This window comes from Streptomyces sp. P9(2023) (genome assembly GCF_032436795.1).
In the GTDB taxonomy this organism is placed as follows: domain Bacteria; phylum Actinomycetota; class Actinomycetes; order Streptomycetales; family Streptomycetaceae; genus Streptomyces.
Genome location: NZ_JAUPWM010000022.1, coordinates 1 through 57,671 on the forward strand (window position 1 = coordinate 1; position 57,671 = coordinate 57,671).

Genomic DNA, 57,671 nt, shown 5'->3' on the forward strand with positions numbered 1-57,671 from the left:
TTTGTCTTCACACACTGACCAACGGGCGCCCTTCGCCATGGTCGCGACCAGGACGAACATTGGACTCAATCATCTAGGGCCTGGGCGGATCATGGCCGGGGCCGACCCTGATCCGCCGGACAGGCCCTAGGGACGCCGGCCCGCCCCCGCCCTCTTTCGCCATCACGCTCCGTGCGGGACGCTCGGCTCAGGGCCCGAGGCGGTAACGGTCGCCGAACGCCCGGAGGCGTAGCGTAGAAGCGGTCGCAACGAGGAGGCATCAAGTGGTCGACGCAGATCAGACCTTCGTCATCGTCGGCGGGGGACTGGCCGGGGCCAAGGCGGCGGAGACGCTCCGCTCCGAGGGGTTCACCGGTCGGGTGATCCTCATCGGCGACGAGCGCGACCACCCCTACGAACGCCCACCGCTCTCCAAGGGCTACCTCACCGGCAAGGAGGAGCGCGACAGCGTCTTCGTCCACGAGGCCGCCTGGTACGCCCGCGCCGAGGTCGAGCTCCACCTCGGGCAGCCCGTCACCACCGTCGACCGCGAGGACCGCACCGTACGCCTCGGTGACGGCACCACCATCCGCTACGACCGGCTGCTGCTCGCCACCGGCTCCGAGCCGCGCCGGCTCGACGTCCCCGGCACCGGCCTTGCCGGCGTCCACCATCTGCGCCGGCTCGCCCACGCCGACCGGCTGCGCCAGGTCCTGGCCGCCCTCGGCCGCGACAACGGCCACCTGGTGATCGCGGGCGGCGGCTGGATCGGCCTGGAGGTCGCCGCCGCGGCCCGCGGCTACGGCGCCGAGGTCACCGTCGTCGAGTCCGAGCCCACCCCGCTCCACCAGGTCCTCGGCCCCGAGCTCGGCCAGCTCTTCGCGGATCTGCACACCGAGCACGGCGTCCGCTTCGTCTTCGGCTCCCGGCTCACCGAGATCGTCGGCCAGGACGGCATGGTCCTCGCCGTCCGCACCGACGACGGCGAGGAGCACCCCGCCCACGCCGTCCTCGCCGCGATCGGCGCCGCCCCGCGCACCGCCCTCGCCGAGGCCGCCGGACTCGCCCTGGTCGACCGCGCCCACGGCGGCGGCATCGCCGTCGACGCCTCGCTGCGCACCTCCGACCCGGACATCTTCGCGGCCGGGGACGTCGCCGCCGCCCACCACCCGCTCCTGAACAGCCGGCTGCGCGTCGAGCACTGGGCCAACGCCCTCAACGGCGGCCCGGCCGCCGCCCGCGCCATGCTCGGCCAGCACGTCTCGTACGACCGCGTCCCCTACTTCTTCTCCGACCAGTACGACCTCGGCATGGAGTACTCGGGCTGGGCGCCGCCCGGCTCCTACGACCAGGTGGTGGCCCGCGGCGACGTCGGCAAGCGGGAGTTCATCGCCTTCTGGCTGAAGGACCGCAAGGTGCTCGCCGGGATGAACGTGAATGTGTGGGACGTCACAGAGACCGTCCAGAAGCTCATCCGCGCCCAGTCGCCGGTGGACACCGACGCCCTCGCCGATCCCTCGGTCCCGTTGGAGAGTCTCGTCCCCTAGTCCGCCCACGTAGACTTCCTGCGTGGCAGGCAGGATCAACGATGACGACGTGAAGGCGGTACGGGACGCGGTCCCGATCGACGCCGTCGTGTCCGAGTACCTCCAGCTCCGCAACGCCGGCGGCGGCAACCTCAAGGGCCTCTGCCCCTTCCACGACGAGAAGTCCCCGTCCTTCCAGGTCAGCCCGAGCAAGGGTCTGTTCCACTGCTTCGGCTGCCAGGAAGGCGGCGACACGATCGCCTTCGTGATGAAGATCGACCACCTCTCCTTCTCGGAGACGGTCGAGCGCCTCGCCGCCAAGGCGGGCATCACCCTGCGCTACGAAGAGGGCGGCTACAACCCCGGCCACCAGCGCGGCGAGCGGATCCGCCTGGTCGAGGCGCACAAGGTCGCCGCCCAGTTCTACATCGACCAACTCGGCTCGCCCGAGGCCGAGATCGGCCGGAAGTTCCTCGCCGAGCGCGGTTTCGACCAGGCCGCCGCCGAGCACTTCGGCGTCGGCTACTCCCCGGCGGGCTGGGACCACCTCACCCGCTTCCTGCGCGGCAAGGGCTTCTCCGACAAGGAGCTGATCCTCTCCGGGATCTCCCAGGACGGCCGCCGCGGCCCCATCGACCGCTTCCGCGGCCGGCTGATGTGGCCGATCCGGGACGTCGGCGGCGACGTCGTCGGCTTCGGCGCGCGCAAGCTCCGCGACGACGACAACGGGCCCAAGTACCTGAACACGCCCGAGACGCCGATCTACAAGAAGTCCCAGGTGCTCTACGGCATCGACCTGGCCAAGAAGGACATCGCCAAGGTCAGCCGGGCCGTCGTGGTCGAGGGCTACACCGACGTCATGGCCTGCCACCTGGCCGGCGTCACCACCGCCATCGCCACCTGCGGCACCGCCTTCGGTGGCGACCACATCAAGATCCTCCGCCGGCTCCTGATGGACAACGGCTCGGCCCGCGTCATCTTCACCTTCGACGGCGACGCCGCCGGCCAGAAGGCCGCCCTGCGCGCCTTCGAGGACGACCAGAAGTTCGCCGCCGAGACCTACATCGCCATCGCCCCCGACGGCATGGACCCCTGCGACCTGCGGCTCGCCAAGGGCGACCAGGCCGTCGCCGAGCTGGTCGAGCCGCGCACCCCGCTGTTCGAGTTCGCGCTGCGCCAGATCGTGAAGCGGTACGACCTGGAGACCCCGGCCGGCCGGGCCGCCGCGCTCGACGAGGCCGCGCCGATCGTCGCCCGGATCAAGAACATCGCCTCCCAGCACGAGGTCGCCGTCCAGCTCGCCGGCATGCTCGGCATCCTCGACACCCCGTTCGTCGTCAAGCGCGTCGCCCAGATCGCCCGCTGGCAGCGCGACCGCGGCGGCCGGGGCACACCGATGTCGGCGACCCAGCAGCATGGGGCCTCCGGTGCCCGAAGGGCTACGGGGGAGTACGAGACCACCCAGGCGCCCAGCACGCCCGCGGGCCCCGCGCTCAACCTGCGCAGCCCCGCCCACCGCACCGAGCGCGAACTGCTCAAGCTCGCCCTCCAGCGGCCCGAGCTGGTCTCCCCGGCCTTCGACGCGTACGGCGCCGACGAGTTCACCGCCCCGCCCTACGCGGCCGTCCGCCAGTGCGTCCAGGAAGCGGGCGGCGCGACCGGCGCGCCCGCCGACTATCTGTCCGTGGTCCGCGAGGCCGCCCCCAACGACACGGTCCGCGCACTCGTCACCGAACTCGCCGTCGAGACGCTCTTCGCCAAGGTCGTCGACGAGGTCTACGCGGGCGCCCAGCTCGTCTCCGTCCGGCTGCGCGCAGTCGACCGCCGGATCCAGGACATCCAGGGCTCTCTGGCCCGCCTCGGCGCCAACGGCGACCCCGCCCAAGTCGCCGCCGTACAGAACGAGTTGTGGGTCCTCACCCAGTACGCGCAGTCGCTGCGCACCAACGGCGCCGCCGCGCTCTAGGAGCGCTCTGACGTTCGGTCACCTCCCGAACTCAAAAAGTCACCGCACGCCCCTCGTGGCGGCGATGTGTCGTACCCCACACTGGGAAGCGGTGCCTGAGCCCCCGGAGCACCGGCAGCGATCACCCTGGAGGTCGCCCCCGTGCAGACCCAGACCCTGTCCCCGACGGATGTCGTGCCCGGGCAGCGCCCGGCCGCCCACCACCCGGAGGCGCCGGCCTCCAAAGAGCAGGCCGAGGGAGCCGATCCGCCGGAGCCCACCGAGTTCGTGGACGACGCGCCCGAACCGGAACCGGCTCCGCGCCGCGTCGACCCCGGCGGGAACGGGCCCTCCTCCGACCTCTTCCGCCAGTACCTGCGCGAGATAGGCCGTATCCCGCTGCTCACCGCCGCCGAGGAGGTCGAGCTCGCCCGCCGCGTAGAGGCCGGGCTCTTCGCCGAGGCGAAACTCGCGAGCGCCGCCTCCCTGGACTCGCAGCTGGCGCTCGACCTGGACCGGCTCGTCGTCCTCGGCCGGATGGCCAAGCGCCGGCTCATCGAGGCCAACCTGCGGCTCGTCGTCTCCGTCGCCAAGCGGTACGTCGGGCGCGGCCTGACCATGCTCGACCTGGTCCAGGAAGGGAACCTGGGCCTGATCAGGGCCGTGGAGAAGTTCGACTACGCGCGCGGCTACAAGTTCTCGACGTACGCGACCTGGTGGATCCGCCAGGCGATGTCCCGGGCCCTCGCCGACCAGGCCCGGACCATCCGCGTCCCCGTCCACGTCGTCGAACTGATCAACCGCGTGATCCGGGTGCAGCGCCGCATGCTCCAGGAGCGTGGCTACGAGCCCACCCCGGAGGAGGTCGCCGCCCAGCTCGACCTGGCCCCCGAGCGGGTCGGCGAGGTGCTCCGCCTCGCCCAGGAACCGGTCTCCCTGCACGCCCCCGTCGGCGAGGAGGACGACGTCGCGCTCGGCGACCTCATCGAGGACGGCGACGCGACGAGCCCGGTGGAGTCGGCGGCGTTCCTGCTGCTCCGCGAGCACCTGGAGGCGGTCCTCTCCACCCTCGGCGAGCGCGAACGTAAGGTGGTCCAGCTCCGCTACGGCCTGGACGACGGCAGGCCCCGCACCCTGGAGGAGATCGGCCGGCTCTTCGGCGTGACGCGCGAACGCATCCGCCAGATCGAGTCGAAGACCCTCAACAAGCTGCGGGACCACGCCTTCGCGGACCAGCTGCGGGGCTATCTGGACTAGTCGACCTCGGCGACCGCCTGCGCGAACTGGGCCGCGTAGAGGCGGGCGTACGCGCCGCCCGCCGCCAACAGCTCGTCGTGCGCGCCCTGTTCGACGATCGAGCCGTTCTCCATCACCAGGATCACGTCCGCGTCCCGGATGGTGGAGAGCCGGTGGGCGATCACGAACGAGGTGCGCCCGTGGGCCAGGCGCGCCATCGCCTTCTGGATGAGGACCTCGGTACGGGTGTCGACCGAGCTGGTCGCCTCGTCCAGGACGAGGATCACCGGGTCGGAGAGGAACGCCCGCGCGATGGTGATCAACTGCTTCTCACCGGCGCTGACGTTGCCGCCCTCGTCGTCGATGACGCTGTCGTAGCCGTCGGGAAGGGTACGGATGAACCGGTCGGCGTGCGCGGCCCGCGCCGCCTCCTCGATCCGCTCCCGCGTGACCGCTCCGCCCGCGCCGTACGCGATGTTCTCCGCGATCGTCCCGCCGAAGAGCCAGGTGTCCTGGAGGACCATGCCGATCCCGGACCGGAGCTCCTCGCGGGACATCGCCGAGATGTCCTCCCCGTCGAGCGTGATCCGGCCGCCGGTGACCTCGTAGAACCGCATCAGCAGGTTCACGAGCGTGGTCTTGCCGGCGCCGGTCGGGCCGACGATCGCGACCGTCTGGCCCGGTTCCACCGTGACGGACAGCTCCTCGATGAGCGGCTTGTCCGGCTCGTAGCGGAACGACACCTCCTCCAGCGCCACCTTGCCCATCGCCACGTTGCCCAGGGTCACCTTGTCCAGCGCCACCTTGTCCAGCGCCACCCCGCCCGGCGACTCCGACGGCCGCTCGGCCGACGCCGGGGAGTCCGGGGTCTGCTCCTCCGCGTCGAGCAGCTCGAAGATCCGCTCGGCCGAGGCGACGCCCGACTGCACCAGGTTCGCCATCGAGGCGACCTGCGTCAGCGGCATCGAGAACTGGCGCGAGTACTGGATGAACGCCTGCACGTCACCGATCGACAGCGTGCCGCTCGCCACCCGCAGCCCGCCGACGACGGCGACAAGCACGTAGTTGATGTTCGAGATGAAGAACATCACCGGCTGCATCACACCGCTGTTGAACTGGGCCTTGAAACCGGCCTCGTACAGCGCCTCGTTCTGCTCGCGGAAGTCGGCCGCCGACTCGTCCTGCCGCCCGAAGACCTTCACCAGCGCGTGGCCGGTGTACATCTCCTCCACATGGGCGTTGAGGGTGCCCGTGGACTTCCACTGCTGCACGAAGTGCGGCTGCGACCGCTTGCCGACCTTCGTCGCCACGACCACCGACACCGGCACGGTCACCAGCGCGACCAGTGCGAGCAGCGGCGAGATCCAGAACATCATCGCAAGGACGCCGACGATGGTCAGCAGCGAGTTGATCAGCTGCCCCATCGACTGCTGGAGCGTCTGCGAGATGTTGTCGATGTCGTTCGTCGCCCGGCTCAGCACCTCGCCGCGCTTGGCCTTGTCGAAGTACGACAGCGGCAGCCGCGCCAGCTTCGCCTGCACGTCCTCCCGCATCCGGTAGACGGTCCGGTTGATCACCTTGATCGACATCCGGGTCGACACCAGCATGAGCAGACCGGCCGCCACGTAGATCGCGAGGACCCACAGCAGCACCTCGCCGACGGCCGTGAAGTCGATGCCCTGCCCGGGGGTGAAGTCCACCCCGGACAGCATGTCGGCCATCCCGCCGTCGCCCTTGGCCCGCAGGCCCTCGATCGCCTGCGCCTTCGTCGTGCCGTCGGGCATCTGCCGCCCGACCACGCCCGCGAAGACCAGGTCGGTCGCCTTGCCGAGGATCTTCGGGCCGACCACCGAGGCCGCCACGCTGAGCACACCGGTGAACAGCATCAGCCACAGCGCGCCCCGCTCGGGCGCCAGCTGCCGCAGCAGCCGCTTGCCCGAGCCCTTGAAGTCCATCGACCGCTGGTCGGGGCCGCCACCGGCCATCATCCGTCCGCCAGGACCGGCCATCAGGCTGCCTCCGCCTCGGTCAGCTGGGAGAGCACGATCTCCCGGTACGTCTCATTGCCCGCCATCAGCTCGTGGTGGCGCCCGGTACCCACGACCCGGCCCTCGTCGAGGACCACGATGCGGTCGGCCTCCCGGATGGTCGACACCCGCTGGGCGACGATCACGACGGTCGAGTCCGCCGTCTCCGCCTTCAGCGCCTCCCGCAGCAGCGCGTCCGTCCGGTAGTCCAGCGCCGAGAACGAGTCGTCGAAGAGATAGATCTCCGGCCGCTGCACCAGCGTCCGGGCGATCGCGAGCCGCTGCCGCTGACCGCCGGACACATTGGTGCCGCCCTGCGCGATCGGCGCGTCGAGCCCGTGCTCCAGCTTCTTCACGAAGTCGGCCGCCTGCGCGACCTCAAGCGCGTGCCACAGCTCCTCGTCGCTCGCGTCGGGCTTGCCGTACCGCAGGTTCGTCGCCACCGTCCCGGAGAAGAGGTACGGCTTCTGCGGGACGAGCCCCACCGTCCGCGCCATCAGCTCCGGCCCCAGCTTCCGTACGTCCACGCCGTCGACGAGCACCTCGCCGCCGGTCACGTCGAACAACCGCGGCACCAGGCCGAGCAGCGTCGACTTGCCGCTGCCGGTCGAGCCGATGATCGCCGTCGTCTCGCCCGGCCGCGCCACCAGCTCCACGTCCCGCAGCACCGACTCCTCGGCGCCCGGGTAGCGGAAGTCCGCGCTCCGGACCTCCAGATGGCCGCGCCGCACCAGCTCGCGCACCGGCTCGGCCGGCGGCACGACGCTGCTGTCGGTGGAGAGGACCTCCTCGATGCGCTCGGCGCACACCTCGGCGCGCGGCACCATCATGAACATGAAGGTGGCCATCATCACGGCCATCACGATCTGCATCAGATACGCGAGGAAGGCGGTCAGCGCGCCGATCTCCATCCCACCGCTGTCGATGCGGTGCGCTCCGAACCAGACCACCGCGATGCTGGAGATGTTCACGACCGTCATCACGGTCGGGAACATCAGCGCCATCAGCCGGCCGGTCGCCATCGAGACGTCGGTCAGCTCGGTGTTGGAGACCTTGAACCGGTCCCGCTCGTACCCGTCCTTCACGAAGGCCCGGATCACGCGGTTGCCGGTGATCTGCTCGCGCAGTACCCGGTTCACCGTGTCGAGCCGCTCCTGCATCGTCCGGAACAGCGGGCGCATCTTCTTCACGATCAGCGAGACCGCGATGCCGAGGATCGGCACGACCGCGATCAGCACCGCCGACAGCGGCACGTCGAGGCTCAGCGCCATGACGATGCCGCCGACGCACATGATCGGCGCGGAGACCATCAGCGTGAACGCCATCAGGACCAGCATCTGGACCTGCTGGACGTCATTGGTGGTACGGGTGATCAGCGACGGCGCGCCGAACTGCCCGACCTCGCGGGCCGAGAACGACTGCACCCGCTCGAAGACGGCGGCCCGGACGTCCCGGCCGAGGGCGGATGCGGTCCTGGCGCCGTAGTACACGGCGCCGACGTTGCAGACGACCTGGATCACGGAGACGGCGACCATCAGGGCGCCGAACCGCAGGATGTAGCCGGTGTCCCCTTCGACGACACCGTTGTCGATGATGTCGGCGTTCAGGGTCGGCAGGTAGAGGGACGCGCAGGTCTGCAGGAACTGGAGCAGGACCAGCAGGCCGATGGGCTTCTTGTACGGTCGAAGGTGGGTTCGGAGAAGTCGTAGGAGCACGGGTCCTACTATCGCCCCCGGCCCCCGGACGTTACGAGCGGGTTTTGTCGAGTCTTGAACGGACTCCGCTACCAGCCGAATGCGCCACGGCGACGAGTCGAACGCACGGCATCGAACGCACGACGGCTACCCGCCGAACGAACGCACGGGTCGAACGCACGGCGGCTACCGGCTGCTACCCGCCGAACGCGCCCGGGTGGGTCTGCTCGCGGGTGGCCACGTACTGCTGCCGGACCGCCTGCCCGACCGCCAGCTCCTCGCCGGGCTCGAGAATCTGCGCGGCGGCGCCCTGCCAGGCCGGCGGAGCGGTCGGGGAGAGCGTGCCACGCGACACCCCGAGCGCCCACGCGGCCTGCCGGGCCGCGCCCAGCGCCGCGTAGTCCGCGGGCTGCGGGACGACGACCTGCGCGCCGAAGATCGCCGGGGCGATCGCCTGGACGGCCGGCAGCCCGGCCGCCGCGCCGAGCAGGAACACCCGGCGCACCTCGACCCCACGGCCGCGCAGCACGTCCATGGCGTCGGTCAGCGCGCAGAGCATGCCCTCGAACGCGGCCCGCGCGAGGTGCTCGGGCTTCATCGACTCGCGGCGCAGCCCGCTGAGCGTGCCCGCGGTGTGCGGCAGCATCGGGGTGCGCTCGCCCTCCAGGTAGGGGAGCAGGACGAGTCCGGAGGCGCCCGGCGTCGACTTCAGGGCCAGCGCCGACAGCTCCTCCAGGCTCTCCGCGCCGAGCATCTCGGCGGTGCCGCGCAGCGCCCGTACCGCGTTCGAGGTGTGGACGACGGGCAGGTGCATCCCGGCCGCGTCGGCGAAGGAGGTGATCAGACCCTGCGGGTCGGCGAGCGCCTCGTGGTGCACGGCCATCACGGAGCCGGAAGCACCGAGCGAGACGACCGCGTCGCCGGGCGCGAGGCCGAGCCCCAGGGCGGCGGCCATCGTCTCGCCGGTACCGGCGGAGATCAGCAGGCCCTCGGGGGTCGTTCCGGCGGCCTCGGCGGGGCCGAGCACCTCGGGGAGCATGGCCTGGTGACCGAGCGCCAGCTCGACGAGGTCGGGGCGGTACGCGCCCGCGCCGGCCGACCAGTAGCCGGTGGCGGAGGCGGCGCCGCGGTCGGTGGTCCGGCGCGCGGGCCGGCCGAGGAGCTGCCAGACCAGCCAGTCGTGCGGCTGCAGGAGCATCGCGACGCGCTGGGCGTGCTCCGGTTCGGAGCGGGCCAGCCAGCGGAGCTTGGCGACCGGCTGCCCGGCCTGCGGCACGGAGCCGACGGCCTCGGCCCAGGCCTGCCGCCCGCCGAAGGCCTCGACCAGATCGGCCGCGGCCACCTGCGCGCGCTTGTCGTTGCCGACGAGCGCGGGCCGGACGAGCCCGCCCTGCGCGTCGAGCGGTACGAGCCCGTGCTGCTGGGCGGAGACCCCGATGGCCTGCACCCCTTCGAGCAGCCCGCCGCCGGCCGCCTCGCCGAGCGAGAGCAACCACGCCTGCGGGTCGACGTCGGTGGCCTTGGGCTCACCCGGGTGCGGGGCGTACCCCTGACGCAGTACGGCACCCGTGTCCGCGTCGCAGACGACGATGCGTGTGAACTCGGCTGAGCTGTCCAAGCCGGCGACTATCCCCATGGAGGAGATTCTGCCGCACGCGGAGGAGTAGGGGGAGCGCGTGCGGGGTAGGAGTGCCGTTTTTGGCCCCCGACGCGCCGCCTTCTCAGGTGTTGCTCACACCCCAGTCGTCCTCCGTCACCTGACCGTTGTGGTGGCGGAGCGAGTGGATCCGGTCGGTGACCGACGCCGGGATCTTGTCCCCGACCTTGTCGCTCACCGCGTGGAACGCCTTGCCGGCGACCTGGCGGCCGGTCTGCGCCGCGGACTCGGCGGCGTTGCGGACCGCCGGGTTCTGCGAGAAGTCCCTGGCCGATTTCTTCATCTGCTCGTAGCGCTCACGCCCGGCGCGCGTGCCGATGACGTAACCGAGGGCCAGCCCCACGACGAACGTCAGCTTGTACCGCACGGCGGCACCACCTTCCCTTGAGCTTCCCTGTTGCCTCACTCGTGCCCACGAGCGCCCACGGCATACCGATTGGCGGAGCACCCCCCTGCTTGCGCTAATGTATGTGTCGCAGCGAGCGCGCGCCGCCCGGGAACACCCGAGGTGGATCCGTTCGGTGCAACGCAGCAATCCCCTGTAGCTCAATTGGCAGAGCAGCCGGCTGTTAACCGGCAGGTTACTGGTTCGAGTCCAGTCGGGGGAGCGCGATCCCCTGTAGCTCAATTGGCAGAGCATTCGGCTGTTAACCGGAGGGTTGCTGGTTCGAGTCCAGCCGGGGGAGCGAACGAGAAAGGACCCTGAGGGGTCCTTTTTTGTATGTCCGGGAACCGCTCGCCACGCTGCGAAGTCCTCATGGTCGAGCAGCGCGCAGCGGACGCCGACCATCCGGAGCAGGAGATCGTATGAGCGGCTATGCTGCGGCAGACGGCGCGCACACATGTACGCGCCACGCGGTAAGGGGCGGTAGCTCAGCCGGTTAGAGCAGCGGACTCATAATCCGTCGGCCGTGGGTTCGAGTCCCACCCGCCCCACCACGGAAAAACGTTCTGACCTGCGAAAACGCCCCTGGAGGGGTGGTTTCGCGTGTGGCGTTTGCCTCTCATCGGTGAGGCGAGGCGGGCGCCCCTGGTCTGCCTCACCGGGCCCTAGCCTTCTTGACCTGGGGTTTTAGGTGGAACCTGGGTGTGGAGACACGGCGATGATCCCACGGCGATCCCACGGCTTCTGCGTGTGACACGCCGCATACTGCGCGGAATTCTGCGTCCTTGTTTGACGCCCCTTCGTTCCATCGGCCAGTTGGCCGGGGGCTTGTCGGTGGGGTTCCGGGGTCGCTTGTGCGGTGGGTAGCTGGGGGCCGATCGTGATGACCTGGTGGCTGGTGTTGATCAGCCGGTCAAAAGGCGACTCGGCGAAGGCCGGGCGGAAGAGCGGATACCAGTCGCTGGGCGCCCGGGTGCTGGTGATGATCAAGGACCGGCCCTGGCGTTCGCCAACCAGCTCGCAGAGGTCGGCGGCCCGGGCTGCTTTCGCTGGCCCGTCGCGAAGTCGTTGAGGATGAGGACGTCGGGGCTGACCAGCTCGCGCATTCGCTTCGAGCGGCAGGTCACCCTGGGGGAGTTCAGTTGAGGGGTACCTCGCCCGCCGAAGCCGTTCGGCGTGATCGCGGCGCGGTTTGCCGGGCTCGTGGTCGGCCTCCGTGCCGGTTTCCTCCCGGCCGCCCGGATGGGGGCCGTGTGGGGCGTTGTCTCGCGTGTGGGGAACGAACCCGCGCCTGCTAGAACACTTCAGGACACACGATCCGGCGGGAAGCGAGCCGCGCCTGCCGGCATCGCATCTGCTGCCCGCCCCAGGCGGCCCACGTGGTGCGGCTGAGCTGTGGCGCGGCGAGTGCGGTCTGGCTGGTCACGCTGGAGGACGGTATCCGGGTGGTGGTGAAGGCCTCCGGCATGGCCGTTTCGGTCGGGATCTGGTGGCGAGGGAGGGGCCGGGCGCTTAACGGCAGCCCGACCCCTGTCAGCGCAGTACGTGGCGCGGTTCTCGGCAGCGGTGCTTTGCCAGTCGCCGAGGACGAGGTGTCCGCCGACCTTGTTGAGGTTGTAGGTGCCGCCGGTGTACCAGATGCCGTCGTAGTTCAGGCCGATGAGAGAGGTGTAGAGGCCCCAGGTGCCGTTGTTGTACTGGTAGGCCATGACGATGTCGTCCTTGCCGTCCCCGTTGGTGTTGCCGGAGGCCATGCGGTCGCCGACGTTGGAGGTCGCGAAGCTGCCGGAGTCGTAGTCGGTGGCGCGGGTGAAGCTGCTGCCGGTGGAGGTATCGGCGGTAGATCCGCATGGTGCCGTCCCTCTGGTCGTACGCGGTGGTCGGCTCGGCCTTCCCCGGCTTGGTGGCCTTGTCGTAGCCCAGGCCCTTGAAGCCGCTGGGGGAGTAGTACGACTTGGTGGTGTGGCGGCTGGCGTCGCCGGTGCTGTACTCGTCGTAGACCCACATCTCCGTCTTGCTGGAGTCGGTCCACTTGTCGAAGAGGGCGACATCGCCGTCCTCGAGGATCGCGTCACCCGGCTGCGGGCTGTCCAGGGAGATGTATGTGGTGTCTCCGAAGGCGTCGAGGGACACGTGTGTTGCGGTCCCAGCCGTCGCTCTTCTTGGGGAGCCGCCAGGCAATGGAGCCTGCCCAGGGGCCGCCCGGGCAGGCTCACTTTTCGGATAGGCGCTGGCCCACCACAGACCGCAGGCACGCCGAGTGGCAGGCGGTGGAACCCCGATGCCACCTGCCGCTCGGATGCGGGTCAGTCCGTGATCTCGACGTGGCGGGCCTTGACCGCCTGCCGTCTGGGGTGTGACCTGGCGCGCCCACTCGAAAAGGGCGGGAAATAATCCACCGCCATGGCCGGTCGAGGGGATCACCCGGCCTCAGGCTCTGGTGCGGCTGGTGGACGCCTCTCCTGCGACATCGCTCGGTTGGCCCCGTGCAGGGCGCTGGATGCTGGGCGTCCACCTAGCGTGGAGAACTGTCCGTCGCGACACCCTGCGGAGGAGGTGCTCATGGCCGCAACCAGCCCGCCCGAGCAGCCCCCGGGAGGCGGTTCGGGAGGTCCGCAGAGTGGGGAGTACAGCTGGAGCCAACCACCGGGACAGCCGCCAGCTCCACCGGCGAAAGGCCGCCGCCGTGGTTGCCTCTGGGGCTGCTTGGGCGCCCTGGGACTCGTGGTGGTCATCCTCGTGATCACCCTGGTGGCCAACAGCGGGGGAGAGAAGACAACCACCCCGACGCAGTCCACTCCTCAGGTGACCGGAACCACATCGCAGTCGTCACCGTCCGCCGAGCCGACGCCCACGGCCATCCCGGCCATCCGTCTCTCAGGGCAAGGTAAGAAGGCGACCCAGAGCTTCACCGTGACGGATGGTCTGGCCGTCTTCCGCTCAACCTGTTCCTCCTGCTCAGCCAACTTCATCGTCACGCTTCTGGACTCATCGGGGCGGACAAAGGACCTGCTGGTCAACACGATTGGCGCGTACGACGGGTCGAAGGCGGAGGGGCTCAGCGCCGGCAGCTACCGGCTCAACATCACTGGCGACGCCGCATGGTCAGTCACCATCACGCAGCCTCGGAACCAGCCCGCAGTCGCGCTTCCGCAGACTTACGAAGGCGAAGGCGACCAGGTCAGGGGCCCCTTCGACGCGGACCACGCGGTCGAGGTGCAGGGCGCGAACACAGGCCGGGGCAACTTCATCGTCGTCGTTCTCGACGCCGAGGGAGGCACGCAGGACCTCGCCTTCAACGAGATCGGAACGTTCAATGGATCGACTGTCTCGCAGATGTTCGGCGGTGGGCCCTACTACATCAACGTGACGTCGGACGGCACCTGGACGCTGCGGTTGTCCAAGCCGTAACGACCTTGCCAGCTATTGATGTTGAGGGGTGCTGGACTGAGGTTCGGTCGGTGGGTGGTTCAGCATGCCGTCGTGCTGACGGGCACGAGGTCGGTGCTGGGCTTGCGACGGGTGGTTCGCTGGGCCGCGCGGTCGGAGAGCAGGGCGGCGATGGCCCGGTGGGTGGCCGGGTAGTGCTCCCGGCGCCCGAGGAACCGTTGGAGCGGGCGCAATTGCTTGTGCTCGGCGTTGGCGTCCTCGACGCAGATCCTTCGGGAGGACTGGCGTTGCCGCAGTTCGCGCCAGGCGTGTTGCTCGCCGAGCGGCACGTTGTCGCCTTTCGGATTCCTTGGCCGGAGTCGGTGGGGTTCCGGGATCGCTTGTCCGGTCGATAGCTGGGGCCGTTCGTGATGACCTGGTGGCTGGTGATGATCAAGGACCGGTCCTGGCGTTCGCAGACCAGCTCGCACCGGCAGCATGGACTGCCGTCAGCTGGCGCGTCGAGAAGTCGTCGAGGGCGAGGCCGTCGGGGCGGACCAGCTCGCGCCTTCACTTCGAGCGGCAGGTCACCCTGGGGGAGTTCAGCCGAGGGGCAGCAATTCGCCTGCCGACGCGTCGGCGCGATCGTGGCGCGGTTCGCCGGGCTCGTGGTCGCGTGCCGGCTTCCTCCCGGCCGCCCGGGGGCCGTGGGCGTTCGGTTGTCTCGCGGGTGAGGCAACGAACCCGCGCGTGCGAGAGCACCTCAGGACGCACGGCCCGGCGGGAAGCGAGCCGCGCCTGCCGGCACTCCACCTGCTGCCTGGCCCGGCCCAGCGACGCACGCGGTGCGGCTGCGCGGTGGCGCGCACCCTGCTCCTCCTCGACCGGCATCCAGACACCCGCCACGCCAGGCTGGACGCGCTCGCCGCCCATGACGCCGAGCGGCGTACGGAGCCGGCGCGCTCCCTGCTCGGCTACCTGGACTTCTTCGGCGATGTGCGGAGGTGCCGCAGCTGGCTTGGGGTTCGAGGTGTCCGCCTGCGGGATGCACGTGGTCGTTGATGTGCGCATGGGGCGGGGATGTCTGACGGACGCGGAGTGGGAACGGTTGCGGCCGTTCCTGCCGGTCAGTACCAGGCGATGTGGCAGATGGCGTGATCGCTGGCAGGCGAGCGACGGGATGCTCTGCGGCATCCCTAGTTCGAACAGATCCGCCACCGCTCGGGATCAACTCGGCTCAATACCTTGCGAGTTCGAGTTTCCAGACACCGGGTATTGCGAGCACCCAGAGCATCAAACGCGGCGTCAAAATCGGCAGTCGTCCCGTATGCCCCTGCTTGCGAAGCAGGTCACCTTTATGGATCTTGAATTGATCGCGCCGAAGTGTAAGGTGGCCTCACATGGATTTCCGCAGGCCCGGGGGGGCTCAAGAGGCCTGTATCGCACTTTCGCACAAGTGCTGACGCTTGCCATGCTGCGATCGCACAAAATGCGTACCCTCTCCTCGGCTTCGGTGAAATCCAAGGAAGCCGTCTGCCCACCGTTTGACGTTGACTCAATGGCGGGCGGCAACTTTTCAGATTACTAGGAGGGGGATCTAGCAGTGCGCATTAAATCGATTGCACTTGTCTTTGCCGGCGTATTTGCGGCGCTCATGATGAGTGCAGCACCCAGCGCCGCGTATGGCGACAACCCGAATGACGGAAAGATTTACAAGTGCGGGAGGAACGGCAACTTCCCGCTTTGTGTCTACTGGGGTTCGAACCATACGGGTGCCAAGGTCGGGATCTTCGGCAAGGTTCACAACTACGACGCCAATCCGTGGAACTGCTCCTCCCAGGGATGTGGAAAGTACTGGTATTCCGAAGGGGAAAACCTGAAGGGATATGGCACGTATGTAAAGAACAACACGGCATCGGTGTACAACTACAACGACACCAGTACCCGCGTTTTCTTCAACAGTGGCTGGGGTGGCCCGTCGGATGAGTGGGACCCGTGGGGGTGGGGTACCTACTTCGGTAATCTCAACGCGACCTTCAACGACAACGCCTCGCAGGCTCGAGTTTGCGGCGAGTGTTAGCCCGCCACAAGCCAGGTCGGCCGAGAGTTCCTCGGCCGACCTGGCCGGTACTTGATCGGATCCCTTTATGTTCAAGCACATGCCTTCAGCGCTCGGGCTTTCAGGAACCTTGCTGATCGCTGCCTCCCTGGTCGGATGCTCCGGTGTTGCATCCGAGAGTGACAAGACATCGAGCAACGAGCGCGACCTGACATCACTCGAGTATTCGAAACCTTCAAACGCCCCGGACATCAAGTCCGCCACGATACCTACCCTTCCGATCGAAGGTTATCTGGTATCGCAGAAGGAGAAGGAGCAGATACTCAAGGCCTCACGCATGGTGGCCAAGTCATGCATGGCACGCTTCGGGTTCAGCTATTCATGGAGCGCAGCGTCCGGACAGAGGGTTACCTCGGACGACAATGCCTCAAATAGATCGCGGCGGTACGGGATCGTAGATTCCGCAGCAGCCTCGAAGTACGGGTACGGACTCGGCGCCGACAATGTTCAGGGGCCTTCGGAACAGGCGCCTAGTGCAGCAATGAGCGAAGCGGCCACTCGCGTCTTTCTGGGAAATTCTGACCCGACTGTCAAGGTGGAGAGCGGCGCCAAGGTAAACGGGCAGAAGATACCCGAAGGAGGGTGCGCCGGAGAAGCGAAGCGGAAGATCGGAAACGGCCTTTCGAATCGAGCCGCGAATGATATCAACATGGCTAGTTTCACCGTGTCGTTGAATGACGAAAAGGTCAAGGCTGTATTGGGGCAGTGGTCTCAATGCATGCAGAAGCGTGGATATGATTTCAATTCTCCGCTCGACCCGCTCAAGACCATGGGCGCTGGATCTGCAACACCGCGGGAGAAGGTGACCGCCGACGCCGATGTTCAGTGCAAGTACGAAACCAATCTCATTGGCATATGGAACTCCGTTGAGTCGGCGATACAGAAAGCGATGATCGGGAAGAAGGAGGAGATCCTCGAAGAGGGACGGCGCGAGACCGACCGCTCGGTGAGGAACGCCTCAACCGTTCTGTCAGGGGATAGCCGATGAGGCGCGCGGCTGCCGTCATCGCAGCGGTGGCCCTCGGCGCAGTGGCCGCCGCATGCTCGGCCCCATCCCCCGAAATCGGCCCTGAGCACAGTCCATCAGCCCGTGCCTCACAGAGCGCTGGGGTGGAGTCCGGGCCGGCCGCCTCTGCAGATCCTGTCGTAGACGAGGCGGCCGTCCACGGACGTCTGGTCTCCATGGTCAACGACCTACGCGGCAGGTTCGGGGAGGGCACGAACTCGCCGTGTTCATCCTCGTCATCGAGTCTCTTCACAAGCAACTGCGCAGATACGGTCGCCGAAACTGGGCGCGTCGCACGGACCGCAGCTGACCTGACCAAGTCCAGCCAGAAATACCGGACGTTGCGATCAGTGACAAGCAAGGTCCTTGAAGCCGAGCGCGGTTACAAGGAAGCCCACTGCGCCCAGAATCCCACGACCTCCTCCACTCGGTCCAAGTGCCTGGCCCACGGTGCGGTCATCGCCCAGGCGCCGGTCGATCTGCACCAGGGCGTTGTCGCCGGGCTCTCGGGGAACTGAGAGTAGTTAGCACAAGTAAGCGAAACAGCGTCAGCGACTCGTAGCTGACGTATGAATACGGGAGGGCTCGTGCCTGAAGGCGAGCAGAGTGTTCGGGCTGTGGGGCTCATGCGCCGACGCCGATGGATCGTGATGGTCGCCGCCGGAGCGGTCCTTGTGTCTGGCGCAGGGTTGGCGGCGGCGCGGATGGTCAAGTCGCCGGCCCAGGCCGCGCTGGATTCAACGGCTCCACCACCCAGCGTCATCACGGCTGGTGTGGAGCACAGAGTGCTCGCCGACTCAGTGATCCTCCGCGGCACCGTGACTGCTGAACAGTCAGTAGACGTCACTCCGGCGGGAGGCACGTCGGAAGGGTCTGCTGTCGTCACCAAGCTACGTGCTTCCGTGGGTACCCAGCTCGCGGCAGGACAGGTTTTGGCGGAAGTGTCGGGGCGTCCCGTCTTCGTCCTCCAGGGACGACTGCCTGTCTACCGAGATCTCAAACCCGGAATGGAGGGGGACGACGTCGCTCAGCTGCAGACGGCGCTCCGCCAGGTCGGACATGGCGTCGGCGCAGACCGTAAGGGCCACTTCGGGGTCGGTACCAAGGCCGCGCTCACGGCGTTCTACTCGCGCATCGGCTACGACCCCTTGCCGGCAAGGACGGATGGGGAAGGCGAGGTCGAGACAGCAGCGGCGGCGGTCACAGAGGCGGAACGTGCCCTGGAGGACGTCCAGGTCACACCGCAGGCCTCAGGCGCCTGGACGAAATCACCCGAGGCAGCCGTCCCGACGAGCAAGGACGTGGAGCGCGCTCGCGAAGACCTGCGCAAGGCACGGGGACGACTCGCGGAGACCAGGGCCAAGACCGGCCCGATGCTCCCCGCTTCGGAGGTCGTCCTTGTCTCTGGGTTTCCGGCTCGGGTCGACAGCCTGACCGCCAAGGTGGGCAGCACCGTCTCCGGAAAGATTCTCACCGTGTCGGCGGGTGCGCTGGTTGTGAACGGCTATCTTCAGCAGCATCAAAAGGGGCTGGTGCGTCCGGGACAACGGGTGCAGATTCTGTCTGAAGTCACGGGCACAACCGCATCCGCATCAGTCGCATCGGTGTCGGAGACCATCCAACAGGAGCAGTCCGTCACGGCTGATGGACGCCCGGACGGTCCGTCCACGCCCAACGGATACCTGTTGGTCGTCAAGCCGACAAAGGAACTGTCTTCGGAACTGGCCGGACAGGACGTCAGGCTCACCGTGCAGGCAGCCGCGACCAAGGGGAAGGCGCTTGTCGTGCCGGTTTCTGCTATTACCGCGGGCGTTGACGGCCAGACCTCTGTGACCGTCCTGACGGAGGCCGGGGCAAAGCGGAAGGTCCCGGTCACTACGGGCACCACCGGAGACGGGTACGTGGAAATCCGCCCACACGCGGGTCACCGGCTAGCCGAAGGCGAGCGAGTCATCATCGGCATCCGGAATAATGCGGGGCTCCAGGGACAGCCCCGGTGACTCTCCATGAGCCGGCCGAGGCGCCTGTGATCGATCTCCGGGGCACGGGTCTGACCTACGCCGGTCCCCCACCAGTCGTGGCATTGCGACCGTGCGACCTGGTGGTTCGGCCAGGCGAGTTCGTCACGGTCGTGGGTCCCTCAGGAGCGGGTAAATCCACGCTGCTCAATATCATCGGCCTGCTCGACATCCCCACACACGGCACCTATCTCCTGGACGGTCGCGACACGGCTGGACTGCGAGACGCGGACCGCACCGCACTTCGAGGCCACCGCATCGGCTTCGTCTTCCAGTCCTTCCATCTGCTTCCCCACCGCACCGCGCTGGAGAACGTGGCCCTGGCTCTCGTCTACCGGAGCGTCAGCCGCAAGGAACGGATGAGTAGCGCCAGAGAAGCACTGGTCCGCGTCGGTCTGGAGCACCGTATCGATGCCGTGCCATCCACTCTGTCGGGCGGTGAACGTCAACGGGTGGCCATCGCCCGGGCGATGGTCGGTCGCCCATCACTCCTTCTGTGCGATGAACCAACGGGCAATCTCGATACCTCAACTGCCGCCTCCATTCTGGAGTTGCTGCACGAGTTGCACGCAGCCGGCATGACCATTCTCGTCATTACGCATGATCCAGCAGTGGCTGAGCAGGGCGAACGAACGATCACTATCCGCGACGGACGGCTGACGGAGGAGGCAAGGAGATGAGGCGCAGCCTCATGCCGATAACGCGGCTGCGCCGAGGTCGCCACGAGACGGGGTCCATACCCGTCCCGCGGTTCTCCGTACGGGACGTACTGGCGGAGTCAACTGCCGGGATGCTTCAGCGTCCCGCGCGCTCGATACTCACGTCAGTGGGGACGGTTCTGGGTGTGGGCACCTTCGTGGCTGTCCTGGGGCTGACGGCAACAGCCTCCTCGCAGATCGACGAGCGTTTCAACGCCCTGAGTGCGACCGAAGTGACCATCGAGGACGTCGCGAAGGATCAGGACGAGTTCGTGGATCTCGCCTTCCCGGCCGATGGGGAGCGGCAGGTAGAGCGCCTCAACGGAGTCGAACATGCCGGGGTGTACTGGCCCGTTCAGTTGAAGGACGGCAGCGCCGTGCGCTCGGCACCCGTGGGAGTCTCACGCGGTGGGGAGGACATCCAAGTCATCGCCGCCTCCTCCGGTGTCCTCGATGCCGCCGGTCCGTCGATCGTCCAAGGGAGGACCTTTGATCTCTGGCACGACAGAACCCGGCAGCGTGTGGCCGTTGTTGGATCCGGGGTCGCCGACCAGCTCGGCATCTCAACCGTAGAGACTCAGCCGGCGGTCTTCATCGGTAACGAGGCGTTCACCGTCGTCGGCGTGATCGGCGACGTGGAGCGCAAGACAGATCTTCTCTTGTCTGTTGTCGTCCCGCGCTCAACGGCACAGCACATATGGGGTGCCCCCAAGGACGGCGCCAAGATGCTGGTGTCGACCCGCCTCGGCGCAGCGACCCAGGTCGCCCAGGAATCCCCGTCGGCGCTCGACCCAGCCCATCCCCAGTACTTCAAGGCCATCCCCCCGCCGGACCCGCGAAGCCTGCGGGGAGAGGTCACTGGTGACCTCGACCAGCTCTTTCTCCTCCTGGCGGCGATCTGCCTCTTCATCGGAGCAGTCGGAATTGCCAACACCACACTCGTAGCCGTGCTGGAGCGCACGAGTGAGATCGGGCTGCGGCGTGCCCTGGGAGCACGCGGTCGGCACATCACCACTCAGTTCCTCACCGAATCAGCGGCCTTGGGAGCCCTGGGTGGCCTCGTCGGTACCTCCCTCGGCACGATGACCGTTGTTGGAGTTGCGATCGCCCGCGGCTGGACGCCCGTCATCCATTCCATGACGGTGACAACTGCTCCCGCTATCGGCCTGGCGACCGGTCTGCTGGCCGGCCTGTATCCGGCGTGGAGAGCTTCCCGCATCGCGCCCGTGGAGGCGCTGCGCCGCTGACTCACTGGTGCCGGGTGTCCGGGCTTGTTTCTTCAGCCTCGGCATCGTTCTGGACTTGCGACGGCGGGGATCACCCGGCCCGTGCTCGACGCAGCCCAGTGAGTGCGCGCCGCCCGGGCTTCTACCTGTGCCGCCAGTAACTCCCGGCTTCCCCATGGCGCCTCGCGACATGCGGTCGTGCCGTGGGGTGTCCACGTCATCAGGCGTGGATCGAATCCCCATGAAGGAAACGTGTGAAACACATAAGAAGACGAATAGGGCGCTTGCGCGTGCCTGTAACCGTCACGATGGCCACCGCGCTCGCGATACCGCTCAGCTTGCCCGCTCAGGCTGCTGAGCCCACCCCGCCCAAGAGCGCGGCACAAGGCTGGAAGAATCAGCCGGAGACGACCATTGCCAAGCCGTCCGCGATCCCCGCGAAGGATCGCGCGAAGACTCTTGGCGCTCAGTACAAGGCGTCCAGGGACACCGCCTTCACCACGAGCGGGGACGGGGCCGGCTTCCACCTGCTTGTCGCCGACGAGGCCAACGGGTACGGATGGAAGACGGCTGCCACGCTGCGTGAGGACGGCTTCGACGCCGACGCGTGGATCGGCAACGCCTGCCTGACCTCTTCCGGCGAGTACGCGGCCGTTGCCTACGCACCTCGTACATTCACCAACCGGCCCGAGCTGATGGTGCGCGGTGCGTTCACTGCCGTCGTGAACCTTGGCACGGGCCAGGTCACCAAGCTGCCGTTCACAGCATCACTCGCGTACTTCAGCCCCGGCTGCGGCGATGGCGAACAGGTGGTGTTCACGCAACTCACGCATGATGGCGACAAGAAGCAGCAGACCCGGCTGATCACCGTGGGTGCGAAGACCGGCAAGCAGTCCAAGTCGGCCACGTTCCCCGGCCAGGTCACCTCCGCGATCCCGACCAAGAACGGAATCGTCGCCGCACACGGCAACAGGCTCGTCCGCCTCAACGGTGCCAAGGAAACCGAGCTCGTGCGTACGCGCACGGTGCCGTTCCAGCTCACCGCCGATGCCGACGGCGGCGTGACGTTCATCGACCGTGAGCTGGACAAGAAGGCGTCGATCGAGCCGCGGAGCTGGGCCCAGTATCTGACCCCGGCCAAGACGCGCGGTGGCAGGACTGCTGCTGCCACGGTGGCGGGAGGGAAGCTCGAAGCCTGGGATCTGACCCGCACGGCCTCCGGACGCGTGGTCATCACCGGCAAGGCCGACAGCAAGGGAAAGCTGCCCGCCCGCATCGCCAATCCGGGAGGTCTGGACAAGGGCGCGCGCATGTCCAGTCTGGGACGGGCCGCCGTGTCCACCACGTGGGCTGATGGCAAGACGAGCCTGATCACCCAGGAGGAAGGCAGCGCCGTCCGCTCCGCGCGCATGCAACTCAAGCTGCTGACCACGGGCAAGACGGTCACCCTCGACGCGAAGCCCGCCGCAAACGGCAAAAACTCCGCCACGGGCATCCGGACTTCTCCGGTGCTGTCCGGCGGTGCAAAGGCCGGCAGCGGCGCCACCGGCATGTCCGCCCAGAGCATGGGCGTCCAGGCATTGTCCGCATCGCCGACCGGCCCGAGCGAGGGTACCGACGAACGGTACTGCGCGGTGGCGCGGAACGACGTGAAGAAGCAGGCGTTCCAGCCCACCCCGCGCCAGGTGGAGTGGGCCGTCGACCAAGCCGTCGTGGGCAAGCTGGACTTCTACCGCTCGCCCGACTGGAAGAACACCGGAACGGGCGGGTACCAGCCGCAGGGACTCTTCCCGCCGCTCGTCCTCGAAGGCGACCCCAACGGCACCCTCGACACCGAGGACGGCACCAACGACAAGTGGCACGTCCCCGCGCAGATTCTCCTGGGCATCACCGCCCAGGAGTCCAACATGTGGCAGGCCACCAGGTTCGCCGTGCCGGGCGTGACAGCGAACAGCCTGATCGGCAACTACTACGGCACCCAGTACACCTCCGACGGCACCCAGGCCGACCCGTGGCGCATCAACTGGTCCGAAGCCGACTGCGGCTACGGGATCACCCAGGCGACCGACGGCATGCGCCTGCCCGGCAAGGAGAAGGAGGGTGAAACCGCGCTCAGCACGCTCACCCAGGAAGCCGTGGCGCTGGACTACACCGCGAACATCGCCTACGGCGCGCGGATCCTGTCCGACAAGTGGAACCAGACCCGCCGGGCCGGCATGAAGATCAACGACGGCCACCCCAAGTGGATCGAGAACTGGTTCTACGCTCTGTGGGCGTACAACTCCGGTTTCTACGAGACCCCCGACTCCGCCGGACACAGGGGCGTGGGCTGGACGAACAACCCCGCCAACCCGCTGTGGAAGGCGAACCGCGTCCCGTTCCTGCAGAACGCCCTGGACGCTTCGAAGGACGACTACAGCCACGCCGCGCACCCGCAGGACTGGCCCTACCAAGAGAAGGTGATCGGCTGGGCCGGGCGCCCGATCTCGGCCATGTTCGCCCCGGGCGACTTCCAGGCCGGATACCGGCCCGCCTGGTGGAACACCGTCATCGACCGCGTCACCTCCAAGCCGCCCGTCGACACCTTCTGCGACGCCTCCAACGACTGCGATCCGTCGAAGATCAGCGACACCGACTCCAACGACCCCGGCTTGGGCGCATGCAAGCTGGACAGCGGTGACAGCGACACCAACCCGAATTGGCTGCACTGCTGGTGGGGCCAGTCCGCGCAGTGGAAGGACTGTGGCCAGGCGGCCGAGTGCGGTTACGCGGTGCATCGGTTCAACACCAGCTACCCGGAGCAGCCGGACGGCACCGCCTACCCGCCCCGCTGCACCAACACCGACATCCCCAGCAACGCGCTGATCATCGATGATGTGCCGAACGGCACGGTCCCGGCAGGATCCGACACTCGAGGATGCGGTCCGGTGAAGTCCGCTGGAACGTTCAATCTGACGTACCAGCCCTCCGACATCATCGACGCCGAGACCGGGGCCACGATCACCACCTACCCCGGTAAAATCGACACCCACCAGATCGGCGCCGCGTACGGCAACCACTTCTGGTTCACCCACACCCGCTCCCCCGAGACCTTCCCCGCCCCGGGCGACCGCATGAAGGTCACCGGAACCTGGAGGCTCGGCAGCCAGATCACCACCCACAACGGTCAGGCGAAGGTCTTCGCACACATCCCCGACCACGGTGCCCAGACTGGTGCCGCCACGTACCGGATCACCACCCAGGACGGCGTGGAGGAGGTGACGATCTCGCAGAAGGCCAACCAGTCCAACAAGTGGGTCGACCTCGGCGCGTACTTCTTCAACGGGGTCACGCCCGAAGTGAGCCTGGACAACTTCAACGGAGGCGACGGAAGCGCGAACATCGCCTTCGACGCCATCGCGTTCGCACCAGGCGTGTGGAACGGCATGAACATGGGGACTTTCCCGAGCCCGAACCCGAACGCGCCGGAACCGGCCGATGTGGAACCCCCGAGCAGCATCTCCGACCGCTTCTTCAGCCTGGGCGTCGCCGGCTCTGCGGCTACGACCTTCCAGACGACCGACGCTGCCTCCACCGCGCGGGCGACCGGCGCCGCCTCGACCACCGCCGCCTCGTCCGCGGCTACTTCGACCGGTGACACCGTGTCCTGCTCGATCGTGGAAATGTCCATGACGTACACGCGGACCGACGCGTGCGTGGTGGACGAGGTCTACATCAACCAGCCCGCCACCCAGACCACACCGGCCAAGCAGGCTAAGTTCGACTACCGGCACGAAATCGACGTCGACCCGCGGACCAACGTCATCACCCAGCGGGTCACGATCGGCCTCGACAGCATGACGAACGCCACGAGGGCATCGTTCGACGTGAACTTCGACTGCCGCGGTTACTGCGTCCTCGGTCCCAAGACGACGACCAGCGGTAGCGGTACGTTCAACAAGGGTGACACCAGCCTGTACCAGCTGGAGCAGAAGACCACCTGGAACGGTACGGGCACGGACGTCATCGTTCCGCACTGGTCCTTCAGCGGCTCCCTGGACAGCGTTCCGACGAAGAGCACGCTGACGGCGGAGAAGGACGAACTGACGATCCGCTGCGACAACGTCGTGGTCAACGCCGGAACCGGCTGCGTGTTCTCGTACTACAAGCCGACCTACGTGCTGAACTCAAAGAAGTTCCCCGGAGCGGCGGCCCACATCGCCTTCATGTGGAAGAAGACGAAGATCACGTACGGAAACAAGAACGGCGGCAAGCCGCTGACCTACCTCGCCGACAAGCTCGCCGACGACGGTTCCGGTAAGCCCCAGAAGGACCGGAACCGCGCCAAGATCTGCGGCTCCACCTTCAAGAAGTTCCAGGGCACGGGAGACTTCTCCGACCTGTGGGGCAAGACCGACGGCATCAGCTGCGACGAGTTCGTCTTCGCCAACGCCTACCAGAGCGCGGGCACTCCGATCTCCAACGGAGGCACGAACCCGGTCACCAAGAACGGCCATGAGTGCATCCAGACGTACATCAAGCGGAACGCGGACGGCACCTCGTCCATCCACCTGCGTCCGGACGCCCCGCTCCCGACGTACAACGAGCCCTGCGGCCGGTCCAGCATGTCCACCTGGCAGAACACCCAGTCGATGCAGCCGTTCGGCGCCTTCATCGGCCGGCAGCGTCTGCACCAGGACGACAACTACTGGGTCGACCTGGACGGATTCGTCCTGCCCTAGTCCCTAGCTGAACGAAGAGGGCCACCGGAAGAACAATCCGGTGGCCCTCTCCTTTTGATTCTCAGACTTGGTTATCAGTCACAGTCGAGGCGCCCGTCGGTCACAGTGCGAACCGTCTGCATCTCCTCCACAAGGTGATCGAAGAACGTGGAGAGCGAAGGGAACTCGGCAAGCTTGACCTCCCCGTAGTCGCCCCATGAACCAACAGCGCCACTCGCTTCATCGACGAAGTATCCGTACATCCAATCCGCTTCGACAGCGAACGGAATCCAGCTCCTGCGCCACGGTGAATCATCAGCGGACTCGTTCGGGGAAGGCATCTGCCGCTCATGCACCTTGACCATCAGATCGGTCGACAGAAGATGCCAGCCCGACGACAGGAAGCAGCCATCGTCGTGGGCATGCGCGCGGTCCAGCTCACTCTCAGCGGCACGGACACCATTGTTGACCAGCAGCCACGTACGGAGCTCCTGCGGAAAAGTCACCCCTATAGCACTCTGCGCAGCGGCGATTTCACCCACTGAAGCAGGAGCGGCCAACGCGGCAGCGTTCCCCGGCGCGTTCTCCTCCAGCCACTGCACTACGCGCCCCCACGCTCGTCGCGTTTCTTCCGCCACGTTCCTCCCCTTCCTCGTTGGCTGATTACTCGCTCTGAAGTGCGGTGTCACCCAGGTGGAGCATTTATAACACCCAGGTTGGACTCGATTTCGTGACGGTCCGTCGGATTCTCCGGGCCGTTTCGGTTGCGCGGGCTGGTAGTGGCCGGGGTGATGGCCCCGGCTGTCCCGTCGGTGTGCGCCGGGTCCACGGTTCGGTTCCGCGTGTTGCCTTTCGCAGGGACAGGAACTGGCTGGGCATCGGGGTTCGCGAGAGCTTCGAGCGGCGATGGCGTCTGTGATCCGTCCGGGTCAGCGGCATGCGGATCTCAGGCGTCGGCGGGGGATCCTACCTGCGGGCTTCGCCGTCCTCCGCGGAGGTGGGTAGGGCCAGAGCCGTCGGGAGCAGGGCCCCGGCCATGGCCGTAGTGATTGCGCTCGTGGGCCCTGGCCGAGGCCAAACAGTAGGAGCCGGACGCCGACTCCGGCAGCGAGGGTGAGGCGCCCTCACCGTCAACGGGTGGACGCCCGAACGCACAGTTGCGGCACTACGCAACGTAATTCCGCGCAGCGGGCGAACATGGGCCAGGGCGTGGGGAGCCCATGGCAACCTATGCATTGACTCGGGGACGCTGGCGGATGGAGATTTCCTAAGCTCGGTAGGTGCGGGACGCAGAGGAGTGGTGTGGCGAACGCCTACTGAGGTTGAACTCGTGGAGTCGTAGGGGCTGACGCCTCATCGATCGTGCGGTATCACCGGGGCATGCGGTATCCACAGGGGGGCGGGCTGACCGCCGAACGGCAGAAGTTCCGCGAGGAGTTACGGCTCCTGGCGGCCGAGAGGTTCGCCCAGGGTGAGGCGAGTTCGGTGATCGCCAAGGACCTGCGGGTCAGCGTCCGCTCGGTGCAGCGATGGCGGCAGATGTGGGACGAGGGCGGTCCGCGGGGTCTGCGGTCACAGGGGCCGGCGTCGCTGCCGAGGCTGAGCGAGAAGCAGTTCGCCCAGCTTGAGGCGGAGCTGGCCAAGGGCCCGGCCGCGCACGGCTGGGAAGACCAACGCTGGACGCTGAGCCGGGTGAAGACGGTGATCGGCCGGCGCTTCCACCTGACCTACACGGTCCAGGGCGTGCGGAAAATGCTGGTGCGCAATGGCTGGTCCTGCCAGGTCCCGGCCCGACGGGCGATCGAGCGGGACGACGAGGCGGTGGCCGGGTGGGTCAAGGAGGTGTGGCCCTGCGCGGAAGACTCGCGGCGGCCCGTGGAGCCTGGCTCGTCTTCGAGGACGAAGCCGGATTCTCCATGACGCCGCCGCAGGCCAAGACCTGGTCACAGCGCGGCCGGACCCCGGTGGTGCGGGTTCGCGGCCGTTCCCGCAGGCGAGTGTCCATCGCCGCGCTGACCTGCTACAAGCCCGGCCACCGGTCGCGGCTGATCTACCGGCCGCGCCGGGACGACGGCCGTCGTGACGGCCGCAAGAGCTTCTCCTGGCAGGACTACCGGGACCTGCTGATCGCCGCCCATCAGCAGCTCGGCGGCCCGATCGTGCTCGTCTGGGACAACCTGAACGTCCACAAGGCCGCCGGACTGCGAGAGTTCACCGAAGCCCGGGACTGGCTGACCATCTACTACCTGCCACCCTACGCACCCGACCTCAACCCCGTCGAAGGGATCTGGTCCCTCCTGCGGCGCGGCTGGCTCTCCAACGTCGCCTTCAGCACCCCCGAACACCTCGTCCAGCGCATCCGACGCGGCTTACGGCACATCCAGTACCGCAGCGACCTCATAGACGGCTGCCTCGCCGAGACCGGCCTGACCATCAGACCCACCTGAGCAACCCAGCGACATCACGAGTTAAACCTCAGTAACAGTCCCCGATCGAGCAGGATCGAGGGGGATGCAGTCGGATGGAAACGGATAGATTTGTCCGTTCCTTCGGCGTCTTCGCAGGTGAGACGCGTCACCGAAATGGGTTCGAGTCCCACCCGCCCCACCGCCGGCCCGCTGTCGGCCCCGTCCGGTCCCGTCCCGATCTTCTGTGAGCCGGGCCACGTGTCGCCCCACGCGCCCGCCCGCACCGCCGCGAATCGGCCCCGGTGGCCGGAACTCGTCCCCCGGCGCGTGGCCTCCCGCGTGCGCCGTCGAATGCCGCAACTCCCTCAGTGCCGTACAACAGCGGACCGAGCGGCTCCGGTGCGCGTCGACACCTCCCGAGGACCTCTACCCCTCGTTCATGTTTTCTCCGTCTCTGCTTCACCGGTCCGTGTAGCCCCCAGCGCTCAGCGCCGTGATTGTCATGCGCGCAGCTATGACCGCGTAGTCGATTGTCGGCCACGCGTGGGGTCCGGGCGAAGGGGGCGGTTCCATGTCTCGGCCACGGTTTCTGTTTGTCTCATGGGTCGACGTCGAGAGACGTCAGGCGCCGCACGAGTGGACGCCCGGCGAGGTCGGCGTCGAAGCCGTGACTTGGCGGCTCGTCGGTGCCAACAACCACGCACTCGGGCGCGGTCCCGACCACCACGGCGGCCACGCCGCCTGCAGCGCGGCCGTCCGCAGGCTGCGCGACGGGCTCGACCGCGCGGTCCCCCACGTCACCATGGCCGCCACCACCGGCGTCTGGAGCTGGCAACTCGCCCTGGACGAGCGGTGCGTCGCGGTCGCCGCCCGCACCTTCCGGCGCCAGCGCGAGTGCCGCCACAGCCTGCAGCTCTTCCTCACCGCCGCCGCCGAGGGCCAGCTCGCCGCCAACGTCACGTACACACGTCGACTGCGCGGGCTGCGGCTGCCCGACGCCGTCAAGGGGACCGCCCTGTGACCACCATGACCCCCGCCGTCGCGCCGGACACGGACGCGCCGCGCGCCCGGTCCAAGGCCGGCGACCCCGCCGACCGGTTCTTCCGCGGCGGCGCGCGCGGCGCGGGCGCCGTCGTCCTCGTCACGATGACGCTCGTCGGCGTCTTCCTCGGCGTCCGCGCGGCCGAGGCCCTCGGCGACGCCGGCTGGTCGTTCGTGACCGAGGCGGCCTGGGAGCCCGATTCCCAGCGCTTCGGCATCGCCGCCGTGCTGCCCGGCACCGTGCTCATCGGCGCCACCGCGATCACCTTCGCCCTGCCGCTCGCGCTCGGCACCGCGCTCTACATCACCGAGTACGCGCCCCGCCGGCTGCGCCGGACCCTGGTCAGCCTCGTCGACCTGATGGCCGCCGTGCCCAGCGTGGTCTACGGACTGTGGGGGTTCTTCTTCCTCCAGCCCCAGATCACCGGGCTCGCCCGGTGGATCTCCACGTACTTCGGCTGGATCCCGATCTTCACCGTGGACGGCGCCGACCCGAGCGACCCGCTCGCGCCCGCCACCGTCTACACCTCCTCGACCTTCATCGCCGGCATCGTCGTGGCGCTGATGGTCACCCCGATCGCCTGCTCGGTGATGCGCGAGGCGTTCGCGCAGGCCCCGCCCGGCGAACGCGAGGGCGCCTTCGCGCTCGGCGCCAGCCAGTGGGGGGTCATCCGTACCGTCGTCCTGCCGTTCGGCAAGGGCGGCATCATCGGCGGCACCATGCTCGGGCTCGGCCGGGCGCTCGGCGAGACCATCGCCGTCGTCATGATCATCTCGCCGGTCTTCTTCTTCCAGCCGCACATCCTGGAGAACGGCGCCAACTCCGTCTCCGCGCTGATCGCCCTGCGCTACGGAGCCGCCAGCCCGCTCGGGATGTCCGCGCTGATGGCCGCCGGTCTGTCGCTCTTCCTGATGACCCTCGTCGTCAACTTCATCGCGTCCTCCGTGGTCGCGCGCAGCCGGTCCGGAACGGGAGCCGAGGCATGACCCTGACCACCGCCGAGACCGCCACCAAGCTCACGGTCACGCCGGACGTCGTCCCCGACGGGCCCGGTGCGCCCGGCGAGAACCGCCGCGTCACCTCCGGCCTGCACGCCCGTGACGTCTTCGCCCTGCTCGGTTCGGGCGCGGCGGCCGTGGCCCTGACCTCCGTGGTCTTCGGCCGGGTGCTGCCCTTCGACGCCCCGCTCGGCTTCACCGTCGTCGCGTACCTCGCCTTCATGGCGCTGTACGCCGTCCTCGTCTCGCTCGACGAGAACGGCGCCACGGTCCGCGCCCGGCTCGCGCAGACCCTCGTCCACGCGCTCGCGGGGCTGCTGCTCGCGGCGCTGCTGTTCATCGTGGGGTACGCCCTGTGGCGCGGGTACGAGGCGCTGGGGCACCTGAACTTCTTCACCGAGGACATGTCCGGCACCGGACCGCTCCAGCCGATCACCGACGGCGGCATGGTGCACGCCATCGTCGGCACGCTCCAGCAGATCGGCATCTCGCTGCTGATCACCGTGCCGCTGGGGCTCGCCTGCGCGGTCTTCCTCAACGAGGTGCCGGGCCGGTACGCCCGGTTCGTACGGACCATCGTGGAGGCGATGACGGCGCTGCCGTCCATCGTGGCCGGTCTGTTCATCTACGCCACCGCGATCCTGGCGCTCGGTCTGGACAAGTCCGGGTTCGCCGCGTCGCTGGCGCTGTCGGTGATGATGCTGCCGATCATCATCCGGGCCGCCGACGTGGTCATCCGGCTGGTGCCGGGTTCGCTGCGGGAGGCCTCGTACGCGCTGGGCGCCGGGCAGTGGCGGACCGTGTGGACGGTCGTGCTGCCGACCGCCCGCTCCGGGCTGACCACCGCCGTGATCCTCGGCACCGCGCGCGGCATCGGCGAGACCTCGCCGGTCCTGCTGACCTCGGGCGCCGCGACGGGGCTGAACTGGAACCCGTTCGACGGGCCGCAGACCTCGCTGCCGCTGGCCACCTTCACCCTGGTCGCCTCGCCCGAGAAGACCATGATCATCCGAGGCTTCGGCTGCGCGGCGCTGCTGATGGCCCTTGTCCTGCTGCTCTTCCTGATGGCCCGGGTCATCGGCGGCCGCGGCCCCGGCCAGCTCAGCCGCGGCCAGCAGCGCCGCCGGGCCGCGGCGTCGCTGAAGGACGTGGAGCGGATGGAGTCCCGGCCGGCCACGTCGACATGGCAGGCGGACGCGGTGCTTCCGGCGCCCCGGGGTCCGGCCGGTCCGGGCCCTGGCCCGGTCGGCGCCGGGCCGACGGACGTCGCGCCTCCGCCGCACCCCGTCGGCTGACGGCCCGTCGCCCCTCTCACCGCCCACCCGCACCCGCCACCCGCACCCGCGGCCGCCCGCGAGCGATCCGAACTCCCCGCGCGACCGCGCGAACCGCACCACCCGTACCACCCGTACCACCCGCCACCGATCAGGAGACCCTCGATGTCCGGACGCCCACCGGCATTCCCCGCGCGCGTGCTGCGGCGCAGCCTGGCCGTGCTCGTCACCGCCCTCGCGCTCGTGGTGCCCGGCGCGCTGCCCGCCGCCGCCGAGAGCTACGTACCGGTCTCCGGCGCGGGCTCCACCTGGAGCCAGAACGCCCTCGACCAGTGGCGGGCCAACGTCAAGCAGTACGGGATGACGGTCAACTACAACGGCACCGGCTCCTCCGACGGACGCAACCAGTTCCGCAACGGCACCGTCGACTTCGCCGTCTCGGAGATCCCGTACGGCATCAACGACTCGGGCGTCGCCGACCCGCCGCCCTCGCGGAAGTTCAGCTACATGCCGATCGTCGCGGGCGGCACGGCCTTCATGTACAACCTGAAGATCGGCAACCGCCGGGTGACCAACCTGCGGCTGTCCGGCGAGAACGTCGCCAAGATCTTCACCGGCGCCGTCACCATGTGGAACGACCCCGCGATCAAGGCCGACAACCCGGGCCTCGCCGCCGGCCTCCCCGCCCGCCGGATCGTCCCCGTGGTCCGCTCCGACGGCTCGGGCACGACCGCCCAGCTGACCACCTGGCTCAGCAAGAAGCACGCCGGGCTATGGGACGCGTACTGCGGCAAGGCGGGCCGCCGCACCCCCTGCGGGCCCACCTCCAACTTCCCGGTGATCGGCGGCAAGGGCTTCGTCGGACAGTCCGGCTCCAACGGCGTGTCCGGCTACGTCGCCCAGGAGGGCAACCAGGGCACGATCACCTATGTCGAGTACTCGTACGCGGTCTCCACCACCGGCTTCCCGGTGGCCAAGATCCTCAACGAGAAGGGCTACTACACCGAGCCCACCGCCCAGAACGTGGCGGTCTCGCTGACCAGGGCGGGCATCAACCCGGACCTCACCCAGCGCCTCGACGAGGTCTACAACAGCACCGACCCGCGGACGTACCAGCTCTCCAGCTACAGCTACATGATCGTCCCGACCGCCCTGGAGTCGAACTTCAACCCGCAGAAGGGCAAGTCCCTCGGCGCGTTCGCCTACTACTTCCTGTGCCAGGGACAGCAGTCGGTCGACCGGCTCGGCTACTCGCCGCTGCCCATCAACCTCGTCCAGGCCGGCCTGGCGCAGGTCAAGCGGATCCCCGGGGGAGCCGCCGAGACCATCGACATCAGGAAGTGCAAGAACCCGACGTTCTCCAGCGACGGGACCAACACCCTCGCCAAGACCGCGCCGAACCCGCCCGCCTGTGACTTCAAGGGCGCCACCCAGTGCGACACCGGCACCGGTGGCAACAAGACCCCCACCAAGACCGGGGGTTCCTCGGGCGGCGGCTCCGGCGGTACCGGCGGCGGCAGCGGCGGAGCGACCGGCGGCGGTACCGGCGGTACGGCCTCGGGCGGCGGCGCGACCGGGGCCGCCACCGGCGAGGCGACCGGTGGCGCTTCCGGCGGTACGGCGGGAGCGGGCGGGGCCGCCGGGGCGACCGGCGGCTCGGGCGCGGCCACGGGGGGCGCGCTCGACCCCGATACCGGCCAGCCGATCGCGGCGGGCGACGCCGGCGGTTCCGGCGGGGGCGGCGGCGACCTGTACGGCGTGCCCGTGACCACGGCCGCAGGCCTGGGCGGCGGGCTCCGGACGGCCCTGATGGTCCTCGGCGCCGCGCTGTTCTTCGGCATCACCGTCGGTCCGCCGCTGCTGCACCGCCGGCTCGCCGCCCGCCGCGCGGGGGAGGCAGGACGATGACCCGTACTCGTACTCGTACACGCACCCGTATGCGTACGCGTTCCCGGCTGCGCCATCTCCTCGGCACCCTCTGCCTCGCCCTGGTCCCCGTCGTCGCCACCGTCGGCACCGGGCTCGACCCGGCCGCGCCGCCCGCGTACGCCGCCACCGGCGACGACTCGCGGACGACCGTCTCGGGCACGGGCGAGTTCGCCGACCTGAAGATCACCGTCAGCCAGACCCGTAACCTCGTCAACCAGGTCGTCAAGGTCAGCTGGACCGGGGGCCCGCCCACCGTCTCCGACACCGCGTACGCCGCCAACTACCTCCAGATCATGCAGTGCTGGGGCGACGAGCGCGGGCCCGGCACCGACCAGTGCCAGTTCGGTGGCTCCTCCGCGCTCGGCGCGGGCGCGGGCAACCAGGCCGCCGGCGCGTACACCAACAGCCGGCAGCTGAACTACGGCGCCCACCTGAAGGACTCCGAGAACCAGCCGCTGCCGCCGCCCAGCCCGAGCGGCATCTCCTACGCGCCGTTCCGCACGGTCACCGGCGACGACGTCAGCCCGGGCAACTGGAACGAGTTCTTCGACGTCAACAGCACCAACGAGATCCCGTACGCCCGCACCAACGCGCGCGGCAACGGCGAGGTCTACTTCGAGGCGCAGACCGGCGTGGAGGCCCCCGGCCTCGGCTGCGGCGACGCCATCGAGAAGCAGGGCACGGTCACCGGCCGGGGCTGCTGGCTGGTGATCGTGCCGCGCGGCACCAGCGAGGTCGACGGCAGCTCGTACACCGGTCAGTCCAGCGGTCAGCTGCAGTCCTCGCCGCTCAGCCCGGCCAACTGGAAGCACCGCATCACCGTCCCGCTGGGCTTCGAGCCGATCGGCAGCCACTGCCCGATCGGCGCCGAGGAACGGGGCACGCTGGGCAGCGAGATGGCCGCCGAGGCCGTCACCCGCTGGCAGCCCGCCCTCTGCCGGACCGGCACCAAGGCCATCTACGGCTACGCCCAGGTCCCCGACGAGACCGCGCGCGTCAAGCTGCTCTCGGGCAAGCCCGGCCTGGTCTTCGTCGGCCGGCCCGCCGTGACCGACAGCTCGCGCGAGGCCCACCGCAAGCCCGTGTACGCGCCGGTGGCGCTCTCCGGGATCACCATCGGCTACTTCATCGAGAGCCAGGCGTCCTTCCGGGCCCCCGACGAGGTCAAGCAGCGCAACGGCACCCGGATGGCGAGCCTGCGGCTGACCCCGAGGCTGGTCGCCAAGCTCCTGACCGAGTCCTACCGTGACGGCGTCTCCCGCTTCGCCGAGAGCGTCGCGAAGAACCCCGAGAACCTCGGCCGCGATCCGGAGTTCATCCGGATCAACCCCGAGTACGCCGACCTGGACTTCGGCGGCAAGCTCGGCGACGCGCTCGTTCCGCAGCCGCTCGCCGACACCACCCGGCAGCTGTGGGACTGGGTGGGTCAGGACCCGGCCGCCGCCGAGTTCCTGAAGGGGACCGCCGACAACGAGGGCGCCCACGGGAACCCCGGGAACGCCGGCATGAAGGTCAACCCGCACTACAAGAACCTCGCGCTGCCGCTCGACACCTTCCCCAAGAGCGACCCGTACTGCCAGCCCTTCGACGACCGGCCCGACTTCCCGCTCTGCATCCAGGACAAGAAGCCGTACGCCACCGACATGCACGCCGCCGCGCGCGCGGCCGGGCGCGGCGACACCCTGGCCCGTACCAGCTGGGACGCCACCGCCACCCCGCCCGCGTACAAGAAGGACCCGCCGCAGCCCGCCGGGCAGCGGGCCGTGCTCGCCGTCACCGACACCGCGACCGCCGAGCGGTACGGGCTGCTGCGCGCCGAACTGCTCAACGCGGCGGGCCGGTTCACCGCCCCCGACGCGGCGTCCCTGACCGCCGCCGCGAACGCTCGCAAGCCCGGCGCGGACGGCGTGAGCGTGCCCGACCCGGGCACCGGGAACGCCGCGGCCTACCCGCTGACCGTCCTCACCTACGCCGCGACGGTGCCGGCCGACCTGACCACCGCCGAAGGCCGCGATTACGCCACCCTGCTGACGTACGCGGCCGGCGGCGGCCAGACCCCGGGCGTCGCCTCGGGCACCCTGCCGCACGGCTACGCGCCGCTGCCCGAGGCACTCCGCGCGCAGACCCGGAAGATCGCGCACCAGGTCACGACGGGGGCGGGCAAGTCACCGTCGACAGCACCTCCTACGACCGCCCCGGGGACGGGAGACGGCGGGGCGTCCGGCGACGGCGGCTCCAGCGGATCGACCGGTTCCGCCGGGACGAGCGGCGGAACCGGTGACTCCGGCGGATCCGGTACGGGCTCCGGCGGCGCAGCGGCCGCGGGCGGTACGCAGTCCTCCGCGAGCCCCAGCACCAGCCAGGCCGCCGTGCCGCCCACCACGGGGAAGCCGTCCCCGGGAGCGCCCGCCGCCTCGGCCGTGGGCGCGCCGACCCCCGGCTGGGCCGTCGGCTTCGTCCGGAACGCACTGCTCGTCTGTCTGATCGTCGGCGCGGTCGCGGCCTTCTCGGGCCCGCTGCTGCCGAGGTACCTGCCGCGACTGCAGGCGGCCGCACGCCGGCGGCTGAGGAGGTGATGCCCGAAAGCGTCTGATTCGTCCGCGCCAACGGAAGTCCTGCACACGCGCCCCGGGCACCACCCGGAGCGCAGCCTAGCTGAGGAGAACCCCCAGTGAACAAGAAGAAGACCGGCCTCGCGCTCGCCGCTGCGGTGCTCGCGGCGGTCACGGTCGGCAGCGGCCTCGCCTCCGCCGACCCGGCCGGCCCTCCGCAGTACCGCCAGCTCTCCGGCGTCGGCTCCGACACCACCCAGGACGTCATGAACGGCCTCGCCGACGTCGTCATGGTGAACGGGCAGAAGGTCATCGGTTCGTACGACGCCACGGGCTCCGCCAGCATCACGACGAAGAACCCGGCGACCACGCCCAACTGCACCCTCGCGCGCCCCAACGGTTCCGGCGCCGGGCGCTCCGCGCTCCTGACGTCGCTCCAGGCCGACAACGGGTGCCTCGACTTCGCCCGCTCGTCCTCGCTGAGCCTGGGCGCGGCCAACCCGGGTCTGACGTACGTGCCGTTCGCGATCGACGGCGTCACCTACGCCATCACGCCCGGCTCGTCGATCCCGCGCAAGCTGACGCTGACGGACCTGAAGGCCATCTACCACTGCGACCCCGCCTACGTGGGCGCCGGGCCGAACTACGACATGACGGTCTACCTGCCGCAGGCCGGTTCCGGCACGCGCTCCTTCTGGCAGCAGCAGATGGGCATCACCGAGGCCGACGTGGTCGCGGGCATCTACCCCTGCGTCAAGGACAAGAAGGGCACCGCCCCGGTCCAGGAGCACGACGGCCGGGTGCTCGACGACAGGTCGATCGTGCCGTTCTCCATCGCGCAGTACCAGTCGCAGTCCTCGCAGACCATCGCGGACCTGCGCGGCCGGGCCATCCTCGGCACCGTCGACGGCCTGTCGCCGACGGTCCTGAACAGCGGCTTCGGTGTGAAGCGCGACGTCTACAACGTCATCCCGACCAGCAAGGTCGCCACCTCGCCGTGGAGCGACACCTTCGTCGGCCCGAACTCCGGCATCTGCAAGCAGACCGCCGTGATCAACACCTACGGCTTCGCGACCAACCCGAACTGCGGCGACACCACCAAGCAGACCCCCTGATCAGGAGCTTGACGTGCTGAAGAACAGAATCTCCCGGGCCATGGCCCTCGGTGTCGCGGCCGTCACCACCGCCTTCGCGGCGGGCCTGGCCACCGCGGGCGCCGCGTACGCCGCGCCGATCGGCACCCTCGACATCACCCCCGCCACCGGCGCGGACACCAGCGGCATGTCGTTCACCACCTCGGGCGCCTGCCCGTCGAACGCCACCAACGTCCTTGTGAAGGTGGAGGGTTCCGGCTTCCCGGCCGGCGGTCTCAACGTGGTCGGCAACTCGCCGATCACCACGTACCCCACGGCGGGCAACGGCGGCATGGTCATCCCGCTGACGTCCACCATGCGCGACTACGCCTCCCAGGCGGGCTTCACCACCCTCCAGGGCAAGTACGACTTCACCGTCATCTGCCGGACCGCGTTCAACGGCACCAGCCTCGGTGACTTCACGGGAGCCGTCTGGTTCACGTCCAACACGACGTACCAGGCCAACGACCCGGCCGTGAAGACCGACACCAGCACCTCGCTCGCCGTCACCCCGGCCGGTCCCGCGCAGGTCGGCACGGCCGTCACACTGACCGCCGGCGTCACCCCGTCCGGCGCCGCCGGCACCGTGCAGTTCAAGGACGGCTCGGCCGACCTCGGCACCCCGGTGACCGCGAACGGCGGTACGGCGACGCTGACCACGAGCAACCTGACCGCCGGCACGCACGCGCTGACCGCCGTGTTCACGCCGTCCAACGCCTCGTACAACGGCTCCACCTCGACGGCCGTCTCCTACCAGGTCACGCCGGCCGCGGCCACGCAGACCACGACGGCCCTCGCGGTCTCCCCGGCGGCGTCCACCCCGCAGTACAGCCCGGTCACCCTCACGGGCACGGTCTCCCCGGCGGGCGCGGCGGGCTCGATCCGCTTCACCGACACCGTCGGCGGCGCCACCACCCCGCTCGGTACGGTCCCGGTCAGCAACGGCACCGCCGTCCTGACCACCTCCGGCCTGCCGGCCGGACCGCACTCCTTCACCGCCGTCTTCGTCCCGGCCGACCCGGCCCGGTACACCGGCTCGGACTCCGCCGCGATCCCGTACACGATCGGCGCGTTCGCCGGCGTGACCGCCTCGGAGACCATCACCACCACCGTCAACGCCGGTGCGCTCGTCATCAGCGTCGACAACCCGCAGGTCACGCTTCCCTCGCCGGTCCTGAACAACGACGGTGACCTGCTCACCACGGCCGGCGCCCTCAGCCCGGTGACCCTGACCGACACCCGCGCCGGCAACCCCGGCTGGACCGTCAGCGGCCAGGTCGCCGACTTCTCCGACGGCGCCACGCACGCCATCAACGGCCAGAACCTCGGCTGGTCCCCGAAGGTCGTCGACAAGGCGCCCGCGCAGACCGTCACCGCCGGCTCCACCGTCGCGGCGGCGTCCGGCGCGGCCCCCGGCGACACGGGCACGGCGGGCCTGAAGTCCGCCCGCACCCTGGCCAACGGCACCGGTCTCGGCACCGCGCACATCGGCGCCGACCTGGCCCTCAACGTGCCGACGTCCACGACGGCCGGTACGTACACCGCCACGCTCACCCTCACCGCCATCTGATCCAGGCGTGAGTTCCGGGGCGGAGCCGCGCCGCGCGGCCGACCGCGCGCCCGGGGTTCCGCCCCGCCCCTGACATCTGGAGAACCGTCATGACCTTTTCCCGCTTCATCCGACGAGCCGGTGCCGTCGGGCTGTTGCTGCTCGTCGTCCTGTCTCTGCTGCCGGGCGGGTCCTTCGCCTTCGCCGCCGGCTCCGCCGACGACAAGAAGAAGGCCGTCTTCGGCGTCCAGCCCGCCGGGCCCAAGAAGCCCGACCAGCGGCCGCACTTCTCGTACGGAGTCACCGGCGGCGCCGCGGTCCGCGACCAGATCGCGTTCTGGAACTACGGCTCCGAGCCGCTCACGCTCGCCGTCTACGCGAGCGACGCCGTCAACACCGTCGACGGCGGCTTCGACCTGCTCGCCGCCGACAAGAAGCCCAGCGACACCGGCAGTTGGATCAAGCTGGCGAAGAACAAGGTGACCGTCCCGCCCAAGGGCAACGTCATCGTCCCCTTCACCCTCACCGTGCCCGCCAAGGTGACCCCCGGCGACCACACCGGCGGAATCGTCGCCTCCCTCTCCGGTACCGGCAAGGACGCCCAGGGCAACCAGGTCCGGCTCGACCAGCGGGTCGGCGCCCGCGTCTACGTACGAGTAGCGGGCGCCGTCAAGCCCGAGCTCACCGTGGAGAACGTCCGCGCCGAGTACCACGGCACCCTCAACCCCTTCGGGTCCGGCTCTGCCACCGTCACGTACACCGTCCGCAACAGCGGCAACGTCCGGCTCGGCGCCCGCCAGGCCGTCCGGATCAACGGGATCTTCGGCTCGTCGATCACCGCCAAGGGCGTCCGCGACCTCGGCGAGCTGCTCCCCGGCAACGCCCTGACCGTCACCGCCGAGGCCGAGGATGTGGCGCCGCTGGTGCGCGCCTCGGCCGTCGTCTCCGTGCAGCCCGTCGCGACCCGGGACGGCGTCGACCCGAAGCTCCCCTCGCTGACCCACTCGGTGTCGCTGTGGGCCGTGCCCTGGACCCTGCTCGCCCTGCTGCTGCTCCTGGTCGCCGGCTTCCTGTGGCGGCGGCGCCGGCGGCGTACGGACCGGCGCGTGGCGGCGGCCGAGGCGGGCCGGGCCCGGAAGAACACCTCCGAGTCCTCCGAGTCCTCCGAGTCCTCCGAGTCCTCGGAGTCCTCCAAGACCCCTGAGACCCCTGAGACCCCCGAGACCCCCGAGTCCCCCGACAAGGAGCTCATCGTGCAGTTCACCCGCCTCCTCACCGGGCGGACGGCGGCCGGTGCGGCCGCCGCCGCGGCGGTCGTCCTCGCCGGTGTCGGCGTCCTCACGGTGCCGACGGCCTCGGCCGCCCCGCTGGGCACGGCGAAGGTCGACCCGGGCACGGGCACCGACGACGGCAACATCGCCCTGACCACCTCGGCCGCCTGCCCGGCGCCCGCCACCAACGTCCTGGTGAAGGTGACCGGCAAGGGCTTCCCCGCCGAGGGCAAGAACGTGGTCGGCAACTCGCCGCTCACCACCTACCCGCAGGACCCGAACGGCCCCGGCTTCACCGTGCCGCTGACCATGACCATGCGGGACTACGCCAACGAGGCCGGGTTCAGCAAGCTGGAGGGGCGGTACGACCTGACGGTGGTGTGCCGGAAGGCGTTCGGAGCTGAGACCTTCGGCGATTTCACCGGGTCGATCTGGTTCACCTCCGACACCGTGTACCAGGACACCGACCCCGGCGGCCCGGACCCCACGGACACCCCGACCGGTACGCCGTCCGGCACTCCGTCGGGTACGCCCTCCGGTACTCCCTCGGGGACTCCGTCGACCACGGCGACGCCCACCCCGACCGACTCCGTCTCGCCGCCTACGAGCACGAGCACGAGCCCGAGCCCGAGCTCCACGGCCACCGGCGGTGACACGGTCGGTGTCTCCACCAGCATCCCGCCCAGCACGTCGGCGCCCACGACCACCGCCCCCGCGTCGTCCGGCGGTTCGACCGCCTCCGGCGGGAGCGGCGGAAACGGCGGTGGCGGCCTCGCCGACACCGGTACCGACCCCGTCGTGCTCGGTCTGCTCAGCGCCGTCCTGCTGGTCACCGGCTTCTTCGCCGTCCGGTGGGCCCGCCGACGCGGCCTGATCACCTTCGGCACCAACTGACGTAACAACTGACGTACGGAGCACACGCGATGACAGCCACCTCCACCCCGGTGGACGTGCGTCCTGCCCCGGCCGGGCCCGCACCCCGCAGCAGCCGGCTGTGGGCCGTCGGCGGCGCCCTTGCCATCCTCGGCGCGCTGCTCCTCGGCTTCGTCGCCGAGGTCGGCCCGCTCGGGCACCTCAAGCACGAGCGGGACCGCCGCGTCGGTTACGCCGAGGTCCGCGGCTCGCTGGCCAACGCCACCACCCCGATCGGCGCGACCACCGAACCGGGCACGCCGATGGCCCTGTTGACGATCACTCAGCTCGGCGTGAAGGAGGTCGTCCGCGAGGGCACCTCGGCGGAGGTGCTGGCCTCCGGGCCCGGCCACCGGCGCGACACCGTACTGCCGGGTCAGGCGGGCAACAGCATCCTCATGGGGCGGCGGGCGGGTTACGGGGGTCCGTTCCGGCACCTCGCGGGGCTTCAGCCCGGCGAGACCTTCAAGGTCACGACCGGGCAGGGCGACCACACGTACCGGGTGAGCGGCGTCCGGCACGAGGGCGACCCGCAGCCGCCCGCCCTCCAGCCGGGCACCGGACGGCTCACGCTGATGACCGCGACCGGCGACCCGTACCGGCCGACGGGGGTCGTCCAGGTCGACGCCGACCTGATCTCGGCGCCCCAGCCGGGCGCCGTCCCGGCCTTCCGCTTCGGCCGGGTCCCGGCCGAGGAACTCCCGCTCGCCGGGCAGCCCTCGTCGTGGATCCCGCTGATCCTGTGGTCGCAGGCCCTGCTGCTCGCCGCCGCCGGTCTGGTGTGGGCGCGCTCCCGGGTGCCCCGCGCGCACGTCTGGCTGGTCGGCTTCCCCGTCCTGGTCGCGCTGGCCCTCACGGCCGGCGACCAGGCGGCGCTCCTCCTCCCCAACCTCCTGTAAGGACAGTCGTGGCCTCCCACCTGGACGCACGTTCCATCTCCGCCTGGTTCGGTACCCACAAGGTCCTCAACCGCGTCTCGCTGACCATGCCGGCGGGCCGGGTCACCGCGCTGATCGGCCCCTCGGGCTGCGGCAAGTCGACGTTCCTGCGCATCCTGAACCGGATGCACGAGCTGATCCCCGGCGCCGAACTCGCCGGCGAGGTGCTGCTCGACGGCGACGACATCTACGCGCGCGGGCGCCGGCTCACCGATGCCCGGCACCGCATCGGCATGGTCTTCCAGAAGCCGAACCCGTTCCCGGCGATGTCGGTGTACGACAACGTCACCGCCGGTCTGAAGCTGACCGGGACCCGGATCGCGGCCCGGGACCGGGACGATCTGGTGGAGGAGTGCCTGACCAAGGCCGGACTGTGGAAGGAGGTCCGCGACCGGCTGCGGCAGCCCGGCGGCGCGCTCTCCGGTGGTCAGCAGCAGCGGCTCTGCATCGCCCGCTCGCTGGCGGTCCGGCCGCGCATCCTGCTGATGGACGAGCCGTGCTCGGCGCTCGACCCGACCTCGACGCGGCGCGTCGAGGAGACCATCCGCGACCTCGCGGACGAGGTCACCATCGTGATCGTGACGCACAACATGCAGCAGGCGGCCCGCGTCTCCGACCAGTGCGCCTTCTTCCTGGCCGAGCAGTCCACCCCCGGCATGATCGTCGAGCACGGCCCGACGGAGGCCATGTTCGGCAGCCCGCGCGACCCGCGCACAGCGGACTACGTGGAGGGCCGCTTCGGCTGACCTCCCTGGCATGCCCGAGGGCCCGTACGCGTCAGGGGACGCGGACGGGCCCTCGGGCATTCGTCATCACAGGCGCTGCTCGGGCATGCGCCGGTACTACTCGACGACGAGCTCGACCTGGATGTTGCCGCGGGTGGCCTTGGAGTACGGGCAGAACGCGTGGGTCTTCTCGAGCAGCGCGGCGCCGGCCTCACCCTGGAGGTGGTCCGGGAACTCGGCGCGCATCACGACCGCCAGGCCGAAGCCGCCATCCGTCTCGTCCTTGCCGATGGAGACCTCGGCGGTGATCGAGGCGTCCGCGATGTCGATCTTCTCCTGGCGCGCCACGAGGGCCATCGCGCTGGCGAAGCAGGCCGCGTACCCGGCGGCGAAGAGCTGCTCGGGGTTGGTGCCCTGACCGTTGCCGCCGAGCGCCTGGGGGTGGGCGAGGGGGAGGTCGATGTGGCCGTCGGAGCTGACGGCGCGGCCCTCGCGGCCGTTGGCGGTGGCGACGGCGGTGTAGATCGCGTTCATGGAGTCCTCGTTCCGTTCAGGTCGGGGTGTGCTCACTAAGGTAGCGTGCAATTAAGTTGTGCACAACTAAATGGCTTGCGATGGGGTGTCCCGTACCCTGGAGGCATGGAGACGCTCGACACGACCCCCGGCCTGGACCGGGCCAGCCAGGACGAGGACTTCCTGCGGCTCGACCACCAGATCTGTTTCTCGCTGCACGCCGCGAGCCGCGCCTTCAACGGCGTCTACCGCACCGCGCTCAAGGAGCTCGGGCTCACCTACCCCCAGTACCTGGTCATGCTGGTGCTCTGGGAACACGACGAGCTGCCGGTCAAGCGGATCGGCGAGCATCTGCGGCTCGACTCCGGGACGCTGTCGCCGCTGCTCAAGCGGCTGGAGGCGGCCGGCTACGTCGAGCGGCGGCGCAGCCCCGAGGATGAGCGTTCGGTGACCGTGCGCCCCACCGAGGCCGGGACCGCCCTGCGGGCGAAGGCCCTCGACGTACCGCGGCGGATCGCCGCCGCGACCGGCCTGGACCTGGAGGAGATCCGCGGCCTGCGCGGTCGGCTCGACGCCCTGGCCGCCCGCCTCGACGCGGCCGACCCGGAGGCCTTGGGCGGCCTGGGGTAGCAGGGGGACGGGCGGTGTCGTCGGGGTGCGAGAGCCGCCGGGGTGCGCGAGCGTGGCTGGGGAGCCCGATCGCCCGCCACCGCTCGCACCGAACGGAAGTCCGATGGAGTACGTCACCCTGAACAACGGCGTCCGGATGCCGATCCTCGGCTTCGGCGTCTACCAGATCCCGCCGGAGCAGACCGAGCGGGCCGTCACCGACGCCCTCGCCGTCGGCTACCGCCTCCTCGACACGGCCGCCGCCTACGGCAACGAGGAAGCCGTGGGCCGCGCGATCCGGATGAGCGGCATCCCGCGCGAGGAGCTGTTCGTCACCACCAAGCTCTGGATCCAGGACGCGCCCGCGCAGCAGAACGCCGAGCGCGCCTTCGACGCCTCCCTCGCCAAGCTCGGCCTGGACCATGTCGACCTGTATCTGATGCACCAGCCCTACGGCGACGTCTACGGCCAGTGGCGCGCGATGGAGCAGCAGAACCGCGCGGGCCGGGCCCGGGCGATCGGCGTGGCCAACTTCTATCCGGACCGGCTCCTCGACCTCCTCCTCAACAACGAGATCACACCGGCGGTCGACCAGATCGAGACCCACCCGTTCTTCCAGCGCGTCGCCGACCAGGAGCTGATGCGCGAGTACGGGGTCCAGATCCAGTCGTGGGGCGGGTTCGCCGAGGGCCGGAACGACCTGTTCAACCAGCCCCTGCTCAGCCGGATCGGCGCCGAGCACGGCAAGTCCGTCGCCCAGGTGGTCCTGCGCTGGCTGATCCAGCGCGGTGTCGTCGCGATCCCCAAGTCGGTCCGCGCCGGACGGATGGCGGAGAACTTCGCCGTCTTCGACTTCGAGCTCGCCGACGACCAGATGGCGGCCATCGCCGGCCTCGACACCGACCGCTCGCTCTTCTTCGACCACCGCGACCCGGCCGCCGTCGGCCGGCTGGGCACGGTCCGGGTGGACGCCTGAGCAGATTAGACACGGATGGTCCCCCTCCCGGTGGGGAGGGGGACCATCCGTGGCCGAGGGGGCCGTGTCCGGCTCCTCGTCGCCTACTCGCTCGAGGCGATCCCGGGGGACACCCCGCAGCAGCACCAGCACCAGCACCGCCGTCACCAGGGCGAACCCCGCGCTCAGGGCCGACGCCGACTGCAGCGCCGTCGTGAACGACTCCCGGGCCGTCGTCAGCAGCCCCTCGTCCGCCACGGCGGCCGCCGCGCCCAGCGACTCGCGCGCCGCGGCCGGGGCGTCGCCCGGGATCCCGCCGCGGTAGACCGCGACCGCCACGCTGCCCGTCACCGCGATGCCCAGGGCCAGACCCAGGTCGTACGCCGTCTGGCCGGTCGCCGCCGCCGCGCCCGCCTTCTCCGGTGGGGCCGCGCCGACCGCAAGGGCGGTGCCGAGGACGCTGACCGGGGCTGCCCCGAACATGACCACCGCCAGACCGAGCGAGGCCACGCCCACCCCGGTGGCCAGGGCTGGAGGCGAGCAGGAAGCCCGCCGAGCCCGCCATCAGGAGCCGCCGGCGGCCCAGCCGGTCGCCGAGCGTGCCCATGATGACGAGGGTGGAGGCGGTGAGGAAGCCGTAGATGTCGGTGATCCACAGCAACTGGCCGCCGCTGGGCCGCAGATCGGCGGCGAGGTAGGGGGTGGCGAGCCACAGCACGCCGAGGTCGGCCGTCATGAGGGTGACGGGGAGGAGGAGTACGGCCAGGCCGAGCCACTGGCGGGCCCCGGCCTTCGGCTCCGCCTGTTCGTCGGTCGCGTCCTTACGGATCGCCGTGGTCATCGCGACAGCCCTCCGTCCAGGGCCGCGTCGCCTGCTCGGGCGAGCAGCTCCCGTACCCGCTCGGGGCGCTGGTCCTTCGGTACGCCGGAGAGTTCGGTGCCGTACACGACCCGTACGGACGCGTCCCTGATCCCGCAGAACTCCGACACCCCGACCCGGAGTTGGGCGTCGAGGACGGTGTCGAGGCCGAGCTTCTCGATCTCCGCCTCCGAGTGGCCCATCAGGGCCAGCCACACCATGCGCTTGCCTGCCAGGCGCGGCTTGCTGCGGCCGTAGGCGAAGCCGTAGTTCCACACCCGGTCGATCCAGCCCTTCACGACGGCGGGCGGCGCCATCCACCAGACCGGGAAGACGACGACGATGTCGTCGGCGGCCAGGACGCGGTCCATGTGGGCGTGGACCTCGGGGGTGTACGCCTTCTCCCGGTTCTCCCAGTCCGGTTCGTCGGCCCGGCGCATGACGGGGTCGAACTCCTCGGCGTACAGGTCGAGTACGTCGACGGTCCCGCCCGCGTCGGTGAGCCGGCCGTGGACGAGCGCGGCGACCTGGGCGGTGAGGGAGTCGGGGCGGGGGTGGGCGTGGACGAGGAGGGTGTGGCGGGCGTGGCCGGCCTGGGGCATGGCGGCTTCCTTCGCGGAGGGGGTGGGGGTGGGTCAGAGGCCTCAGAGGCCTCAGAGGCCGAGGCCGGAGCCGCCGCTGGCGTCGATGTTCTGGCCGGTCACCCAGCGGGCGTCGTCGGAGGCGAGGAAGCCGACGACGTCGGCCACGTCGCCCGGCTGCCCGACCCGGTCGAAGACGGAGAAGCCGGCGGCGTGCGCCTTGGCGGCGGGGTCGGCCATCCACGGGTGGATGTCGGTCTCGATCGTGCCGGGGGAGACCGCGTTGACCGTGATGCCCCGGGAGCCGAGGGTCTGGGCGAGGGTCAGGGTCAGCGCCTCGACCGCGCCCTTGGAGGCGGCGTACGAGGTCATGCCGGGGAAGGCGACCTTGGTGACGCCGGAGGAGATGTTGATGATCCGGCCGCCGTCGCGGAGCCGGCCGAGGCCGTGCTTGACGATGAAGAAGGGCGCCTTGGCGTTGACCGCGAACACCCGGTCGTAGTCGGCCTCCTCGACCTCGTCGATGGTGCCGGGGCCGGCGATGCCGGCGTTGTTGACCAGGATGTCGAGGCCGTCGGCGTGGGCGTCGAAGGCCTTCCAGAGGGCCTCGGCGTCGCCGGGGACGCCGAGTTCGGTACGGATGGCGAAGGCGGCGCCGCCGGCCTGCTCGATCGCGGCGACGGTCTCCTCGGCGGCGGCCTCGTTGCTCGCGTAGTGGACGGCGACGCGGGCGCCGTCGGCGGCGAGACGGAGGGCGATGGCGCGACCGATGCCACGGCTGGCGCCGGTGACGAGGGCGGTCTTGTGGGCGAGGGGGCTGGTGGACATGGGGTTCTCCTCGGGAGTTCCGGTGGGCCGTGCTGTCTGACGGGGATGACTCTGCGGGGCGGTGGTTCGGGTCGGGCTCGGGTGCGGTTCGGGTGGGGTTCGGGTTCGGTTCGGGTCCGGGGCGGAGGGTGTTACGGCCCTGGTGGGACGGGGGGTTACGGTGGGCGGCATGCGATTCGGGGTGCTGGGGGAGACGGCCGTACGGACCGAGGACGGGCGGGTCGTCCGGGTCCCGGAGCTGAAGGTGCGGGCGCTGCTGGCCTCGCTGCTCGTCGACCCGGGGCGGCCCGTCGCGACGCACAGGCTGGTCGACGACCTGTGGGGCGAGGAGCCGCCGGGGAACCCGGTACGTGCTCTCCAGGCGAAGGTCTCGCAGCTCCGCCGCGTCCTGGAGGAGGCGGAGGCGGGCGGTCGCGAACTCGTGGTGTCGAGGGCGCCCGGCTACCAACTGGTAGTCCGGGAGGGCGCGTTGGACGCGGACCGCTTCACGGCCCTGGCGGCACGCGCGCGTGCGGTGGCGGAACCGGGGCGGCGGGCGGCGCTCTTCGCCGAGGCGCTGGAGCTGTGGCGGGGCCCCGCGTTCGCGGACTTCGCGGACGAACCGTTCGCCCGGGCGGCCGTGAACCGGCTGGAGGAGGAGCGGCTCGTCGTACGGGAGGAGGCGGCGGAGGCGCGCCTGGCGGCGGGGGAACACGCGCTGCTGGTGGGCGAGTTGGCGGAACTGGTGGAGGCGCACCCACTCCGGGAACGCCTCCGCGCCGCCCACCTGCGCGCCCTGTACGGCTCAGGCCGCCAGGGCGAGGCCCTGGCAGGCTACGACTCCCTCCGCACCCGCCTGGCCGAAGACCTGGGCCTCGACCCGAGCCCCGAACTGGCGGCCCTGCAGAGGGCGATGCTGGTGCAGGACCCGGCGCTGGGGGCGCCGGGCGCGGGCGCGGGGGCCGGGCCGACGGCACCGGCCGCGCGCCCCTCGATGGCAGACCCCTGGCCTGCGGCCGGGCGGGGCGCTCTGTCCGCAGCCGCGCCGAACTCGGCCCCCCAGCCCGCCGCGTCCGGGCCCGAGCCCTGGCCTGCGGCCGGGCCGGGGGCTGGGGGCCTGTCCGCGTCCGGGGGCGAGTCCTGGCCTGCGGCCGGTCAGGGTGTCGCGTCCGGGCGCGACGCCGCGGTGCTTGACCGGCGGGGGAATCTGCCTGTGCCGGTCGTGGGGCTCGTTGGGCGGGACGCGGACGTGGGGGAGGTGTGTGGGCTGCTTGGGGGGCGGCGGCTTGTCACGCTCTGTGGGCCCGGTGGGGTGGGGAAGACGCGGCTTGCCGTGCAGGTGGCGCGGCGGGTTCGGGGGCGGTTTCCCGACGGCGCCTGGCTCGTCGAGCTCGCCGGCGCCCGCGGTGAGCTCGCCGAAGTCGTCGCCGCTGCCCTGGAGTTGCGTGACGACGGCGCCTGGGGCCTCCACCCCGACGGCCCGCGCGGCGGCGCCCGCGTCGAGGTCTGGCGGACCGGGCTCACGGTCATGAGCGGCGACGGGACCGACCGGCAGCGGCGGATCGAGGCGGCGCTCGCGGCCCACGACACCGCGTCCGGCCCCGCGCCCTGGCCGCGCTGGTTCCTGGCCCACGCGCTGTGCGGGACCGGCGGGCAGGGCGAGGGCGCGGCGCTCACCGGGGAGGCGCTCGACGGGTTCCGGGCCCACGGCGACCCGTGGGGCGAGGCCGCGGCGCGGGCGGACCGGTCCGTGCAACGGCTCCTCAGGGGAGACCTGGCCGGCGCGGACGCGGACGCGGCCGCGTCGGCCGAGCTGTTCGGGCGGCTCGGCGACGCGTGCGGAGGGCTCTGGTCCGTCTATCCGCTGGCCACGGTGGCCGAGGTGCACGGCGCGTACGAGCGGGCCGCGCGGCTCAAGCGGGCCGGTCTGGAGACCGCGGAACGGTTCGGGCTGACCACCGAGGTCCCCGACCTGCTGTCGGGGCTCGGCAGGACCGCGCTGCTCATGGGTGACCTGGCGCAGGCCCGGGCGTACCACCAGGCGGGGCGGGAGAAGGCGGCGGAGGTCGGCTTCCGGGCGGGTGAGATCAACGCGGTGCTGGGGTTGGGGTTGGGGGCGCGGCGTGAGGGGCTGTGGGAGGAGGCGGAGGGGCATCTGAGGGAGGTCCTCGAGTGGCACCGCCTGGTGGGGCTCGATGGTGCGAACGCGTTGATCCTTGCGGAGCTGGGGTTCGTGGCGGAGTTGCGGGGTGACGGGGCGGGGGCGCTCGCGCTGCATCGGGAGGGGTACGTGACCGCTCTGACGACCGTGGATCCGCGGGCGGTGGCCTTGGCCCTTGAAGGGCTGGCGGGAGCGGTGGCCTTGGCCGGCCGGGAGAGCGGTGCGGCGGTGTTGCTGGGGGCGGCGGGGGCGTTGCGGGGCTCTACGGGGGCGCCGTTGCCTGCGGCGGAGCGGTTGGATGTGGACCGGGTCGCGTCGGCCGCCCGGGCCCTCCTGGGCGAGGAGGTCTTCGAGGCCGCCCTCGCCCGCGGGGCCGGTCTTGGGCCTGAGGCGGCCGTGCGCGAGGCATGTGGGTCCTTGGGGGAGCCGGTCCCGTAACGGGGGCGGGGAAAAAACGTAAGGGCCCAGTCCCCACCCCGCCCCTATACTCACCCCCATGTCCTCCCTCACCATCCGGCGCGCCGGCGCCGACGACTCCCGGCGGCTCACCCGCCTCGTTCGGAAGTCGCGTGCCTACCGGGGGGACTATGCCGCCATGGTCGACGGGTACACCGTCGGCGGGGCCTACATCGAGCATCACACCGTCTACGCCGCCGTCGACGACCACGATCGCGTACTCGGGTTCTACGCCCTCCTCCTCGACGAGGCCGAGCTCGATCTCGCGTTCGTCGCCGACGAGGCGCAGGGGCAGGGTGTCGGGCGGGAGCTGATGGAGCACATGGTCGGGCAGGCCAGGGCCGCCGGGCTCGGGGCCGTACGGGTCGTCGCGCATCCGCCCGCCGAGGAGTTCTACCTCCGGACCGGCGCCCGTCGCATCGGGACCGTCGAGCCCGCCGGGCGGATCCACTGGGCCCGGCCCGAGCTCCGGTACGACGTCGCGTGAGCGCCACCGAGAAGGCCGAACAGGCCGACCGCCGCCGCGTCTTCGCCGACCTCACCCCGCTCCGTACCTCCGCGCACTACCGCCGCCTCTGGTTCGGCAACACCGTCTCCTGGGTCGGCCAGGGCATGACCGCGCTCGCGGTCTCGCTCCAGGTGTACGAGATCACCCGCTCGCCGTTCTCCGTCGGGCTCGTCGGTCTCTTCTCGCTCGTGCCGCTGATCGTCTTCGGTCTCTACGGCGGCGCCATCGCCGACACCGTCGACCGCCGCAAGCTCGGCCTCGCCAGCGCCACCGGCTCCGCCGTGCTGTCCGCCGCCCTCGCCACCGCCGCGTTCGCCGGCTTCCACCGGGTCTGGTTCCTGTACGCGATCGTGGCCCTGCAGTCGGTCTGCGCCGCGCTCAACTCGCCCGCCCGGACCTCGATGATCCCGCGCCTGCTCCCCGCCGAGCAGCTGCGCGCCGCCAACGCGCTCAACTCGATGACGATGACCTTCGGCACGCTCGTCGGCCCGAGCCTCGGCGGTCTCATCGTCGGAGTAGGCGGCTTCCAGACCGCGTACCTCATCGACGCCTTCGCCTTCTCCGCCGCGCTCTACGCGATGTGGCGGCTGCCCTCCATGCTCCCGGAACGGACCGGCGACCGGACCGGCACGACCAAGCGCGCCTCCGTCCTCGACGGGCTGCGCTTCCTCGCCACCCGGCCCAATCTGCGCATGACGTTCTTCTCGGACTTCTGCGCGATGATCCTCGCCCACCCCGTGCGCTGTTCCCCGTCGTCGCCGTCCTCTGGTACGACGGCGACGCCACCACCACCGGCCTCCTCGCCGCCGCCCCCGCCGCCGGGGCGCTCCTCGGCGGGGTGCTCAGCGGCTGGCAGGGACGCATCCGGCACCACGGGCAGGCGATCCTGCTCGCCGTCGCCTGCTGGGGCACCGCCATCGCCGTCTTCGGGCTCACCCGCGAGCTCTGGCTCGGGCTCCTCCTCCTCGCCCTCGCCGACTACTCCGACACCGTCTCCATGATCTTCCGTAACACGATGATGCAGGTCGCGGCCCCGGACGAGATGCGTGGCCGGCTCCAGGGCGTCTTCATCGTGGTCGTCGCGGGCGGGCCGCGGCTCGGTGACTTCCTCGCCGGTTCCGTCGCCGACCTGACCTCCCCGGCCGTCGCCATCATCGGCGGCGGCATCGCCTGTGTGCTCGCCGTCGGGGTGCTCGCCCTCTACGGGCGGGGCTTCCGGCGGTACGACGCGGTCGACCCGACGCCGTAGGCCCGCTGCTGCCGGGCCGGCCCTTCCCCCGGACCATGCTCGACAGCGGACTGGTCCAGAAGGCGGGCTCCGCACCGACGCCCACGCCGGCGTCCTGCGCGAGGACGGCTCGGTCATCGAGGGCCTGTGCGCCTCTGAAGCGGCCGCCGAACATGGCCACCTGAACTGGCGGTTGGCCGCCACGGCACATAGCCGCCATGCCGTTCCGTATTCAACGGCCGCCGACCGGAACAGACTCCTCGCGGCGCCCGGAACCACCCCTTCCCCCGGGTGCCGAGGAGTGCGTCGATGATCAGACCTTCCGCAGGAGGAAGGGCCGGGCTGCTCGCCGCCGGCATCTCCCTGGTGCTGCTCACGGCGGGGCAGACCGCCGCCGCCGGGGGAGCCGCCGCCCCCGCCGTACGCGACACCTTCAAGAACGCCGCCGCGCAGAGCGCCACCGTCACGCTCATCACCGGCGACAAGGTCACGGTCACCGAACTGGGCGGCGGCAAGAAGACCGTCACCGTCGACCGGGCCAAGGGCGCGACCGGAGCCGTACGCAGCGAGATATCCGACGGACGGGTGACCGTCGTCCCCGACGAGGCCCGTCCCTACCTGGACTCGGGCGTCCTGGACAAGCGGCTCTTCGACGTCAGCGGACTCGTCGAGCAGGGCATCACCGACGAACTGCCGCTGATCGTGACGTACGGCTCCGGCAAGGGCGCCCGCGCCGCCGCGCCGCGCGGCACCGAGACCGTCCGCGCGCTGCCCAGCATCGGCGGCGCGGCGGTGGAGGCGACCGACCCGGCCGCGTTCTGGCGGTCGTTCACCTCGCCCGCGACCCGCTCGGCGGGCGGCAACGGCGCCAAGGTCTGGCTGGACGGCCGGGTCGAGGCCGCCATGGCCGAGTCCAACGCCCAGATCGGCACCCCGAAGGCGTGGGAGGCCGGGCTCACCGGCAAGGGCGTGAAGGTCGCCGTCCTCGACACCGGCGCGGACCTCGGCCACCCCGACCTCAAGGACCGGGTGAGCGAGTCCAAGTCGTTCATCGCGGGCCAGGAGGTCGCCGACCGCAACGGCCACGGCACCCACGTCTCCTCGACCGTCGGTGGCAGCGGCGCCGGTTCGGAGGGCAAGGAGAAGGGCGTCGCCCCCGGCGCGACCCTCGCCGTCGGCAAGGTCCTCAGTGACGAGGGCAGCGGCAGCGAGTCCGAGATCATCGCCGGCATGGAGTGGGCCGCCAAGGACATCGACGCGAAGATCGTCTCGATGAGCCTCGGTTCGAGGGAGGGCAGTGACGGCACCGACCCGATGGCCCAGGCCGTCAACGCCCTCTCCGCCGAGACCGGCGCCCTCTTCGTCATCGCCGCCGGGAACAGCGGCGCCCCGGGCACCATCGGCTCGCCCGGCGCCGCCGACTCCGCGCTGACCATCGGCGCCGTCGACTCCGCCGACGAGGCCGCGTACTTCACCAGCCAGGGCCCCCGCTTCAGCGACCAGGCCCTCAAGCCCGACCTGTCCGCGCCTGGCGTCGACATCCTCGCCGCCCGCTCGCAGCTGGTCTCCGGCACCGGGCTGTACACCTCCATGAGCGGTACGTCGATGGCGACCCCGCACGTCGCCGGTGTCGCCGCGCTGCTCGCCGAGAAGCACCCCGACTGGACCGGCGCCCAGCTCAAGAACGCGCTGATGTCCTCGTCGAAGACGCTCACCGACTCCGCCTACGCGCTCGGCGCCGGCCGGGTCGACGTCGCTGCCGCGATCACCGCGAACGTCACCGCCACCGGCTCCGCCGACCTCGGCTTCTTCTCCTGGCCCTACGAGGAGAACAAGCCGGTCACGAAGACCGTCACGTACACCAACCACTCCGACGCGGCCGTCGAGTTGAACCTCGCCGTCGAGGGGATGCCCGCGGGCGTCGCGACCCTCGCCGACACCACGCTCACCGTCCCGGCCCGGGGCACCGCACAGACCACGGTCACCGGCGACGGCACGAAGGCCCCGGTCGGCAACTCCTCCGGCCGGATCGTCGCCTCGGCCGCCGGCGCCCCCGTCGCGCACACCGCGCTCGGCCTGGTGAAGGAGGAGGAGCGCTACAACCTCACCGTCCACGTCAAGGACCGTGACGGCGCCCCGACCCCGGCCTACCTGGGCGTCAAGCGCCTCGCCGCGGGCGTCGACCCGTTCCCGGCGATCGTCGGCGAGTCCGGCACGCTCGAACTGCGTCTGAAGCCCGGCACGTACACCGTCGACACCTTCCTCGACGTCCGTGGCTCCAAGGGCAAGGACTCGCTCGGCCTCGGCTTCCTCACGAACCCGGAGATCGTCCTCGACCGCGACCGCGAGATCACCCTCGACGGCCGGCAGCTGAAGGAGATCCGGGCCGAGGTCGAGAAGCGGACCGAGACCCGCCAGCTGGTCATGGAGTTCGACCGGGACGCCAACGGCACCTCCTACGGCGGCGCGGTCCAGTTGCCCATCAAGTACGACTCGGTCTTCGCCGCCCCGACCCGCAAGCCCGCCAACGGCACCTTCGAGTACCGGACCGTCTGGCGCCTGGGCAAGCCGCTCCTGGAGGCGAGCGCCGACGGCCGCCGGCTCTCCGGGGCCACCATCCAGCCGGGCACGACGCTGCCCGAGGGCACCTCCCGGCTCGGTCTCGTCGATGTCGGCACCGGCACGGCCGCCGAGTACGCAGGCAAGAACGTGAAGGGCAAGGCAGTCCTGGTCCGCGCCGGCGCGCTGACGCCCGTCCAGGTCGCGCAGATCGCCCAGGACGCGGGCGCCGCCTTCCTGTTCGTCACGGACGACGCTCCCGGCCGGCTGAACACCTGGTTCGGCACGGAGGCGTACGAGGACCGGCCGCTGGGCGTCGCGACCGTCAACGCGGCCGACGGAGCCCGGCTCGCCGAGACCGCCGCGCGGAAGAAGGCGGTCGACCTGACCGGCACGCGCTACACCCCATACGTCTACGACCTCTCCGAGGGGCACCCCGGCGCGATCCCGTCCGACCTGGTCTTCCGGCCCGACGAGGACGAACTCGCCACCGTACGCTCCACGTTCCACATGCCCACCGGCCGCAAGGAGATCGGCGGCGAGTTCCGCTACTCGATCACCGACACCTTCCCGATCGGCTTCGGCTTCAAGGAGTACATCGCCTTCCCGGCAGAGCGCACCGAGTACGTCTCCACCGGGCGCGGCCAGGGCTGGCACGAGTCGGTCGACCTGGAGGAGTCGCTCGAGGAGCGCGCCGGGATCCTCACCTACCGGGGCGACAGCACCACGCACCGCGAGTGGTTCAAGCCGGTCTGGCACCCGTGGCTGGGCACCGGTCTCGGCTGGGGTCAGCAGCGGGTCGGCAACAACCTGAGGTTCAACACCCCCGGCTGGGGCGACACCGGCCCGGACCACACCGGCTTCGGCAACGTGTGGAACGACGACTCGATGACCCAGTTCACCGAGGTGTACGTCAACGGGACCCGGGTCGACCGCAGGATGGGCTCCGGCGCCTACGCCTGGGACTCCCCGGCGGAGGAGGCCGAGTACAAGGTCGTCACCGACACCACGCTCGACCCGGCGCGCTGGCGCCTCTCGACCAAGGGCCACGCCGAGTGGACCTTCCGGTCGAAGGAGACCCCGGCCGACCGCGAGACCTTCCTCCCGCTGATCAACCTCGGCTTCGACGTCGACACCGACCTCAAGGGCGATGTGCGCGGCGGCAGCCGGCTGCCGGTCGGGATCTCGGCGGAGTACGTGAAGGGCGCGCCCGACACCGGCACGATCGGCGGCGGCACGCTGGAAGTCTCGTACGACGACGGCGCCACCTGGCAGAAGGTCACGCTCAAGAAGTCGTGGCGCGGCACGTCCTGGACGGGTGAGCTGCGGGTGCCGGACGGCGCCTCGTTCATCTCGCTCCGGGCGGGCGCGACCGACGACCGCGGAGGTGCGGTCACGCAGGAGATCATCCGGGCGGTGGGCGTGAAGTAGCCCTCCGGTCGTGGAGAGTGCCCGGCACGGCGTCGAGCCGTGCCGGGCACTCTTGCCACGGGCCGCGCGGTGAGATCCTCGGCAGGCTCCCCGTCCCCGCCACGCTGACGGTCGCCCCCGTCGGGCGGGCGCGGCAGAACCAGACCTTCGAGTCGCTCACCGTCCGGCCCGGCGGCCGGACGCTCGTCGCGGGCATGGAGGGCCCGATCACCGGCGACGGCACCGACTCCGCCGGGCGCACCCCAGCGCGTCCAGACCTGGCAGCGCGGACGGAACGGCGAGTACGCCCTCGGCGCGCAGTACGGCTGCCCCGTCGTCGCCGGTCACGGCCTGGTCGAGCTCGCCCCGGTCGGGGTCACGAACCTGACGGCGCGCGACGGCATCCTCCACAAGACGCTCGTCGCCGACCGCGACGACAATCGAGGGGATGGCCGTACAGGAGTACGAACGCGGCGGACGGCTCCGGTTGCTGCTTGTCAGCGACGGCAACGACCTCGCCGGCAGATCACCCGGCCGTACTCGCTGCGGGTCACGATCCCGCGCGCCCGGTCCTGGCGCCCGGTCGGGGGATGACGCCCCCTCGGATGGGCCATCGTGTGCCCCGAACGCCCGTCAGCGTTTGCCGGTGTCCTATGCCGTGGTCAGGCTCCGAGGTGAGCAACCCCGCTCGTTACAGGAGGTTTTCCATGCGTAAGACCCTTGTCACCTTCGCGCTGGCCGCCGCGGCCGTCGTCCTCGGCTCCGGTACGGCCCTCGCCAACGGCGGTCCGGACTTCGACTTCGGCGGCGGCCCGGACTTCAGCAGCGACAACGACGTGGTCTTCGTCGATCACACGGTCGTCGTCTGCGGCGACTTCAGCCTGTGCCAGGGCGACAACGACTGATCGGGTCCTGACCCACCACGAAGCCCCCTCATGCCGAGGGGGCTTCGTGCTGTCCGACGATCCCGCGCACGATCCCCAGCGCCACGAGGTCCTGCGGGCGCAGCCGGAGCTGGTCGGCGGTGACCGGGGCCTGGTCGGGGGAGCGCTTGAGGATGGCCGAGGCGAGTTCGGGGGCGATGACGGAGAAGTAGCCGTCGGGCGTGGTCCAGGTGCTGCCCGGCGCGGCCAGCGCGAGAGCGCCGCCCGAGCCGCCCTCGCCGACCAGGAGCGAGGTCACCGGGACCCGTGCCTCGGCGACCGCGGTGAACGCGTCCGCGATGGCCGGACCCGCCCCGGCCCGCTCCGCCTCGGCGTCGTTGGCGGCGCCCGGGGTGTCGATCAGGGTCAGCACGGGGATCGCGAGCCGGTCCGCGAGCCGGATCAGCCGGGCGGCGGTCCGGAAGCCGGCCGGGCGCGTCGCGGACCCGTCCTGCGCGGCATACGCGACCGTCCGCCCCTCGTGCAGCCCGAACCCGCACTCCACCCCGTCGTCCACCCCACCGGCCCGGTCCCCCCGGACGGCCGCCCGCACGCTGAAGTAGGCGTCCAGATAGGCCCCGGCCCGGGGGCGGGCGTCGGACCGGGCCCGTCCGACGGCCTCCCACCCGGTCCCGGGCGGGGCGGCCTCGGTGAGGGCGCGGGGCGGGGGAGCGGGGGTGGTGGCCGGGGCTCGGCCGTCGGGCGCGGGGACGTGGGCGGGCGTTCGGACGGGGGCGGGCGCCTGGACCGCGGCGCCGTCACCGGGCGCGCCCGGTGCGGCGCCGGGCATGGTGCCCGGTGTGCCGCCGGGCCGACGGTCGGTCCGCTCGCCGGACGGGTCGCCTGGCTCGGCCTCGGCCCGCCCGCTCGGGTCGTCGCCGCCCGTCAGGAGGCGTAGCCAGAGGGCGAGTGTGGTCCGGAGGGCGGCGGGGGTGACGAGGGCGTCGACGTGGCCGTGCTGCCACTGGTCCTCCGCCGTGTACGCGGACGGGTCGGCGTCCGGTGGGCGGACCCGGGAGCCCGCGAAGGCGACCTGGGCTGCGGGGAGGGCGAGGATCACGTCCGCGCCCGCGCCGACCGTGGCCCAGCCGCCGCCGGTCGACGGGTCGCGGAGCACCGTGACATGGGGGACGCCCGCCCTCCGCAGCCGTACGGTCGCCTCGGCCACGCGCTGGAGCTGGGTCAGGGCGATCATGCCCTCCTGCATCCGGCTGCCGCCCGTCGCCACCAGCGACACCAGCGGGACCCGGTCCGCCAGGGCCGTTCCGTACGCCGCGACGAGCCGGTCCCCGGCCGCCTGCCCGAGCGAGCCGCCCAGGAAGCCGAACTCGAAGGCGACCAGGACCGCCCGGCGACCGCCGATCGTCGCCCGGCCGTACAGGACGGACTCCTCCTCGCCGGTCTTCTCCGCCGCACGCGCGCGTGCCGCGTCGTACCCGGCCCAGCCGATCGGCCCGTCCGCGCGCGGCGGGGCGAGGGGCACCGGCGGCGGCAGCCGTACGAAGTCGTCGGCGACCAGCGCGACGGCCTCGCGGGCCGTGAGGCGCTCAGCCATCGAGGGCCTCCGCGAGGGCCTCGGGCAGCGCCTTCTTCAGGAGCTTGCCCATGTCGTTGCGGGGCAGCGCCCGGAGGAAGTGGACGGTGCGCGGGCGCTTGTGCGGGGCGAGCTGCCCGGCGACATGGTCCGCCAGCTCCCCCGCCGTCGGCGGCTTCGCCGCGTCCTCCGCGACCACCCACGCCACGATCCGCTCCCCGAGATCGGGGTCCGGCTCGCCGGTCACCGCGG

At 70.4% G+C, this 57,671-nt stretch carries 41 protein-coding genes, 3 tRNA genes and 5 pseudogenes (1 of these 49 running past the window's edge); 35 read left to right on the plus strand and 14 right to left on the minus strand.

Annotated elements, in window-relative coordinates; genetic code table 11:
* The first annotated feature begins 263 nt into the window (after positions 1 to 263).
* The 3 genes and pseudogenes from Q5762_RS24540 to Q5762_RS24550 form a co-directional block, all read left to right on the plus strand.
* The gene (locus Q5762_RS24540) at positions 264 to 1,526 is read left to right on the plus strand and encodes an FAD-dependent oxidoreductase (RefSeq protein WP_315894392.1); all 1,263 of its coding nucleotides are present in this window, start codon (positions 264 to 266) and stop codon (positions 1,524 to 1,526) included.
* Between the two features lie 22 nt (positions 1,527 to 1,548).
* Positions 1,549 to 3,471 carry a DNA primase gene (dnaG, locus tag Q5762_RS24545; RefSeq protein WP_315894393.1) on the plus strand — a complete coding sequence of 641 codons (1,923 nt, stop codon included), beginning with the start codon at positions 1,549 to 1,551 and terminating at the stop codon, positions 3,469 to 3,471.
* A 102-nt stretch (positions 3,472 to 3,573) separates the two neighbouring features.
* Positions 3,574 to 4,707, plus strand: a pseudogene (locus Q5762_RS24550) (RNA polymerase sigma factor); the annotation flags it as partial.
* Here Q5762_RS24550 and Q5762_RS24555 read toward each other — a convergent pair.
* The 4 genes from Q5762_RS24555 to Q5762_RS24570 all read right to left on the minus strand — a co-directional run bounded on the left by Q5762_RS24555 (position 4,704) and on the right by Q5762_RS24570 (position 10,431).
* On the minus strand, positions 4,704 to 6,695 hold the full coding sequence (locus Q5762_RS24555) for an ABC transporter ATP-binding protein (protein ID WP_315894394.1): 1,992 nt from the start codon (positions 6,693 to 6,695) through the stop codon (positions 4,704 to 4,706). The pseudogene Q5762_RS24550 and the gene Q5762_RS24555 overlap by 4 nt on opposite strands.
* Positions 6,695 to 8,428, minus strand: a complete 1,734-nt coding sequence (locus Q5762_RS24560) for an ABC transporter ATP-binding protein (RefSeq protein WP_315894395.1) — start codon at positions 8,426 to 8,428, stop codon at positions 6,695 to 6,697. The genes Q5762_RS24555 and Q5762_RS24560 overlap by 1 nt, the downstream gene beginning before the upstream one ends.
* 175 nt (positions 8,429 to 8,603) lie before the next feature.
* Positions 8,604 to 10,043, minus strand: coding sequence for an FGGY family carbohydrate kinase (locus tag Q5762_RS24565; protein WP_315894396.1), 1,440 nt, complete (start codon positions 10,041 to 10,043; stop codon positions 8,604 to 8,606).
* A gap of 85 nt (positions 10,044 to 10,128) precedes the next feature.
* Positions 10,129 to 10,431: a YtxH domain-containing protein gene (locus tag Q5762_RS24570; protein ID WP_315894397.1), complete on the minus strand. Its 303-nt coding sequence runs from the start codon at positions 10,429 to 10,431 to the stop codon at positions 10,129 to 10,131.
* A gap of 168 nt (positions 10,432 to 10,599) precedes the next feature.
* On the opposite strand from Q5762_RS24570, the gene Q5762_RS24575 reads away from it, so the two are divergent.
* The 3 genes from Q5762_RS24575 (at position 10,600) to Q5762_RS24585 (ending at position 11,003) form a co-directional block, all read left to right on the plus strand.
* Positions 10,600 to 10,672, plus strand: a tRNA-Asn gene (locus Q5762_RS24575).
* 5 nt (positions 10,673 to 10,677) lie between these two features.
* Positions 10,678 to 10,750: transfer RNA gene (locus Q5762_RS24580), tRNA-Asn, on the plus strand.
* Positions 10,751 to 10,926: 176 nt separating this feature from the next.
* Positions 10,927 to 11,003, plus strand: a tRNA-Ile gene (locus tag Q5762_RS24585).
* Between the two features lie 750 nt (positions 11,004 to 11,753).
* Here Q5762_RS24585 and Q5762_RS24590 read toward each other — a convergent pair.
* Positions 11,754 to 12,203, minus strand: a complete 450-nt coding sequence (locus Q5762_RS24590; protein ID WP_315894398.1) for a hypothetical protein — start codon at positions 12,201 to 12,203, stop codon at positions 11,754 to 11,756.
* Positions 12,204 to 13,173: 970 nt separating this feature from the next.
* Between Q5762_RS24590 and Q5762_RS24595 the strand changes: the two genes are divergently transcribed.
* Positions 13,174 to 13,860, plus strand: coding sequence for a hypothetical protein (locus Q5762_RS24595; RefSeq protein ID WP_315894399.1), 687 nt, complete (start codon positions 13,174 to 13,176; stop codon positions 13,858 to 13,860).
* Positions 13,861 to 13,919: 59 nt separating this feature from the next.
* On the opposite strand, the gene Q5762_RS24600 is transcribed toward Q5762_RS24595, so the two are convergent.
* Positions 13,920 to 14,168 carry a hypothetical protein gene (locus Q5762_RS24600; protein ID WP_315894400.1) on the minus strand — a complete coding sequence of 83 codons (249 nt, stop codon included), beginning with the start codon at positions 14,166 to 14,168 and terminating at the stop codon, positions 13,920 to 13,922.
* 400 nt (positions 14,169 to 14,568) lie between these two features.
* On the opposite strand from Q5762_RS24600, the gene Q5762_RS24605 reads away from it, so the two are divergent.
* The 8 genes from Q5762_RS24605 (at position 14,569) to Q5762_RS24640 (ending at position 25,606) form a co-directional block, all read left to right on the plus strand.
* Positions 14,569 to 14,880, plus strand: coding sequence for a hypothetical protein (locus Q5762_RS24605; RefSeq protein ID WP_315894401.1), 312 nt, complete (start codon positions 14,569 to 14,571; stop codon positions 14,878 to 14,880).
* Positions 14,881 to 15,421: 541 nt separating this feature from the next.
* Positions 15,422 to 15,898, plus strand: a complete 477-nt coding sequence (locus Q5762_RS24610) for a hypothetical protein (RefSeq protein ID WP_315894402.1) — start codon at positions 15,422 to 15,424, stop codon at positions 15,896 to 15,898.
* A 79-nt stretch (positions 15,899 to 15,977) separates the two neighbouring features.
* Positions 15,978 to 16,925 carry a hypothetical protein gene (locus Q5762_RS24615; protein WP_315894403.1) on the plus strand — a complete coding sequence of 316 codons (948 nt, stop codon included), beginning with the start codon at positions 15,978 to 15,980 and terminating at the stop codon, positions 16,923 to 16,925.
* 368 nt (positions 16,926 to 17,293) lie between these two features.
* The gene (locus Q5762_RS24620; RefSeq protein WP_315894404.1) at positions 17,294 to 17,461 is read left to right on the plus strand and encodes a hypothetical protein; all 168 of its coding nucleotides are present in this window, start codon (positions 17,294 to 17,296) and stop codon (positions 17,459 to 17,461) included.
* A gap of 69 nt (positions 17,462 to 17,530) precedes the next feature.
* On the plus strand, positions 17,531 to 18,943 hold the full coding sequence (locus tag Q5762_RS24625; protein ID WP_315894405.1) for a hypothetical protein: 1,413 nt from the start codon (positions 17,531 to 17,533) through the stop codon (positions 18,941 to 18,943).
* On the plus strand, positions 18,940 to 19,641 hold the full coding sequence (locus Q5762_RS24630) for an ABC transporter ATP-binding protein (RefSeq protein ID WP_315894406.1): 702 nt from the start codon (positions 18,940 to 18,942) through the stop codon (positions 19,639 to 19,641). The genes Q5762_RS24625 and Q5762_RS24630 overlap by 4 nt, the downstream gene beginning before the upstream one ends.
* 11 nt (positions 19,642 to 19,652) lie before the next feature.
* The gene (locus Q5762_RS24635) at positions 19,653 to 20,906 is read left to right on the plus strand and encodes an ABC transporter permease (RefSeq protein WP_315894469.1); all 1,254 of its coding nucleotides are present in this window, start codon (positions 19,653 to 19,655) and stop codon (positions 20,904 to 20,906) included.
* Between the two features lie 269 nt (positions 20,907 to 21,175).
* The gene (locus tag Q5762_RS24640; protein ID WP_315894407.1) at positions 21,176 to 25,606 is read left to right on the plus strand and encodes a hypothetical protein; all 4,431 of its coding nucleotides are present in this window, start codon (positions 21,176 to 21,178) and stop codon (positions 25,604 to 25,606) included.
* 74 nt (positions 25,607 to 25,680) lie between these two features.
* Here Q5762_RS24640 and Q5762_RS24645 read toward each other — a convergent pair whose 3' ends face one another.
* On the minus strand, positions 25,681 to 26,223 hold the full coding sequence (locus Q5762_RS24645) for an SMI1/KNR4 family protein (RefSeq protein ID WP_315894408.1): 543 nt from the start codon (positions 26,221 to 26,223) through the stop codon (positions 25,681 to 25,683).
* 742 nt (positions 26,224 to 26,965) lie between these two features.
* Between Q5762_RS24645 and Q5762_RS24650 the strand changes: the two genes are divergently transcribed.
* The 12 genes from Q5762_RS24650 (at position 26,966) to Q5762_RS24705 (ending at position 42,337) form a co-directional block, all read left to right on the plus strand.
* Positions 26,966 to 27,505 carry a winged helix-turn-helix domain-containing protein gene (locus Q5762_RS24650; protein ID WP_315894409.1) on the plus strand — a complete coding sequence of 180 codons (540 nt, stop codon included), beginning with the start codon at positions 26,966 to 26,968 and terminating at the stop codon, positions 27,503 to 27,505.
* Positions 27,502 to 28,032: a transposase gene (locus tag Q5762_RS24655; RefSeq protein ID WP_315894470.1), complete on the plus strand. Its 531-nt coding sequence runs from the start codon at positions 27,502 to 27,504 to the stop codon at positions 28,030 to 28,032. The genes Q5762_RS24650 and Q5762_RS24655 overlap by 4 nt, the downstream gene beginning before the upstream one ends.
* A 628-nt stretch (positions 28,033 to 28,660) precedes the next feature.
* Entirely contained in the window at positions 28,661 to 29,014 is a 354-nt protein-coding gene (locus tag Q5762_RS24660) for a hypothetical protein (protein WP_315894410.1), read from the plus strand.
* A 5-nt stretch (positions 29,015 to 29,019) separates the two neighbouring features.
* Positions 29,020 to 30,021: a phosphate ABC transporter permease subunit PstC gene (gene pstC, locus Q5762_RS24665; RefSeq protein WP_315894471.1), complete on the plus strand. Its 1,002-nt coding sequence runs from the start codon at positions 29,020 to 29,022 to the stop codon at positions 30,019 to 30,021.
* Positions 30,018 to 31,328: a phosphate ABC transporter permease PstA gene (pstA, locus tag Q5762_RS24670; RefSeq protein ID WP_315894411.1), complete on the plus strand. Its 1,311-nt coding sequence runs from the start codon at positions 30,018 to 30,020 to the stop codon at positions 31,326 to 31,328. The genes pstC and pstA overlap by 4 nt, the downstream gene beginning before the upstream one ends.
* Positions 31,329 to 31,472: 144 nt before the next feature.
* Entirely contained in the window at positions 31,473 to 33,215 is a 1,743-nt protein-coding gene (locus tag Q5762_RS24675) for a phosphate ABC transporter substrate-binding protein PstS (protein WP_315894412.1), read from the plus strand.
* Positions 33,216 to 33,244: 29 nt separating this feature from the next.
* Entirely contained in the window at positions 33,245 to 35,812 is a 2,568-nt protein-coding gene (locus Q5762_RS24680) for a hypothetical protein (RefSeq protein ID WP_315894413.1), read from the plus strand.
* Positions 35,813 to 35,907: 95 nt separating this feature from the next.
* On the plus strand, positions 35,908 to 36,903 hold the full coding sequence (locus Q5762_RS24685) for a substrate-binding domain-containing protein (RefSeq protein WP_315894414.1): 996 nt from the start codon (positions 35,908 to 35,910) through the stop codon (positions 36,901 to 36,903).
* A gap of 13 nt (positions 36,904 to 36,916) precedes the next feature.
* Entirely contained in the window at positions 36,917 to 38,491 is a 1,575-nt protein-coding gene (locus Q5762_RS24690; protein WP_315894415.1) for an Ig-like domain-containing protein, read from the plus strand.
* 89 nt (positions 38,492 to 38,580) lie between these two features.
* Complete coding sequence (locus Q5762_RS24695; protein WP_315894416.1) at positions 38,581 to 40,635, plus strand: WxL protein peptidoglycan domain-containing protein; 2,055 nt, start codon at positions 38,581 to 38,583, stop codon at positions 40,633 to 40,635.
* Between the two features lie 29 nt (positions 40,636 to 40,664).
* Complete coding sequence (locus Q5762_RS24700; RefSeq protein ID WP_315894417.1) at positions 40,665 to 41,552, plus strand: sortase domain-bontaining protein; 888 nt, start codon at positions 40,665 to 40,667, stop codon at positions 41,550 to 41,552.
* 8 nt (positions 41,553 to 41,560) lie between these two features.
* Entirely contained in the window at positions 41,561 to 42,337 is a 777-nt protein-coding gene (locus Q5762_RS24705; protein ID WP_315894418.1) for a phosphate ABC transporter ATP-binding protein, read from the plus strand.
* A 96-nt stretch (positions 42,338 to 42,433) separates the two neighbouring features.
* On the opposite strand, the gene Q5762_RS24710 is transcribed toward Q5762_RS24705, so the two are convergent.
* The gene (locus Q5762_RS24710) at positions 42,434 to 42,850 is read right to left on the minus strand and encodes an organic hydroperoxide resistance protein (protein ID WP_315894472.1); all 417 of its coding nucleotides are present in this window, start codon (positions 42,848 to 42,850) and stop codon (positions 42,434 to 42,436) included.
* A 105-nt stretch (positions 42,851 to 42,955) separates the two neighbouring features.
* On the opposite strand from Q5762_RS24710, the gene Q5762_RS24715 reads away from it, so the two are divergent.
* Together Q5762_RS24715 and Q5762_RS24720 are read left to right on the plus strand one after the other, a co-directional pair.
* Positions 42,956 to 43,459, plus strand: a complete 504-nt coding sequence (locus Q5762_RS24715; protein ID WP_315894419.1) for a MarR family transcriptional regulator — start codon at positions 42,956 to 42,958, stop codon at positions 43,457 to 43,459.
* Between the two features lie 103 nt (positions 43,460 to 43,562).
* Positions 43,563 to 44,414 carry an aldo/keto reductase gene (locus tag Q5762_RS24720; RefSeq protein ID WP_315894420.1) on the plus strand — a complete coding sequence of 284 codons (852 nt, stop codon included), beginning with the start codon at positions 43,563 to 43,565 and terminating at the stop codon, positions 44,412 to 44,414.
* Between the two features lie 66 nt (positions 44,415 to 44,480).
* On the opposite strand, the pseudogene Q5762_RS24725 reads toward Q5762_RS24720, so the two are convergent.
* From Q5762_RS24725 to Q5762_RS24735, 3 genes and pseudogenes are all read right to left on the minus strand, one after another.
* Positions 44,481 to 45,234: pseudogene (locus Q5762_RS24725) on the minus strand (MFS transporter); the annotation flags it as partial.
* The gene (locus tag Q5762_RS24730; protein WP_315894421.1) at positions 45,231 to 45,854 is read right to left on the minus strand and encodes an NAD(P)H oxidoreductase; all 624 of its coding nucleotides are present in this window, start codon (positions 45,852 to 45,854) and stop codon (positions 45,231 to 45,233) included. The gene Q5762_RS24730 and the pseudogene Q5762_RS24725, both read right to left, overlap by 4 nt.
* A gap of 51 nt (positions 45,855 to 45,905) precedes the next feature.
* A complete protein-coding gene (locus tag Q5762_RS24735; RefSeq protein ID WP_315894422.1) occupies positions 45,906 to 46,661 on the minus strand; it encodes an SDR family oxidoreductase in 756 nt (251 codons plus the stop codon).
* Positions 46,662 to 46,830: 169 nt separating this feature from the next.
* On the opposite strand from Q5762_RS24735, the pseudogene Q5762_RS40045 reads away from it, so the two are divergent.
* The 5 genes and pseudogenes from Q5762_RS40045 to Q5762_RS24760 all read left to right on the plus strand — a co-directional run.
* Positions 46,831 to 48,027 (plus strand): annotated as a pseudogene (locus Q5762_RS40045) (BTAD domain-containing putative transcriptional regulator); the annotation flags it as partial.
* A 1,270-nt stretch (positions 48,028 to 49,297) separates the two neighbouring features.
* Positions 49,298 to 49,744 carry a GNAT family N-acetyltransferase gene (locus Q5762_RS24745; protein WP_315894424.1) on the plus strand — a complete coding sequence of 149 codons (447 nt, stop codon included), beginning with the start codon at positions 49,298 to 49,300 and terminating at the stop codon, positions 49,742 to 49,744.
* A pseudogene (locus tag Q5762_RS24750) lies at positions 49,741 to 51,014 on the plus strand (MFS transporter). The gene Q5762_RS24745 and the pseudogene Q5762_RS24750 overlap by 4 nt, the downstream one beginning before the upstream one ends.
* Positions 51,015 to 51,302: 288 nt before the next feature.
* Positions 51,303 to 54,983, plus strand: a complete 3,681-nt coding sequence (locus Q5762_RS24755) for a S8 family serine peptidase (RefSeq protein ID WP_315894425.1) — start codon at positions 51,303 to 51,305, stop codon at positions 54,981 to 54,983.
* Positions 54,984 to 55,000: 17 nt separating this feature from the next.
* Positions 55,001 to 55,165, plus strand: a pseudogene (locus tag Q5762_RS24760) (hypothetical protein); the annotation flags it as partial.
* A 25-nt stretch (positions 55,166 to 55,190) separates the two neighbouring features.
* Here Q5762_RS24760 and Q5762_RS24765 read toward each other — a convergent pair.
* Positions 55,191 to 55,373, minus strand: a complete 183-nt coding sequence (locus Q5762_RS24765; RefSeq protein ID WP_315894474.1) for a hypothetical protein — start codon at positions 55,371 to 55,373, stop codon at positions 55,191 to 55,193.
* Positions 55,374 to 55,669: 296 nt separating this feature from the next.
* On the opposite strand from Q5762_RS24765, the gene Q5762_RS24770 reads away from it, so the two are divergent.
* The gene (locus Q5762_RS24770; protein WP_315894475.1) at positions 55,670 to 55,867 is read left to right on the plus strand and encodes a hypothetical protein; all 198 of its coding nucleotides are present in this window, start codon (positions 55,670 to 55,672) and stop codon (positions 55,865 to 55,867) included.
* 28 nt (positions 55,868 to 55,895) lie between these two features.
* On the opposite strand, the gene Q5762_RS24775 is transcribed toward Q5762_RS24770, so the two are convergent.
* Positions 55,896 to 57,440 carry a carboxyl transferase domain-containing protein gene (locus Q5762_RS24775; protein ID WP_315894426.1) on the minus strand — a complete coding sequence of 515 codons (1,545 nt, stop codon included), beginning with the start codon at positions 57,438 to 57,440 and terminating at the stop codon, positions 55,896 to 55,898.
* On the minus strand, positions 57,433 to 57,671 hold the 3' portion of the coding sequence (locus Q5762_RS24780) for an acyl-CoA synthetase (protein ID WP_315894427.1). Its footprint extends 1,276 nt past the window's final position; only the last 239 of its 1,515 coding nucleotides appear in the window; its start codon lies off the right edge, out of view; it ends in the stop codon at positions 57,433 to 57,435. The genes Q5762_RS24775 and Q5762_RS24780 overlap by 8 nt, the downstream gene beginning before the upstream one ends.

Bases quoted from the DNA above. Each gene is read 5' to 3' on its own strand.
- Q5762_RS24555 (WP_315894394.1), bottom strand. From the start codon at position 6,695: ATGGCCGGTCCTGGCGGACGGATGATGGCCGGTGGCGGCCCCGACCAG.
- Q5762_RS24565 (WP_315894396.1), bottom strand. From the start codon at position 10,043: ATGGGGATAGTCGCCGGCTTGGACAGCTCAGCCGAGTTCACACGCATC.
- Q5762_RS24590 (WP_315894398.1), bottom strand. From the start codon at position 12,203: ATGGCCTCCGGCAACACCAACGGGGACGGCAAGGACGACATCGTCATG.
- Q5762_RS24615 (WP_315894403.1), top strand. From the start codon at position 15,978: ATGCCTTCAGCGCTCGGGCTTTCAGGAACCTTGCTGATCGCTGCCTCC.
- Q5762_RS24635 (WP_315894469.1), top strand. From the start codon at position 19,653: ATGCCGATAACGCGGCTGCGCCGAGGTCGCCACGAGACGGGGTCCATA.
- Q5762_RS24650 (WP_315894409.1), top strand. From the start codon at position 26,966: ATGCGGTATCCACAGGGGGGCGGGCTGACCGCCGAACGGCAGAAGTTC.
- Q5762_RS24655 (WP_315894470.1), top strand. From the start codon at position 27,502: ATGACGCCGCCGCAGGCCAAGACCTGGTCACAGCGCGGCCGGACCCCG.
- pstC (WP_315894471.1), top strand. From the start codon at position 29,020: ATGACCCCCGCCGTCGCGCCGGACACGGACGCGCCGCGCGCCCGGTCC.
- pstA (WP_315894411.1), top strand. From the start codon at position 30,018: ATGACCCTGACCACCGCCGAGACCGCCACCAAGCTCACGGTCACGCCG.
- Q5762_RS24675 (WP_315894412.1), top strand. From the start codon at position 31,473: ATGTCCGGACGCCCACCGGCATTCCCCGCGCGCGTGCTGCGGCGCAGC.
- Q5762_RS24680 (WP_315894413.1), top strand. From the start codon at position 33,245: ATGCGTACGCGTTCCCGGCTGCGCCATCTCCTCGGCACCCTCTGCCTC.
- Q5762_RS24695 (WP_315894416.1), top strand. From the start codon at position 38,581: ATGACCTTTTCCCGCTTCATCCGACGAGCCGGTGCCGTCGGGCTGTTG.
- Q5762_RS24700 (WP_315894417.1), top strand. From the start codon at position 40,665: ATGACAGCCACCTCCACCCCGGTGGACGTGCGTCCTGCCCCGGCCGGG.
- Q5762_RS24710 (WP_315894472.1), bottom strand. From the start codon at position 42,850: ATGAACGCGATCTACACCGCCGTCGCCACCGCCAACGGCCGCGAGGGC.
- Q5762_RS24715 (WP_315894419.1), top strand. From the start codon at position 42,956: ATGGAGACGCTCGACACGACCCCCGGCCTGGACCGGGCCAGCCAGGAC.
- Q5762_RS24720 (WP_315894420.1), top strand. From the start codon at position 43,563: ATGGAGTACGTCACCCTGAACAACGGCGTCCGGATGCCGATCCTCGGC.
- Q5762_RS24730 (WP_315894421.1), bottom strand. From the start codon at position 45,854: ATGCCCCAGGCCGGCCACGCCCGCCACACCCTCCTCGTCCACGCCCAC.
- Q5762_RS24735 (WP_315894422.1), bottom strand. From the start codon at position 46,661: ATGTCCACCAGCCCCCTCGCCCACAAGACCGCCCTCGTCACCGGCGCC.
- Q5762_RS24745 (WP_315894424.1), top strand. From the start codon at position 49,298: ATGTCCTCCCTCACCATCCGGCGCGCCGGCGCCGACGACTCCCGGCGG.
- Q5762_RS24755 (WP_315894425.1), top strand. From the start codon at position 51,303: ATGATCAGACCTTCCGCAGGAGGAAGGGCCGGGCTGCTCGCCGCCGGC.
- Q5762_RS24770 (WP_315894475.1), top strand. From the start codon at position 55,670: ATGCGTAAGACCCTTGTCACCTTCGCGCTGGCCGCCGCGGCCGTCGTC.
- Q5762_RS24775 (WP_315894426.1), bottom strand. From the start codon at position 57,440: ATGGCTGAGCGCCTCACGGCCCGCGAGGCCGTCGCGCTGGTCGCCGAC.